This window comes from Streptomyces sp. NWU339 (assembly GCF_003143855.1).
Classification (GTDB): domain Bacteria; phylum Actinomycetota; class Actinomycetes; order Streptomycetales; family Streptomycetaceae; genus Streptomyces.
In genome coordinates this window covers 1-56044 of sequence record NZ_QFRK01000006.1, presented here as the reverse complement: position 1 = coordinate 56044, position 56044 = coordinate 1, and the positions used below count along the sequence as shown (strand labels likewise).

General features: G+C 72.8%; 51 protein-coding genes, 3 pseudogenes and 2 riboswitches (1 of these 56 cut by a window edge). Of the genes and pseudogenes, 29 read left to right on the top strand and 25 right to left on the bottom strand.

Going from position 1 to position 56044, the window contains the following annotated elements; all coding sequences use genetic code 11:
• Together trpD and DIZ27_RS09595 are read left to right on the top strand one after the other, a co-directional pair.
• Positions 1-561, top strand: partial view of an anthranilate phosphoribosyltransferase gene (gene trpD, locus DIZ27_RS09600; protein ID WP_109377917.1) — the 3' portion only. Its footprint begins 504 nt before the window's first position; the window shows 561 of its 1065 coding nt (coding positions 505-1065); the start codon falls outside the window, past its left edge; its stop codon occupies positions 559-561.
• Between the two features lie 135 nt (positions 562-696).
• Positions 697-813, top strand: a riboswitch (SAM riboswitch).
• Positions 814-1016: 203 nt separating this feature from the next.
• Positions 1017-2492: an aminotransferase class V-fold PLP-dependent enzyme gene (locus tag DIZ27_RS09595; RefSeq protein WP_109377916.1), complete on the top strand. Its 1476-nt coding sequence runs from the start codon at positions 1017-1019 to the stop codon at positions 2490-2492.
• Here DIZ27_RS09595 and DIZ27_RS09590 read toward each other — a convergent pair.
• The 4 genes and pseudogenes from DIZ27_RS09590 to DIZ27_RS09575 all read right to left on the bottom strand — a co-directional run.
• A pseudogene (locus DIZ27_RS09590) lies at positions 2447-3115 on the bottom strand (glycerate kinase); the annotation flags it as partial. The gene DIZ27_RS09595 and the pseudogene DIZ27_RS09590 sit on opposite strands and share 46 nt — an antisense overlap.
• A gap of 85 nt (positions 3116-3200) precedes the next feature.
• Positions 3201-3467 carry a small secreted hydrophilic protein gene (locus DIZ27_RS09585; RefSeq protein WP_109377915.1) on the bottom strand — a complete coding sequence of 89 codons (267 nt, stop codon included), beginning with the start codon at positions 3465-3467 and terminating at the stop codon, positions 3201-3203.
• Between the two features lie 91 nt (positions 3468-3558).
• Complete coding sequence (locus tag DIZ27_RS09580) at positions 3559-3840, bottom strand: Lrp/AsnC family transcriptional regulator (protein ID WP_109377914.1); 282 nt, start codon at positions 3838-3840, stop codon at positions 3559-3561.
• On the bottom strand, positions 3837-4571 hold the full coding sequence (locus DIZ27_RS09575) for a rhomboid family intramembrane serine protease (protein WP_109378092.1): 735 nt from the start codon (positions 4569-4571) through the stop codon (positions 3837-3839). The genes DIZ27_RS09580 and DIZ27_RS09575 overlap by 4 nt, the downstream gene beginning before the upstream one ends.
• Before the next feature lie 157 nt (positions 4572-4728).
• Between DIZ27_RS09575 and DIZ27_RS09570 the strand changes: the two genes are divergently transcribed.
• The 5 genes from DIZ27_RS09570 to DIZ27_RS09550 all read left to right on the top strand — a co-directional run bounded on the left by DIZ27_RS09570 (position 4729) and on the right by DIZ27_RS09550 (position 10289).
• A complete protein-coding gene (locus tag DIZ27_RS09570) occupies positions 4729-4968 on the top strand; it encodes a hypothetical protein (protein WP_109377913.1) in 240 nt (79 codons plus the stop codon).
• A 65-nt stretch (positions 4969-5033) separates the two neighbouring features.
• Complete coding sequence (locus DIZ27_RS09565; protein WP_109377912.1) at positions 5034-6383, top strand: NYN domain-containing protein; 1350 nt, start codon at positions 5034-5036, stop codon at positions 6381-6383.
• Positions 6384-6734: 351 nt separating this feature from the next.
• Entirely contained in the window at positions 6735-7802 is a 1068-nt protein-coding gene (locus tag DIZ27_RS09560; RefSeq protein WP_109378091.1) for a C40 family peptidase, read from the top strand.
• 246 nt (positions 7803-8048) lie between these two features.
• On the top strand, positions 8049-9065 hold the full coding sequence (locus DIZ27_RS09555) for an NlpC/P60 family protein (RefSeq protein WP_109377911.1): 1017 nt from the start codon (positions 8049-8051) through the stop codon (positions 9063-9065).
• Between the two features lie 33 nt (positions 9066-9098).
• Positions 9099-10289: a hypothetical protein gene (locus tag DIZ27_RS09550; RefSeq protein ID WP_181383460.1), complete on the top strand. Its 1191-nt coding sequence runs from the start codon at positions 9099-9101 to the stop codon at positions 10287-10289.
• Between the two features lie 34 nt (positions 10290-10323).
• On the opposite strand, the gene DIZ27_RS09545 is transcribed toward DIZ27_RS09550, so the two are convergent.
• Complete coding sequence (locus DIZ27_RS09545) at positions 10324-11553, bottom strand: glycosyltransferase 87 family protein (RefSeq protein ID WP_375231949.1); 1230 nt, start codon at positions 11551-11553, stop codon at positions 10324-10326.
• Positions 11554-11970: 417 nt separating this feature from the next.
• Here DIZ27_RS09545 and DIZ27_RS09540 point away from each other — a divergent pair, with 417 nt between their 5' ends.
• Positions 11971-13113, top strand: a complete 1143-nt coding sequence (locus tag DIZ27_RS09540) for a glycosyltransferase family 4 protein (RefSeq protein WP_109377909.1) — start codon at positions 11971-11973, stop codon at positions 13111-13113.
• A gap of 172 nt (positions 13114-13285) precedes the next feature.
• Here DIZ27_RS09540 and DIZ27_RS09535 read toward each other — a convergent pair whose 3' ends face one another.
• From DIZ27_RS09535 to DIZ27_RS09515, 5 genes are all read right to left on the bottom strand, one after another.
• Positions 13286-14239 carry an ROK family glucokinase gene (locus DIZ27_RS09535; RefSeq protein ID WP_109377908.1) on the bottom strand — a complete coding sequence of 318 codons (954 nt, stop codon included), beginning with the start codon at positions 14237-14239 and terminating at the stop codon, positions 13286-13288.
• A gap of 267 nt (positions 14240-14506) precedes the next feature.
• Positions 14507-15088: a DUF5304 domain-containing protein gene (locus tag DIZ27_RS09530; protein ID WP_109377907.1), complete on the bottom strand. Its 582-nt coding sequence runs from the start codon at positions 15086-15088 to the stop codon at positions 14507-14509.
• 57 nt (positions 15089-15145) lie between these two features.
• Entirely contained in the window at positions 15146-16366 is a 1221-nt protein-coding gene (locus tag DIZ27_RS09525) for an ArsA family ATPase (protein ID WP_109377906.1), read from the bottom strand.
• Between the two features lie 57 nt (positions 16367-16423).
• Positions 16424-16903 (bottom strand): SRPBCC family protein, encoded by a 480-nt coding sequence (locus tag DIZ27_RS09520; RefSeq protein WP_109377905.1) that lies wholly within the window; start codon positions 16901-16903, stop codon positions 16424-16426.
• Between the two features lie 138 nt (positions 16904-17041).
• Complete coding sequence (locus tag DIZ27_RS09515) at positions 17042-17797, bottom strand: metallophosphoesterase (RefSeq protein ID WP_181383467.1); 756 nt, start codon at positions 17795-17797, stop codon at positions 17042-17044.
• A gap of 341 nt (positions 17798-18138) precedes the next feature.
• Here DIZ27_RS09515 and DIZ27_RS09510 point away from each other — a divergent pair, with 341 nt between their 5' ends.
• From DIZ27_RS09510 to DIZ27_RS09495, 3 genes and pseudogenes are all read left to right on the top strand, one after another.
• Positions 18139-19962, top strand: a complete 1824-nt coding sequence (locus DIZ27_RS09510; protein ID WP_109377903.1) for a long-chain fatty acid--CoA ligase — start codon at positions 18139-18141, stop codon at positions 19960-19962.
• A 223-nt stretch (positions 19963-20185) separates the two neighbouring features.
• Positions 20186-20428 (top strand): annotated as a pseudogene (locus tag DIZ27_RS09505) (VOC family protein); the annotation flags it as partial.
• 307 nt (positions 20429-20735) lie between these two features.
• Positions 20736-21494, top strand: coding sequence for an endonuclease/exonuclease/phosphatase family protein (locus DIZ27_RS09495; RefSeq protein WP_109377902.1), 759 nt, complete (start codon positions 20736-20738; stop codon positions 21492-21494).
• Positions 21495-21518: 24 nt separating this feature from the next.
• On the opposite strand, the gene DIZ27_RS09490 is transcribed toward DIZ27_RS09495, so the two are convergent.
• Together DIZ27_RS09490 and DIZ27_RS09485 are read right to left on the bottom strand one after the other, a co-directional pair.
• Positions 21519-22160, bottom strand: coding sequence for a hypothetical protein (locus DIZ27_RS09490; RefSeq protein ID WP_109377901.1), 642 nt, complete (start codon positions 22158-22160; stop codon positions 21519-21521).
• Positions 22161-22291: 131 nt separating this feature from the next.
• Positions 22292-23011: pseudogene (locus DIZ27_RS09485) on the bottom strand (alpha/beta hydrolase); the annotation flags it as partial.
• Positions 23012-23178: 167 nt separating this feature from the next.
• Here DIZ27_RS09485 and DIZ27_RS09480 point away from each other — a divergent pair.
• From DIZ27_RS09480 to DIZ27_RS09465, 4 genes are all read left to right on the top strand, one after another.
• A complete protein-coding gene (locus DIZ27_RS09480; protein WP_181383459.1) occupies positions 23179-23955 on the top strand; it encodes a 1-acyl-sn-glycerol-3-phosphate acyltransferase in 777 nt (258 codons plus the stop codon).
• 36 nt (positions 23956-23991) lie between these two features.
• A complete protein-coding gene (gene macS, locus DIZ27_RS09475) occupies positions 23992-25233 on the top strand; it encodes a MacS family sensor histidine kinase (protein ID WP_109377899.1) in 1242 nt (413 codons plus the stop codon).
• Entirely contained in the window at positions 25230-25928 is a 699-nt protein-coding gene (locus DIZ27_RS09470; RefSeq protein ID WP_109377898.1) for a response regulator transcription factor, read from the top strand. Before macS ends, DIZ27_RS09470 begins: the two co-directional genes overlap by 4 nt.
• Positions 25929-26016: 88 nt before the next feature.
• Positions 26017-27012, top strand: coding sequence for a 2-hydroxyacid dehydrogenase (locus DIZ27_RS09465; RefSeq protein WP_109377897.1), 996 nt, complete (start codon positions 26017-26019; stop codon positions 27010-27012).
• Here DIZ27_RS09465 and DIZ27_RS09460 read toward each other — a convergent pair.
• The gene (locus DIZ27_RS09460; protein WP_109377896.1) at positions 26964-28883 is read right to left on the bottom strand and encodes an anthranilate synthase family protein; all 1920 of its coding nucleotides are present in this window, start codon (positions 28881-28883) and stop codon (positions 26964-26966) included. The genes DIZ27_RS09465 and DIZ27_RS09460 overlap by 49 nt on opposite strands.
• Before the next feature lie 315 nt (positions 28884-29198).
• Here DIZ27_RS09460 and DIZ27_RS09455 point away from each other — a divergent pair, with 315 nt between their 5' ends.
• Together DIZ27_RS09455 and DIZ27_RS09450 are read left to right on the top strand one after the other, a co-directional pair.
• Positions 29199-30551, top strand: a complete 1353-nt coding sequence (locus DIZ27_RS09455; protein WP_109377895.1) for a class II 3-deoxy-7-phosphoheptulonate synthase — start codon at positions 29199-29201, stop codon at positions 30549-30551.
• A gap of 161 nt (positions 30552-30712) precedes the next feature.
• Positions 30713-30940 (top strand): bacterioferritin-associated ferredoxin, encoded by a 228-nt coding sequence (locus DIZ27_RS09450; RefSeq protein WP_109378089.1) that lies wholly within the window; start codon positions 30713-30715, stop codon positions 30938-30940.
• Positions 30941-30951: 11 nt separating this feature from the next.
• Here DIZ27_RS09450 and bfr read toward each other — a convergent pair whose 3' ends face one another.
• Positions 30952-31470: a bacterioferritin gene (bfr, locus tag DIZ27_RS09445; protein WP_109377894.1), complete on the bottom strand. Its 519-nt coding sequence runs from the start codon at positions 31468-31470 to the stop codon at positions 30952-30954.
• A 184-nt stretch (positions 31471-31654) separates the two neighbouring features.
• On the opposite strand from bfr, the gene DIZ27_RS09440 reads away from it, so the two are divergent.
• Positions 31655-32302, top strand: a complete 648-nt coding sequence (locus DIZ27_RS09440; RefSeq protein ID WP_109377893.1) for a sulfite oxidase-like oxidoreductase — start codon at positions 31655-31657, stop codon at positions 32300-32302.
• 34 nt (positions 32303-32336) lie between these two features.
• Here the strand turns inward: DIZ27_RS09440 and DIZ27_RS09435 are convergent, their stop codons facing one another.
• The 5 genes from DIZ27_RS09435 to thiO all read right to left on the bottom strand — a co-directional run bounded on the left by DIZ27_RS09435 (position 32337) and on the right by thiO (position 37683).
• Positions 32337-33221: a deoxyribonuclease IV gene (locus tag DIZ27_RS09435; RefSeq protein WP_109377892.1), complete on the bottom strand. Its 885-nt coding sequence runs from the start codon at positions 33219-33221 to the stop codon at positions 32337-32339.
• Positions 33222-33270: 49 nt separating this feature from the next.
• Positions 33271-35223 carry a Stk1 family PASTA domain-containing Ser/Thr kinase gene (gene pknB, locus DIZ27_RS09430; protein WP_109377891.1) on the bottom strand — a complete coding sequence of 651 codons (1953 nt, stop codon included), beginning with the start codon at positions 35221-35223 and terminating at the stop codon, positions 33271-33273.
• A gap of 233 nt (positions 35224-35456) precedes the next feature.
• Positions 35457-36251 (bottom strand): thiazole synthase, encoded by a 795-nt coding sequence (locus tag DIZ27_RS09425; RefSeq protein ID WP_109377890.1) that lies wholly within the window; start codon positions 36249-36251, stop codon positions 35457-35459.
• Between the two features lie 2 nt (positions 36252-36253).
• Entirely contained in the window at positions 36254-36502 is a 249-nt protein-coding gene (gene thiS, locus DIZ27_RS09420) for a sulfur carrier protein ThiS (RefSeq protein WP_109377889.1), read from the bottom strand.
• Positions 36499-37683: a glycine oxidase ThiO gene (gene thiO, locus DIZ27_RS09415; RefSeq protein ID WP_109377888.1), complete on the bottom strand. Its 1185-nt coding sequence runs from the start codon at positions 37681-37683 to the stop codon at positions 36499-36501. Before thiO ends, thiS begins: the two co-directional genes overlap by 4 nt.
• Positions 37681-37792, bottom strand: a riboswitch (TPP riboswitch). Its footprint overlaps the gene before it by 3 nt.
• Before the next feature lie 49 nt (positions 37793-37841).
• Between thiO and DIZ27_RS09410 the strand changes: the two genes are divergently transcribed.
• The 6 genes from DIZ27_RS09410 (at position 37842) to DIZ27_RS09385 (ending at position 42958) form a co-directional block, all read left to right on the top strand.
• Positions 37842-38192, top strand: a complete 351-nt coding sequence (locus DIZ27_RS09410) for a hypothetical protein (protein ID WP_109377887.1) — start codon at positions 37842-37844, stop codon at positions 38190-38192.
• Between the two features lie 32 nt (positions 38193-38224).
• Positions 38225-39466 carry an NAD(P)/FAD-dependent oxidoreductase gene (locus tag DIZ27_RS09405; protein WP_181383458.1) on the top strand — a complete coding sequence of 414 codons (1242 nt, stop codon included), beginning with the start codon at positions 38225-38227 and terminating at the stop codon, positions 39464-39466.
• Between the two features lie 117 nt (positions 39467-39583).
• Complete coding sequence (locus tag DIZ27_RS09400) at positions 39584-39949, top strand: Rv2175c family DNA-binding protein (protein ID WP_109377886.1); 366 nt, start codon at positions 39584-39586, stop codon at positions 39947-39949.
• Positions 39950-40165: 216 nt separating this feature from the next.
• Positions 40166-40864 (top strand): thiamine phosphate synthase, encoded by a 699-nt coding sequence (gene thiE, locus DIZ27_RS09395; RefSeq protein WP_109377885.1) that lies wholly within the window; start codon positions 40166-40168, stop codon positions 40862-40864.
• A 106-nt stretch (positions 40865-40970) separates the two neighbouring features.
• Positions 40971-41894, top strand: coding sequence for a methylenetetrahydrofolate reductase [NAD(P)H] (gene metF, locus DIZ27_RS09390; RefSeq protein WP_109377884.1), 924 nt, complete (start codon positions 40971-40973; stop codon positions 41892-41894).
• Between the two features lie 56 nt (positions 41895-41950).
• A complete protein-coding gene (locus DIZ27_RS09385) occupies positions 41951-42958 on the top strand; it encodes a hypothetical protein (protein WP_109377883.1) in 1008 nt (335 codons plus the stop codon).
• A gap of 39 nt (positions 42959-42997) precedes the next feature.
• Here the strand turns inward: DIZ27_RS09385 and DIZ27_RS09380 are convergent, their stop codons facing one another.
• A complete protein-coding gene (locus tag DIZ27_RS09380; RefSeq protein ID WP_109377882.1) occupies positions 42998-44497 on the bottom strand; it encodes an NAD(P)/FAD-dependent oxidoreductase in 1500 nt (499 codons plus the stop codon).
• Between the two features lie 435 nt (positions 44498-44932).
• Complete coding sequence (locus tag DIZ27_RS09375) at positions 44933-45562, bottom strand: TetR/AcrR family transcriptional regulator (RefSeq protein ID WP_109377881.1); 630 nt, start codon at positions 45560-45562, stop codon at positions 44933-44935.
• A gap of 192 nt (positions 45563-45754) precedes the next feature.
• Here DIZ27_RS09375 and DIZ27_RS09370 point away from each other — a divergent pair, with 192 nt between their 5' ends.
• The 3 genes from DIZ27_RS09370 to DIZ27_RS09360 all read left to right on the top strand — a co-directional run bounded on the left by DIZ27_RS09370 (position 45755) and on the right by DIZ27_RS09360 (position 48045).
• Positions 45755-46372: an SAV_6107 family HEPN domain-containing protein gene (locus tag DIZ27_RS09370; RefSeq protein WP_109377880.1), complete on the top strand. Its 618-nt coding sequence runs from the start codon at positions 45755-45757 to the stop codon at positions 46370-46372.
• 195 nt (positions 46373-46567) lie between these two features.
• On the top strand, positions 46568-47338 hold the full coding sequence (locus DIZ27_RS09365; protein ID WP_109377879.1) for a methyltransferase: 771 nt from the start codon (positions 46568-46570) through the stop codon (positions 47336-47338).
• A 293-nt stretch (positions 47339-47631) separates the two neighbouring features.
• Positions 47632-48045 carry a DUF3040 domain-containing protein gene (locus DIZ27_RS09360; protein ID WP_109378087.1) on the top strand — a complete coding sequence of 138 codons (414 nt, stop codon included), beginning with the start codon at positions 47632-47634 and terminating at the stop codon, positions 48043-48045.
• A gap of 196 nt (positions 48046-48241) precedes the next feature.
• Here the strand turns inward: DIZ27_RS09360 and DIZ27_RS09355 are convergent, their stop codons facing one another.
• The 4 genes from DIZ27_RS09355 to DIZ27_RS09340 all read right to left on the bottom strand — a co-directional run bounded on the left by DIZ27_RS09355 (position 48242) and on the right by DIZ27_RS09340 (position 53873).
• Entirely contained in the window at positions 48242-50635 is a 2394-nt protein-coding gene (locus tag DIZ27_RS09355) for a DUF3488 and transglutaminase-like domain-containing protein (RefSeq protein ID WP_109377878.1), read from the bottom strand.
• Positions 50632-51996: a DUF58 domain-containing protein gene (locus tag DIZ27_RS09350; RefSeq protein ID WP_109377877.1), complete on the bottom strand. Its 1365-nt coding sequence runs from the start codon at positions 51994-51996 to the stop codon at positions 50632-50634. Before DIZ27_RS09350 ends, DIZ27_RS09355 begins: the two co-directional genes overlap by 4 nt.
• Positions 51996-53069 carry an AAA family ATPase gene (locus tag DIZ27_RS09345; protein WP_375231946.1) on the bottom strand — a complete coding sequence of 358 codons (1074 nt, stop codon included), beginning with the start codon at positions 53067-53069 and terminating at the stop codon, positions 51996-51998. Before DIZ27_RS09345 ends, DIZ27_RS09350 begins: the two co-directional genes overlap by 1 nt.
• 255 nt (positions 53070-53324) lie before the next feature.
• Positions 53325-53873 carry a carbonic anhydrase gene (locus DIZ27_RS09340; protein WP_109377875.1) on the bottom strand — a complete coding sequence of 183 codons (549 nt, stop codon included), beginning with the start codon at positions 53871-53873 and terminating at the stop codon, positions 53325-53327.
• A gap of 435 nt (positions 53874-54308) precedes the next feature.
• On the opposite strand from DIZ27_RS09340, the gene rsmH reads away from it, so the two are divergent.
• Both rsmH and DIZ27_RS09330 read left to right on the top strand, forming a co-directional pair.
• Positions 54309-55292, top strand: coding sequence for a 16S rRNA (cytosine(1402)-N(4))-methyltransferase RsmH (gene rsmH / locus DIZ27_RS09335; RefSeq protein WP_109377874.1), 984 nt, complete (start codon positions 54309-54311; stop codon positions 55290-55292).
• 103 nt (positions 55293-55395) lie between these two features.
• Positions 55396-55899 (top strand): septum formation initiator family protein, encoded by a 504-nt coding sequence (locus DIZ27_RS09330; protein ID WP_109377873.1) that lies wholly within the window; start codon positions 55396-55398, stop codon positions 55897-55899.
• Positions 55900-56044 lie beyond the last annotated feature (145 nt).

The following is a 56044-nucleotide window of genomic DNA, read 5'->3' as shown; positions in this document are numbered from 1 at the left end:
TTCCACCCGGCGCTGCGCCATGTGGCCGCCGCGCGAGGACAGCTGGGCATCCGTACGGTGTTCAACTTCCTGGGCCCGCTGGCCAACCCGGCCCGGGTCCGGGCCCAGGCCGTCGGGGTCGCCGACCCGAGGATGGCGCCGATCATGGCCGGTGTGTTCGCCGACCGCGGCCACTCCTCGCTGGTGTTCCGCGGTGACGACGGCCTCGACGAGCTGACGACCACCGGCACCTCGCGGGTGTGGGTGGTCCGGGACGGCAAGGTGACCGAGGAGCACTTCGACCCGCGGGACGTCGGCATCGAGCCCGTGCCGCTGGAGGCGCTGCGCGGCGCCGACGCCTCGTACAACGCCGAGGTCGCCCGGCGGCTGCTGGACGGCGAGCGGGGCCCGGTGCGGGACGCGGTGCTGCTGAACTCGGCGGCGGCGCTGGTGGCGCTGAAGCCGGGCGCCGGGACCCTGGCGGAGCAGATCCGGGCGGGGATGGCCGAGGCCGCCGAGTCCATCGACTCGGGAGCCGCCAAGCGGGTCCTGGAGCACTGGGTGGCGGTCAGCAACGCGTGAACCGCCGCCGCGGCGGCCGGCCCCCGTTCGGCCGCCGCCCGGCCGCATCCGACGCGACAGGGGCGCGGTCCGGAACCGTCCAGGATCCGGACCGCGCCTTGCGCGTCGCGGACCGTGTGGCAGGATCTGGGACCAGGTCATGAGTGACAGCCATCAGGCCCCGGCCGGCTGTCCGGCAACCCTCCGTCCGTGGCGGGGTGCCCCGGGTGAGGACCAGGCCGCGAGCAGCAGGGCTCGCGGCAAGCGCGGACCCCTCGCACTCGATCGAGTGGACACACCAGGGGTCCTGGTCGTTCGAGGGAGCCTCCCGGTGAACCAGCGAATGCGCTAGGGCGTTTCTGATGGCCCCGAAGAGGCCGCAGAGCCCCGCCTCCGCACCCCCTTTTTCGCCTCTCCCACGCTCGAGCCGTGCGCGCTCGCGTGGTGATTCCGCCTGCCTCCACGGGAGTTCACCCATGTCCGTCTCCGCCGTCGCCACTGTCCCCGCCGTCTCCGCTGTCAGCCCCGTCCCCGCCCCCGCCGTCGCCGGCGACCGGTTCGGCGGTGCGCTGCTGCCGGTCCTGGGGCGCGACGTCGCCGTCCCGCTCGTCACCGGCGGCGAGATCGGCCACGCCGCGCTCGACTACGCCGCCAGCGCCCCCGCACTCCAGCGTGTGTGGGACGACGTGGCCGCGTACGCGCCGTACTACGGCAGCGTCCACCGGGGCGCGGGACATCTCTCCCGGCTCTCCACCGACCTCTTCGAGAACGCCCGCCGGACCGTCGCCGAGTTCCTCGACTGCCGCATCGAGGACAGCCCGGGCGAAGCCCGGTCCGGCAAGGGCGGTGGTGGGCGACGGGAGGGCGACCAGGTGGTCTTCACCCGGTCCACCACCGACTCGCTCAATCTGCTCGCCGCCGCCCTCCCGGACGACTGCCAGGTCTTCGTCTTCGAGACCGAGCACCACGCCTCGCTGCTGCCCTGGCGCGGCGGTTCCCGCGTCACCCTCCTCGACGCCCCGGACAGCCCGGAGCAGGCCGTGCGGTCCCTGGAGCACGCCCTCGCCGGCCGTGAGCCCCACGGCCCGGCCCTGGTCTGCGTCACCGGTGCCTCCAACGTCACCGGCGAGCTGTGGCCCGTACGGGAGCTGGCCGCCGCCGCCCACGCGCACGGCGCCCGGATCGTCCTGGACGCCGCCCAGCTCGCCCCGCACCGCGCGGTGAGCGTGCGTGACCTGGACGTCGACTGGGTGGCCTTCTCCGGGCACAAGCTGTACGCGCCGTTCGGCTCCGGTGTCCTGGCCGGCCGCGCCGACTGGCTGCGCCAGGCCGAGCCCTACCTCGCGGGTGGCGGCGCCAGCCGCACCGTCACCCGGCGCGAGGACGGTGCGCTGGAGGTCCGGTGGCACGACGGCGCGGCCCGGCACGAGGCGGGCTCGCCCAACGTCATCGGAGCCCACGCCATCGCCTCGGCCTGCGAGGCGCTCCGTGAGGCCGGGTTCGACGCGCTGGCCGCCCGCGAGGAGCGGCTGATCCGTACGGTACGGGACGGGCTCGCGGACGTGCCCGAGGTGCGGTTCCTGTCCCTGTTCGGGGACGACGCGCCGCGCGTCGGAGTGCTCTCCTTCGTCGTCGACGGCTGGAACAGCTCCCACTTCGCCGCGGCCCTGTCCGCCGAGTACGGCATCGGCGTACGGGACGGGCTGTTCTGCGCCCACCCGCTGCTGCGCGCCCTGCTCGGCGGTGACCAGCGGACCCCGGGCGAGTGCGGTGCCCCCGGGGCGGCGTCCGGCGAGAGGCCCCTCGACGCGATCCGCGTCAGCTTCGGCGCGGGGACACCGGACGAACACGTGGAGCGCTTCGTCCGCGCCGTCAGGGAGCTCGTGCGGGACGGCGCCCGGTGGAGCTACCGCACGGTCGACGGCCGCTGCGTACCGGACACGTCCGCCTGAGCCGGGCCGCCCGGGGCGGCAGCGGGCCGGAGCCCGGCGGAGGCGGGGCCGGGCAGGCGGGTGCCCAGGACGATCATGCGCAGGGCGCGTTCCGTGGCGTCGGTGAGGAGTTCGGCGCCGCGGGCCAGCGCCTCGCCGAGCGTCCCGGCCAGGGCGAGCACCGGCCGCCCGTACAGCTTGGCGCGGCGGGCCACCTCCGCCGGCACCTTCCCGCGCGGTGTCTGGTGGTCCAGGGCGCCCTCGGCGGTGACGACCAGGTCGGCGCGGGCCAGGCGGGCGTCCAGGTCGAGATGGTGCAGCAGGACGTCGAAGCGGGGCAGCAGCCGGGCGCCGAGCGCGGCGAGCCCCGCGCCGAGCCCGCCGGAGGCACCCGTGCCGGGACCCCGGCGCAGATCGGTGCCGGGGTCGGCGAGGTCCCGGGTGAGGACGCGCGCCCAGGTGTCCAGTCCCGCCGACAACTCCTCGACCTGCGCGGGTGTCGCCCCCTTCTGCGGCCCGAACACCCGGGCCACGCCACGCTCCCCGCACAGCACGTTGAACGGGTTGCAGGCGACGAGCAGTTCGACCCGGTGGCCGACGTCGCGCAGCAGGAACGAGCGGGTGGTCGTCGCCACGGAGGCGAGCGCGACCGTCATCACGAACAGCAGCCGGAGCAGGATGCGGACCCGGGCGGAGATCCGCCGGGGCGGCCGGTCAGCCGTCGTCCGGTCAGTCGTCGTCCGGTCCGTCGTCGGCATCGTCGTCACTCGCAGGGCTGTCGGTCACCGAGGGCCGGTCCACGACCTCGTCGCTCGGTGTCGGCCCGGGCCGCGCGGACAGGTCCGTGGCCGTCGGTGAGGCGGAGCTGTCCAACTCGACCTGCGACGGGACCTCGGGCTGTGCGGGGCTGTCGGAGAGCGCGAAACTGGTCGCGGCGACACCCGGCGGGATCAGTACGACGGCTGCCAGGGCCGCCATCCGGCGTGTGAAAAGCATGGACCCGATCCTGCGCGGCCGACCGGACGGCGTGGATGAGCCGGAGATGAGGAACTCTTCATCTCCGGCGCGTCCGGCCGCGGTGGCCGCCTCAGCTGTCCAGACCGATCGCGAACGCGGCCTCCAGGTCGTGCTGCGAGTACGCGCGGAACGCCACGTGCGTGTCGGTCCCCTCCACGCCCGGGATCTTGCTGATCCGGCCCGGGATGACCTCCGCCAGGTCCTCGTGCTGCCTGACCCGCACGATGGCGATCAGGTCGTAGGTGCCGGTGACGGAGAAGACCTCGCTGACGCTGTCCAGCGCGGCGATCTGCTCCGCGATCTCGGGGATCCGGTCCACGCTGGTCTTGATGAGGACGATCGCGGTGATCACGGCTGGTTCTCTCCCTCGGGGGCCGGAGCTGGGGCGGCTCTCACTGTAGTCGCCCCTTGGAAACGCGCCCACGCGCAGCAGAAGCCCAGCCCGAAGCCCACCAGGTGCGCCAGATACGCCACCCCGGGACCGTCGGAGGCGGGCATCGCCGCCAGACACTGCGACACCGCCCAGAACGGCAGCACGACCCACGCCGGGAAGCGCACCGGCAGGAAGAACAGGAACGGCAGCAGACTGGTCACCCGCGCCCGGGGGAACAGGAGGAGAAACGCGCCGAGGACCGCCGAGATCGCTCCCGAGGCCCCCACCACGGGCTGCTCGGAGTCCATGTGGACGGCGGCGTACCCGAGCAGGGCCAGGTAGCCGCAGCCGACGTAGAACAGGAGGAACTGCAGGCGGCCCATCCGTGCCTCGGCCATCGTCCCGAAGACATGGAGGAAGAGCATGTTGCCGAGCAGATGCACCCAGCCGCCGTGGACGAACAGGGCCGTGGCGGGGGTGAGGGCGGCGCCGGGGGAGCCCTCGAACAGTTCTGCGGGGATCACGCCCCAGCGGCGGAAGTAGCTCCGCTGCGCGGCCGGCAGCTCCTCCCCGGACCCGTACGCCGGATCGAGCCCCGAGGCCGGCCCCATGAGGAAGACCGCGCAGCACAGAACGATGAAGGTGTGGGTCACCGGTGCCGACGGGCGCCTCAGCGCTCTGGCGGCCGACGTCCCCCAGTCACGGATCATGAACACAGAGCATGACGTAAGGGGATGCAACCGTACAGACCGCCTCGCCGCCGTGGACGGGCGGGCGGCGAGGACCCGCCAGGCCGTAGGGTTACGTGCCACACGTGCCGGGGTGCCCGGCACGTCACGGACACTGGAAGAAAGGCGAAGAGCCACGATGACGGTCCCCCAGCCGACTGCCTCGACACGGTGGCGCTGCACCCTCTGCGGCAACCTCACCCGGTTCGACGTGACCCGCTCGTCCAAGGTCGTCGAGTACGTCCACCTCGACCTGGCGGGGGAGCCGAAGGTCGAGGAGCGCGAGGTCCTCGGTGAGACGATCGAGTCGGTGCGGTGCCGCTGGTGCAACGCCGTGGACCAGGTGGAACTCGTCGACAGGCCGGGTGCCGGCTCCTGAGTGGAGCGGGCCCCGCTCAGGAGACCCCGTACGCGGGGTCGCGCACAGGCATTGGGGTGTGACGGATGGTGGAGACCGCGGGCGGGAGGCCGGAGGACGGCGCCGCTGAGGTGCTCGACCGTCCGCTGCCCGACGGCGTGCGCCGCCGGGTCGTCCAGATCGTCTCCGACGGCTTCGGCGGACTGACGGTCACCGAGCTGCCCGCCCAGCTCAGGCAGTACGCCCGGTTCACCCCGAACCGCCGCGCCAAGTTCGCCGGCAACGCCATGGCCGCCGCGCTGGAGAGCGAACCGCTGTTCCGCCAGCGCATCGCGGAGCGGCTGAAAGAGGCCCAGCCGGAACTGTCCGGCGCCCTCGAGTCGGGCTCCCCGCCCCCGGCCGCCGATCCGCTGGACGTGGCGGCCGCGGCCTACGTCATGCGGCCGCCCGGCTGGGTGAAGCTGGTGACCGCCGCGGGCGAGGAGGCCCAGCGGGCCGACGCCGAGCGCGCCGACGAGGAGAACCGGGCCGAGGTGGAGCGGCTGCGCGCCGAACTCGCCCGCGCCCGCGAGCACGCCAGGTCCGAGACCGAGCGGCTGCGCGACGACCTGGACTCGGCCAGGAAAGAAGCGGACTCCCTGCACCGCAAGCTGCGGTCCGCGCTCAGTGACGTCAAGCGCGGCGCGGCCGCGCTGCGCAAGCTGCAGGGGGAGATGGACGCCGTCCGCGCCGACGGGCAGGCACAGGTGTCCGCCGCCGAGAGCGAGAGCCGGCGGCTCAAGGCGCGCCTCGGCGAGTCGGAGGCCGCCCTGGAGGCCGCCCGCCGGGCCGCCCGGGAGAGCCGCAGCGTCGAGGACATGCGGGTGCGGCTGCTCCTGGACACCGTACTGGACGCCGCCCAGGGGCTCCGGCGCGAGCTCGCGCTGCCCCCCGTGTCCGTCCGGCCCGCCGAGACCGTGGACGCCGTCGAGCCGGGGCGCATGTCCCCCAAGGACATCGCGGCCCGCGCGCTGTCCGAGGACGACCCGGCCGTCCTCGACCAGCTGCTGGCGCTGCCGCAGGCGCATCTCGTCGTCGACGGCTACAACGTCACCAAGACCGGCTATCCCCAGATGCCGCTGGAGAAGCAGCGCCTGCGGGTGCTCGGCCAGCTCGCCCAGCTCGCCGCGCAGACCGGCGCCGAGGTGACCTGCGTCTTCGACGGGGCCGAACTGGCCGCTCCCGTGCTGCTGGCGCCGCCGCGTGGGGTGCGGGTGCTGTTTTCCAAGCCCGGTGTCACCGCCGACGAGCTGATCCGCCAGCTGGTCCGGGCCGAGCCGCCGGGGCGGCCGGTCATCGTCGTCTCCACCGACCGCGAGGTCGCCGACGGAGTCGCCCGCGCGGGTGCCCGCCCGGTCGCGTCGGCGGTCCTGCTGAAGCGCTTCTCCCGGGCGTAGGGCGCAGAGCACGGGACGCAGGGCGCAGAACGCGAAGTCCGGTGGCGGCGGCGGTGCGGTACGTCCCATCCAGAACGTAAGCCCCAACCGCAACGTACCTGCCGATTGACCGAATTGGCGCGGTATTCACGCAACGTAGCGTCAGGCCGATATCACTGCACGTGAGTTGAGGGCAGAGAAACGCACTGTGACATAGATTTTGTGCCCGAGGATTTGAACTGATCACAAGAGAATCACTAGGGTCAGGCCTCGAACCTCCGCTCGGGTGATCGTTCACATGGGGTGGCGACGGCGGAGGTCCCGCCCGCCGGCGTGTCGGTAGGCGGCTGGAGGAAGAAGGAGCTCGCCTCCGTGGCGTCCCACCGTCGTCCCAAGCAGCCGAACCGGGCACGTGTCACTGTGCTCACCACCGCTGCCGCAGCTGCCGTCGTCCTGAGCTCGCAGGCCGCCAACGCGGCCCCCAGCGAGAAGCCGAGCAAGGACGAGGTGAAGGCCAAGGTCGACAAGCTCTACCAGCAGGCGGAGCAGGCCACCGAGAAGTACAACGGCGCCAAGGAGAAGCAGGAGAAGCTCCAGAAGGAGATCTCCACCATCCAGGACAACGTCGCCAAGGGCCAGCAGGAGCTCAACGAGCTGCGCGACGGCCTCGGTTCGATGGCCAGCGCCCAGTACCGCAGCGGCGGCCTGGACCCCTCGCTCCAGCTCTTCCTCTCCGCCGACCCGGACGACTACCTCGACAAGGCGTCCGCCCTCGACCAGCTCAGCGCCCAGCAGGTCGACGCGCTGAAGAAGATCCAGGAGAAGCAGCGCGAGCTCGCCCAGCAGCGCTCCGAGGCCTCCGGCAAGCTCGAGGACCTCGACTCCACCCGCACCGAACTGGGCAAGAAGAAGAAGGAAGTCCAGGGCAAGCTGGGCGCCGCGCAGAAGCTGCTCAACAGCCTGACCGCGGAGGAGAAGGCGCAGCTCGCCGAGGAGGAGGCCCGCGCCACCCGCGCCAGCGAGCGGGAGGTCCTCAAGGCTTCCGACGCCGGCACCGGCACCTCCGCCCCGGTCTCGAGCGGCTCCGGCCGCGCCGGCGCCGCCTTCGCCGCCGCCCAGAGCAAGCTCGGCACCCCTTACGTCTACGGCGCCACCGGCCCGTCCTCCTTCGACTGCTCGGGCCTCACCTCCTGGGCGTACGCCCAGGCCGGCGTCGGCCTCCCGCGCACCTCCGAGGCGCAGACCGGCGCGGGCACCAGGATCTACTCGGCCAGCCAGCTCCAGGTCGGCGACCTGGTCTTCTTCTTCAACGACCTGCACCACGTCGGTCTTTACGCGGGCAACGGCCAGATCATCCACGCCCCGCGCAGCGGCACCGTCGTCCGCTACGAGTCGATGAACACCATCGGCGGCCCGTTCATGTTCGGCGTCCGCGTCTAGGAGCGGTCGGACCACAGGGTTCGTCGGAGCCCCTACTCCTGTCGGCCTCCTGTCGGCCGCGGCGGGGTCGCGTGCCTCCGTTCGGGGGAATCGTGGCCCGCCGTCCGACCCCACGCCCCGCCTGTGACCTGCGGTCAGAGGCGGGGCGTCACCGTGTGTGGCCACCCGGGTCGTTGGTCGGCCGCCCGCCCCGGGGTTACTGTCTGCCGCGTTTCCCTGTCCGTCAACGGAAGGAGCGCGGTCCCCGTGGGGTCCCATCGACGCCTTGCACCCTCCCCCGGTCTCGACCGGGGCACCACCGTCGCCTTAGGTCTCCTGTCCGCGGCGGCAGCCGCCCTGGGCGCCGTACCGGCGACGGCCGCCCCGCACGACGACCCGACGGCCGACGTGGACCGCCTCTACGAGGAGGCCGAGCGGGCGACCGAGGCGTACAACGAGGCCGACTCCCGCGCGAACGCCCTGCGGGGGCGGATCAACACCGTCCAGGACGAGATCGCCCGGCAGCAGGAGCGTGTCAACACCCTGCGGCAGTCGCTCGGTTCGCTGGCCGGCGCGCAGTACCGCTCCGGCGGGCTCGACCCCTCCCTCACCCTGCTCCTCTCCGACGACCCGGAGGAGTACCTCGAACGGGCCTCGGTGCTCGACCGGCTCACCGCCCGCCAGGCCGGCCGGCTGAAGGAACTCCAGAAGGCCGGGCGCTCCCTGGACCAGAACCGCGCGAAGGCCTCCCGCAAGCTGGAAGAGCTGGAGCGGAGCCGCAAGGCGGCCGCCGCCCACAAGAAGACCGTGGAGCGCAAACTCGCCGAGGCCCGGCGGCTGCTCGACGCGCTCCCCGACGCCGAACGCGCCGCCTACGAGCGGGCCGCCCGCTCCGGCCGCGCGGGCCTGCCCGGCCCGGTCGGCGTCGCGGCCGCCTCCGGCCGCGCGGCCGCCGCCGTCGCCGCCGCCCGCTCCGCCCTCGGCTCGCCCTACGTCTGGGGCGCCAACGGGCCCTCCGGATTCGACTGTTCCGGCCTGATGCAATGGTCGTACGCGCAGGCCGGGGTGGCCCTGCCGCGCACCTCGCAGGCCCAGCGGCACGCCGGCCGGCAGGTCCCGCTCTCCCAGGCCCGGCCCGGCGACCTGGTGCTCTACCGGTCCGACGCCAGCCATGTCGGGATGTACGCGGGCAACGGTCAGGTGATCCACGCGCCCCACCCCGGCGCCCCCGTGCGCTACGACCCGGTCGGGATGATGCCGGTCTCGTCCGTCACCAGGCTCTGACCGGAGCGGCCCGGCGCCCGTACCCTCACAAGGGTGGCTGGTCGAAGGCGGGTGTCGGGTGTGCCGGTGATGGCGCTGTGTCTGCTGCTCGTCTCCCTGGTCGGCTGCGGCGACCGGCCGGCCGTCGACGGCGCACACGCCGAGGTGCAGGCACTGCTCGACCGGCGGGCCGGGGCCGTCCTCGGCCACGACGCCGCCGCCTACGCCCGCACCGGCACCCGGGCCGGGTACGACAGCCTGCGGGAGGTGCCGCTGGCCGACTGGACCTACCGCGTGACCGCGGTGCGCCGCACGGGCGGCACCGCCACCGTCGACGCCGACCTCGGCTACCGCGTCGCGGGCTACGACCGGGCCCCGGTCACCACCGCCCGCACCCTGCGCCTGACCCGGCACGACGACGGCCGGTGGTCCGTCGACTCCGACCGGCCGGCCGGGAAGGCCGGCCGGCAGCTGTGGGACCAGGGCGCGGTGCGTGCCGTGCACGGGGAGCGGAGCCTGGTGCTCGGTGTCGGACAGCCCGAGGGGAAACTGCGCGACTACGCCGAACTGGCCGACCGCGCGGTGCCGTCGGTGTCGGACGCGTGGGGCCCGCGGTGGGAACGGCGCGTCGTCGTCCTGGTCCCGGGCTCCCTGGAGGAGATGGCGGGGCTGCTGGGCTCGCCCGCCTCCTCCTATCGGGGGATCGCGGCCGTCACCACCGGCGAGACCGGTGCCGGCGCGAAATCACCCGCGGACCGGGTCATCGTCAACCCGGACGCCTTCGGAATGCTCGGCGACTCGGGCCGGCAGGTCGTGGTCACCCACGAGACCACCCACGTCGCCACCCGCGCCCACACCACCGCCTCGACCCCGCTGTGGCTGTCCGAGGGCTTCGCCGACTGGGTCGGCTACCGGGGCGGCGACCGCCTCCCGGCCGACGCGGCACCGGAACTCGCCCGTGCGGTGAGGCACGGAGAGGTGCCCTCCGGGCTGCCGGACGACGACGACTTCGGCTTCTCCGGCGACGCCGACGGCCTCGCCCGCGCCTACGAGAGCGGCTGGATGGCCTGCCGCCTCATCGCGGAGCGCTGGGGCGAGGAACGCCTCGGCGCGTTCTATCGCGCCGTGGGCGCGCACGCGCGGCGGGACGGCGCGGTCGAGGACGCGATGCACCGAGTCCTCGGCACCACACCGGAGGCCTTCACCTTCGCCTGGCAGGACTACCTGCGCGAGCAACTCGACTGACCCGGCCCGGACGTTCGCCGCACCGGGAGACGGGTCAGGAGGAGACCGGTGTTCTCGTGGTGCTTCGGGGGTGGGGAGCGGGAGCCGCGGGCGGGAGCCCTCGGGGGACCGTCGCGCGCCACAGGGTGCGGGCGGCGAGGAAGGTGGCGGCCACCAGCAGGCCGTTGCGGAGGAACAGCAGGGCGATGCCGAGCGGGTCACTGGCCACGACGTGCGCGAACCACAGCGGGAACTCCAGCACCGTCACGAACGACGCGACCAGCACCAGGGCCACCGGCAGCCGCATCCGGCTCCCACGGTGGCACAGGCAGACCGCGGCGAGCCCGACCAGCCACACCATGTACTGCGGGCTGATCACCCGGCTGGTGGTGGTGAACATCAGCACGGCCACGAACGCGGCGTCGGCGAGGGTGTGCGGCTCGAAGCGGGTGGCCAGCAGCCGCCACAGCAGCAGCCAGGCCAGGGCCGCCCCGGTCAGCACCATGGCGCCCGTGCTCACCCAGGTCACATACGGGCCGAGGAACTCCACCGAGCCGTAGTTGAGCAGCACCTGGCCGTCCCAGCCGTGGTGCCGGGCGACATGGAGGACCAGCGCGCCCAGCGACTCCACCTCCGTGCCCCGGTCGCGCTGAAAGCCCAGGAACGCGAACGCGCCCGGCATGAACACCGCGAACACGCCCGCCACCGCGACACCGGTCACCACGGCCGACACCCACGCGGAACGCCGGCGGACACCGAGCAGCAGCATCGCCGGCCACACCTTCAGCAACGCGCCGAAGGCCGCCAGCGCCCCCAGCAGCCGGGGACGCCGGGCACCGGCCAGCAGCGCGGCCACCGCCACCGCGGTCACCATCACGTCGTAGCGGGCGTACACCGTCGGCCCGAGCAGCGGCACGCCCGCCACCCACACCCAGGCGCCGCGACGGCTTCGGCCCGGCCGCCCGCCCGCGTACAGCAGCAGTGCCAGGGTGGCCAGGTCGGCGAGGAACACCAGGACGAAGAACGCCGTGGCGTACTCCAGGAACGGCAGCAGACCGGGGGAGAGGATCGCCAGCGCCGCCGCGGGCGGGTACTGCCAGGTCACGTCGTCCAGCGGGAACGTTCCGGTGCGCAGGACGTCGTACCAGCCCCGGTAGATCCCGGACACGTCGCTGGTGACGTCCGGGCCGGGGAAGACGGCCACCTTCAGGACCCACAACAGCAGGACGGTCCTCGTCAGCCCCCAGAGTGCGAGCAGCCGAGCAGGGGACCCGCGCGAGCCCATCGTGTTCACGTGATCTCCTTCGAGGACGCCCAGGCCTTCAGGCCGGGGTGGGGGTATGTGACCGGGTAGAGTGCCTGCCGTGCGGTGCGAGAACCAAGCGCGCACACCGTGCCGATCGAGAGCCAGGACGGTACACCCGAGCTTCGCCCGACAAACCGGGCAGGTTCCGTCCCGGCTGGTGTTGAGGGAGCAGGACCTTGCAGGTCGCCGGCCTGTGGGGCTTCCTGAGCCAGGAATCCCCCGCTTGAGCTGGGGGAGGGTTCAAGTGATTCCTGCCCGTCCGTGTGCGGTCCTGAGGGGCCATGATGTCGCGGACCCCGGTGAGCGTGCCACAGCGGCCCGCCGGGAACCGGCGCCGAATCAGCCCTCCCGGCCGGTTCGGTGCCCGGTCCCGGCGGTTCGGTAGGGTCGGCGACGATGCACAAGACCCTGATCGTGACCAACGACTTCCCGCCCCGGCCCGGTGGCATCCAGGCATTCCTGCACAACATGGCGCTGCGGCTCGACCCCGAGCGCCTCGTCGTCCACGCCTCCACCTGGAAGCGTTCCCGGGAGGGCGTCGAGGCTACAGCCGCCTTCGACGCCGAGCAGCCCTTCACCGTCGTACGCGCCCGTACGCCGATGCTGCTGCCGACCCCGCAGGCGACCCGGCAGGCCGTCGCCCTGCTGCGCGAACACGGGTGCACCTCGGTGTGGTTCGGGGCGGCGGCGCCGCTCGGACTGATGGCACCGGCGCTGCGCCGGGCGGGCGCCGAGCGGATCGTGGCCACCACCCACGGCCACGAGGCGGGCTGGGCCCAGCTCCCCGCCGCCCGGCAACTGCTGCGCCGGATCGGCGAGTCCACGGACACGATCACCTACCTCGGCGAGTACACGCGCTCGCGGATCGCGGGGGCGCTCACGCCCGGCGCGGCCTCGCGGATGGTGCGGCTTCCGCCCGGGGTCGACGAGAAGACCTTCCACCCCGGCTCCGGCGGCGACGAGGTCCGGGCCCGGCTCGGCCTGACCGACCGCCCGGTGGTCGTCTGCGTCTCCCGGCTGGTGCCGCGCAAGGGGCAGGACACGCTGATCCGCGCCATGCCCGCGATCCTGGCCGCGGAGCCGGACGCCGTACTGCTGATCGTCGGCGGCGGGCCCTACGAGAAGGACCTGCGCCGGCTCGCCCAGGACACCGGGGTGGCCGGCTCCGTCCGCTTCACCGGCGCCGTGCCCTGGTCCGAGCTGCCCGCCCACTACGGCGCCGGGGACGTCTTCGCGATGCCCTGCCGCACCCGGCGCGGCGGACTGGACGTGGAGGGGCTCGGCATCGTCTACCTGGAGGCCTCCGCGACCGGCCTGCCCGTCGTAGCCGGTGACTCGGGCGGCGCCCCCGACGCGGTCCTCGACGGCGAGACCGGCTGGGTCGTCCGGGGCGACACCCCCGCCGAGTCCGCCGACCGCATCATCACCCTCCTCGCCGACGAGGAACTCCGCCGCAGGATGGGCGAGCGGGGCCGGGCCTGGGTCGAGGAGAAATGGCGCTGGGACCTCCTGGCCGAATCCCTGAAGACCTTGCTCTGACGCGCTCCGCGACCTCCTGAGGGGCAGGACGCCGGCAGCCGTGCCCCCTCCCACCGGCCGCCCGGTGCGGGGAAGCGTGCGGATGTCTCCGTATCGGGCGCCCCTGGGACAGCGGCGCCCGCCGTGCTCCCCGGAGGGAACGGGCGGGCGCCGTCGGGTGGGTGAGGAGGTGTCACATGATGGGGTCGGGCTGGCGGGCCAGGTCGGCTGCGCCCACCAGGCCGGCCTTGTTGCCGAGTTCGGCGGCGCGGACCTCGGCCACCGGGCGCCAGTTGCCGCCGACCAGCCAGCGCTTGTAGGACTTGCGGATCGGGTCGAGGACCAGCTCGCCCTCCTCGGAGAGACCGCCGCCGACGATGAACGCGGACGGGTCGAAGAGAGAGGCCAGGTCCGCGAGGCCCGCGCCGACCCAGCGGGCCAGCTCGCGGTAGGAGTCGACGGCCACCGGGTCGCCCTGGCGGGCGGCCATGGAGACGTGCTTGCCCTCGATGCCCTCGGGGGTGCCGTCGCCCAGGGAGAGCAGCGTCTCCGCGTTCTCGGGGGTCGCGTTGGCGCGCTGGGTGGCGTACCGGACGAGGGCGCGGCCGGAGGCGTACTGCTCCCAGCAGCCCTGCGAGCCGCAGCCGCACAGCAGGCCGTCCGGCACCATCCGGATGTGCCCGAACTCGGCGGCCACACCGAAGTGGCCCCGGCGCAGCTTGTTGCCGATGATGACGCCGCCGCCCAGGCCGGTGCCGAGCGTGATGCAGATGACGTTGCGGTGGCCCTTGCCGGCACCGAACTTGTACTCGCCCCAGGCCGCGGCGTTGGCGTCGTTCTCCACGACGACGGGAAGACCCGTGCGGGCCTCGACCTTCTCCTTGAGCGGCTCGTTGCGCCAGTAGATGTTGGGGGCGAAGTACACCGTCGAGCGCTGGCGGTTGACGTATCCGGCCGCACCGATGCCCACGCCGACGATCTCGTGACCCGCGCGTGCTCCCTCCACCGCGGAGGCGATGGCGTCCACGATGCCGTCGGGCGTGCCCGGGGTCGGCACCTTGTGGACCGAGAGGATGTTGCCTTCCTCGTCGACCACGCCGGCCGCGATCTTGGTGCCGCCGATGTCGACGCCGATGGTGAGTCCCATGAATCCCTCAGTTCCGGTCGAGCCCCGCTACCGCCCACGGTACCCGAGGCCCTGCCACCGGGTTCCCGGCACCGGCGGGACCGCTCACCGGCTTAGAGCTTCGAACGAAATGGGCGCCCGGCTCGCGGCGCCTGGCACGCACGCTCGCCGCGTTGCCGGAAGGCCCTAGTAGCTCCTCCCCCACTCTCGGCTCCGCTCGAGCGGGGGGACCCCCATGACGCCGCGAGCTGATCGGACTCCCATTTCGTTCGGAGCTCTTAGGCGCTCTCAGTCCAGGTCGATGCGTTCCCCGCCGGTGCCCGGCTCGTCGCCCCGGTCCCGGCCCGGGTCGCCCTTGCCGCCCTCGTCCCGGGCCTCGTCGGGGTTCCAGGCGCGGGTGTCCCGGGTCGTCCAGCGGCGTTCCTGGTCCTGGACCGCGGAGCGGTAGGCGGCGAGCAGTTCGTTGCCCGCGGCGGCGAGGTGGTCGAAGACGTCCGGGTTGCGTTCGACGACCGGTTCCACGACCGCCCTGGCCTGCTGGACGACCTGGCGCACCACCTGCTGCGCGGACGGTCCGGCGGCCGCGCCGAACAGGGGGGCCTGGAGGCCTCCGGTGAGCTGGTCGAACTTCTCGGCGACCGCGTCGACGAGCTTGCGCAGTTCCTCGGCCGCCGAGCCGGGCGGCGGTCCGTACCGGTCGCGGCGGCGGGCCTTCTCCGCCTCGAGGTCCTCGGCGCACGCCGTCGCCCAGGCGTCCGCGTCGAAGGCGGTGCGCGTCTCGTCCACGGCGCGCACGTCGTCCTCCACGGCGCGCGCGTCGTCCACGGGGTCGTCCCCGGCGGCGTCGGGCGGGGGGAGCTGATCGCTCATGACGGACTCCTGACTACGGTGGGCCCTTCCGACGTTACCCGAACGGCCGCTCCGGCTTCACGGGGTGCGCGGCCACAGCCGCGGATCCGGCCGGAACCGGATGCGCAGCTCGCCCTCGCGCAGGGCCGCGCCGTCCACGGTGCAGCGGCGCAGCGCGGAGGGCAGCGGGACGGTCCGCCGGAACGGCCCGGCGGTGACGGTGAGTTCGTCGCCGCGCCGGATCAGGTCCAGTTCCTCGCGCCGGGCGCCGGGCAGGGGGATGTGCCAGACCAGTACGCCGTCGTCGGCGGCGGGGGCGGGGGGCTCCCCGCTCGAGGAGAGCCAGGAGTGGGGAAGACCGGTGACGGGCCACTCGACCCAGGCCTGTGTCCCCTCGACGGCCGGCACGCCGGGCACGGCGAGCGCGGCGAGGTCGTCCGGGCCCCGCGGGTCGCGTCCCAGGTGGGCGACCGGGTGGACGTCGTACGTCCCGCGCCACTCGTCCAGGGTCTTGCGCTGCTGGGCGACCAGGGCGACGAGCCGGCCGTCCTCGACGTCCTCGGGCAGGAGGCGCCCGGCGACCAGCACGTCGGTGCGCAGTCCGCGCAGGGCGAGGCCCAGGCCCGCGGCGCGTACCGCGTCGGCACCGGCCGGTCCGGGTTCGGCGACCAGCCGTACGGCGGTGTCCCGGTCGGCGAGGACGGCCTCGACCGCTGCCAGTTCGGTGTCCCAGCGGGCGGCCGTCTCGTACAGCCACTCCGCGGGCATCGGGACCCCGGCGAGGCGGCCGAGCACGGGGCGCAGGGCGCGGGCGGCCTGGCGTTCCGGCGGGAGCAGGCGGCGCAGGCAGCGGCGGAGCTCCTCGGGGAGGGCGAGGAGGGCGAGGGACTGCGGGGTGGGCGGGAGATCGACGACGAGCAGGTCGTACGCCTGGGACAGCGCCGCGTCCCGCAGGGCGCGCAGCACGGAGAGCTCCTCGGCGCCGGGCAGCGGGCCGAGCTCCTCGGGGTCGAGCCGGGACGCGCCGAGCAGGTCGAGCGCCGTGGCGGCCCGGTCCTGCAGGGCGGCCAGGTCGGCGCGGAAGTCCGCGTCGGCGTCGACCCGCCGGGCGGTGAGCCCCTGCTCGACCTCGACGGGCTCGGCGCCCACGGGTGTCCCCAGGACGGCGCCCAGCGTGTCCACCCGGTCGGTGCCCAGCACCAGGACGCGGGTGCCCCCACGGGCTGCGGCGAGCGCGGTGGCCGCCGCGACGGTGGTACGTCCGTTGCCGCCGGGGCCCGTGATCAGGAGGGTACGCATGAGGGTGAACGGTACCCGGGCCCGTGCCCGGCCGACGCCGTTCCCTCCCGGCCGGTGCTACTCCGCCGTCGGCTTCCCGCCGGACCCGGCGGCCGGCTCCTCACCCGACTCCACCCGCTTCTTCAGTCCCGCCAGGGCCCGGTCGATGATGACCTTCTCGGCCTTGCGCTTGATCATGCCGAGCATCGGGATCTTGACGTCGACGGTGAGCCGGTAGGTGACCTCGGTGGTGCCCGCGCCGGTCGGCGTCAGGAGGTAGGAGCCGTCCAGGGAGCGCAGCATCTGGGACTTCACCAGCGTCCAGGAGACCTCGTGCTCACCGGTCCAGGTGTACGCGAGGGTCTGGTCGTCCTTGATCGCTCCGGCGTCCATGACGAGGCGCACCTGCTCGGCCCGGCCCCGGTCGTCGGACGTGAGGACCTCGGCCTCCTTCACCTCGCCGGTCCAGTCCGGATAGCGGGCGAAGTCGGCGATCACCCCCATGACATCGGCCGGTGCCGCCTCGATCGTGATGCTCGAGCTGGTGTGTTCCGCCATCGCCGTGGCTCCTCCAGGTGCGGGCCGGTAGTTCGGATCGCCGTGCGCGGCCCACGCGCACGCCCGTGCAGCGGAAGGCTATCGCGCACCCGGCGGGCGCCACTCATCCGACCGCGACTCGTCCGACCTGGGACATCCTCACCATTCGAGGGCCCAGGGCCGGCCGCCGGCCGCGAAGTGCCCCACGTTCACGCACTCGGTGGCCCCGATCCGCATGCGCCGGACCAGCGGCTGGTGCACATGCCCGAACAGCGCGTACCGCGGCCTGGTGCGGTGGATGGCGTCCAGCAGGGCCCGGCTGCCGCGCTCGAAGCGGCGCGCCACGGTGTCGTACACCAGCTCCGGGACCTCCGGCGGGATGTGCGTGCACAGCACGTCGACCTCGCCGACGGCCTCGATCTTCGCCGCGTACTCCTCGTCGCTGATCTCGTACGGCGTTCTCATGGGCGTACGCAGTCCGCCGCCGACGAAGCCGAAAATCCGGCCGCCGATTTCCACCCGTTCGCCGTCGAGGACGGTGGTGCCGGGGCCGGCGTACTCCTGCCACAGGGTCGGTATGTCGACATTGCCGTAGGTGGCGTACGTGGGTGCGGGGAAGGCGGCGAACATCTCGGCGTACTGCTTGCGCACCGCCTTCTCGATCGCCCCGGCGCGGTCCTCGCCGATGCCCGCCCACAGCCGGGACTGGAACGCGCGCGCCTCCTCGAAGCGGCGAGCGGTGCGCAGTTCCACGATCCGGTCGGCGTTCTCCACGCCGAACAGGTCGGGGAAGATGCCGCGGGAGTGGTCGGCGTAGTCGAGGAAGAGCACCAGGTCGCCCAGGCAGATCAGGGCGTCCGCGCCCTGGCCGGCGCGGGCCAGGTCACGGGCGTTGCCGTGCACGTCGCTGACCACGTGGACGCGCGTGCGCCGGTCTCCGTCTGGTGTGGAAGCCATGACGATCGAGGGTAGGCGTGTCCGTCCCGTGTGAACAGTGGTGGCCGGACCTGCGGTAACTGGCTCGGTGGGGAGGCAGTGGAATATTGTGCGCGATGGAGCACCCAGCTGTGTGACGCAGCGAACATCTCGCCGGGACCCCCTGTCGTAGCATCCATACCGGCGGGTAACGTCCGGGCAGTCCACTCGTGCTCGGGTTTTCAACAGCTGAATTCTCGAGCACCCGACCGAGCCTTGGACCGCACCGTCGTCGCAGCGCACAACGTCGTGGCGCCGGCGCCCTAAGAGGAGCAGCAGTCTTGCGCGAGTTCAGCCTTCCGGCTTTGTACGAGGTCCCCGCGGACGGCAATCTGACCGACATCGTCCGCAGAAACGCCGCGCAGCACCCCGACGTCGCCGTCATCGCCCGCAAGGTCGACGGCGCGTGGCAGGACGTGACGGCGACCGCCTTCCTCGATGAGGTGCGGGCTGCCGCCAAGGGGCTCATCGCCTCCGGCGTCCGGCCCGGCGACCGGGTGGGGCTGATGTCCCGCACCCGTTACGAGTGGACCCTGCTGGACTTCGCGATCTGGAGCGCCGGCGCGGTCACCGTGCCGGTGTACGAGACCAGTTCGCCGGAGCAGGTGGCCTGGATCCTCAGCGACTCCGGCGCCACCGCCTGTGTGGTGGAGAGCGACGGCCACGCGGCCGCGGTGGAGTCGCTGCGCGACCGACTGCCCGCGCTGAAACACGTGTGGCAGATCGACGGCGCGATCGCGAGCGGTGAACTCGCCGGCGGTGCGATCGCTGAGCTGGGACGGCTCGGTCGGGACGTCACCGACGAGACGGTCGAGGAGCGCAGCTCCGTCGCCAGGGCCGACGACCCGGCGACCATCGTCTACACCTCCGGCACCACCGGCCGCCCCAAGGGCTGCGTGCTCACCCACCGCAGCTTCTTCGCCGAGTGCGGCAACATCGTGGAGCGGCTGCGCCCGCTGTTCCGCACCGGCGAGTGCTCGGTCCTGCTCTTCCTCCCGCTCGCGCACGTCTTCGGCCGGCTGGTGCAGATCGCGCCGATGATGGCGCCGATCAAGCTGGGCTGCGTCCCGGACATCAAGCAGCTCACCGACGAACTGGCCGCGTTCCGGCCGACGTTGATCCTGGGCGTACCGCGGGTCTTCGAGAAGGTCTACAACTCGGCGCGGGCCAAGGCGCAGGCCGACGGCAAGGGCCGGATCTTCGACCAGGCGGCGGACACCGCCATCGCGTACAGCAAGGCGCTGGACACGCCGTCGGGCCCGTCCCTCGGTCTGCGGATCAAGCACAAGGTCTTCGACCGGCTCGTGTACGGCAAGCTGCGCGCGGTGCTCGGCGGGCGCGGCGAGGCCGCCATCTCCGGCGGCGCGCCGCTGGGCGAGCGCCTCGGCCACTTCTTCCGCGGCATCGGCTTCACGGTGCTGGAGGGGTACGGGCTCACCGAGTCCTGCGCGGCCACCACGTTCAACCCCTGGGACCGGCCGAAGATCGGCACGGTCGGACAGCCGCTGCCCGGCTCGGTGGTCCGCATAGCCGACGACGGCGAGGTGCTGCTGCACGGCGAGCACCTGTTCAAGGAGTACTGGAACAACCCGGGCGCGACGGAGGAGGCGCTGGCCGACGGCTGGTTCCACACCGGCGACATCGGCACCCTCGACGAGGACGGGTACCTGAGCATCACCGGGCGCAAGAAGGAGATCCTCGTGACCGCGGGCGGCAAGAACGTGGCGCCGGCCGTGATCGAGGACCGGATCCGCGCGCACGCGCTGGTCGCGGAGTGCATGGTGGTCGGCGACGGGCGGCCGTTCGTGGGCGCGCTGGTCACCGTCGACGAGGAGTTCCTGGTCCGCTGGGCGGCGGAGCACGGCAAGCCGGAGGGGGTCACGGCGGCGTCGCTGAGCGAGGACCCCGATCTGATCGCCGCGATCCAGACGGCGATCGACGACGGGAACGCGGCGGTCTCCAAGGCGGAGTCGGTGCGGAAGTTCCGGGTGCTGCCTGCTCAGTTCACGGAGGAGTCGGGGCATTTGACCCCGTCGTTGAAGCTGAAGCGGAATGTGGTGGCGAAGGACTACGCGCACGAGATCGAGGCGATCTACGCGAAGTAGGCGGTTTTCGCCCCGCTGCTTCCTCCCGTTCTCCCCGCCCCGCGCCCGGGACTCCGTCCCGGGCCTCCGCTCTTCGAACTTCCCCACGCGCCTCGGCATCCAGGACGGGAACGGGCCTGTTTGCCGTCTGCTTTCGCTGCGGTCCGCCACCCTCGGCGAAAGGACCACCGCGATGTCCCGGCAGACCGACGCCGCACCGAAGGGCCGTACCACCGTCGCGCCCCGGGTCGTCACTCCGGTGGCCGACGACGCCTTCGGGCAGCGCGGAGGGCGTGTCAAGGACCCCTCCGGCACCGTCTGGTGGGTGACCAGCCACGTCGAGGACCTCTCCGAGGACGAGATGGGGAAGCGGTCGCAGGACCCCGGGTACGCCGAGGCGGGGCGCGTGGCCCAGGAGGCGCTCGACGCCGAACTCAGCGGTCGAAGCCACGGGCACAGCAGTGCCCCGGTCAGGACGACCGGCTGACCCGTGGCGGGCTCACGGCCCGTGCAGGGCGGCTTGTACGGGCCGTGCCGGGCCGCGAACGTGACCCCGTCCGGCCGCCGGGGCGTCGCAGCAGTGGCACCGAGGGCGACCGCTGGGTGGAAGTGGCCCTTGCACCCGGTGCCGTGCACGTGCACGGCACGAAGGCGCGGGACGGTCCGCGGTTCGCGGTCTTCGTGCCCACGGGGCGTGACCTCGCCGGGCGGGCAAGGCGCTGCCCTGGTCGGTTTCACGTCGGCGTCGGCCGCACGACACTTTTGACGATGCGGGTCAGCGTATCTTGATCCCCATGGCGACGACTCCGCTGCTGTCGGACTCCCGTACCGAGCCGGACGGTTCGGCCGTGGTCCGGGTGCTGAGTTACAACATCCGTTCGATGCGTGATGACACCGACGCGCTGGCCCGGGTGATCGGGGCGTGCGCGCCCGATCTGGTGCTCGTGCAGGAGGCGCCGCGGTTCTTCCGGTGGCGCAAGAAGCTGGCCCGGCTCGCCTCCGCCTCCGGGCTGGTCACGCTGTCCGGAGGTGCCACGGCTGCCGGCCCCGCCGTCCTGTGCTCCCTGCGGGCGACCGTCGAGCGCACCGAGGACGTGCTGCTGCCGCTCACCCCGGGGCTGCACCGGCGCGGCTTCGCCACCGCCGTCGTACGGTTCGGCGGTGCCCGGCTCGGGGTGCTGAGCTGTCACCTGTCGCTGTCGAAGGACGAGCGGTACGAGCAGGGCGGCATGCTCCTGGACCGGCTCGCCGGGATGAGTGTGGAGCACGCGGTCGCGGGCGGTGACGTCAACGAGCGGCCGGACGGCCGCACCTTCCGGCGGTTGGGCGACTCCCTCACGGACTGCTGGGCGGCCGCGCCCTGGGGCGGTGAGTACACCTCGACGCCCATCGAGCCGCAACAGCGCATCGACGCCCTGTTCGCCACGAAGGGCGTCGAGGTCCTGGGCTGCGGTGTCCCGCTCGGCCAGCCGGGGGTGAGCGAGGCCGACCTGAGGGCGGCCACCGACCACCTGCCGGTCCTGGCCGCCCTCAGAGTGCCGGCGGTCGCGTAGACCGCGTGGGTGAGGGGCCCGTTCTCAGACCACCGCGCCGCGGCCGGGATCGTCTTCGTCCTTGTCGCCGGTGCGCATCCGCATCACCAGGGTGGCGAAGCCGCCCAGAAAGCCGCCGATGCAGAGCGTGGTCAGCCACCAGGTCATCTCCCAGCCGAGCAGTATCGCCAGCAGGAGCAGCACCGGACCGCCCAGCACCCCCAGCCAGGCGAGCTTGGAGGTGAGGTCGGACTCGGGCAGCGGCGGCGGCTCCGGCGGTACGAAGTGGCCCTCGTCGCCGTCGTCGAAGTCGTCGGAGGCGTCGTCCGGGGGTTCGGACACGCTGTAGTCGCGCGGGCCCACACCCGGCGCGAAGGCGATGGAGCCGCCCAACGGCTTGGCCGGCTTCTCCCCGGTCCTCGTGGGGGCCTCGGCCTGCGCCGACCCCTCGTCATTGGTCTCGGACTCCAGCAACGCCAGGTCCTCGACCGACTTGAACGGCTTGGCGCCCGCCGGGTCCGGCGGCTCGTCCCCGTACCCGGCGACGATCGCCGCCCACGCGGCGTCCTCGTCGAAGGGGACGGCCTGTTCCTCCGGACCCCGGCCGTCACGGTCCCGGCCGACCTCGCGCGCCTCCCGGTCCTCACGCCCTTCGCGGTCCTCGCGGTCCGAGTCGTGCTCAGCCACCTGTGGTCGTCCCTTCCTTGCCGAGACCGGGCTCGTTGACGGCGCCGGGTGCGAGCCGGCCGATGAACGCGGTGCTCTCCTGGAAGATCCGCTCCGCGTCGTAGTCCAACGTCGCCACGTGGTAGCTCTGTTCCAGCAGGATCTCCGTGACGTCGAGCGACGAGACCCGGCCGAGGATCCGGGCCGAGTCCGCGGGCGGCACCACATGGTCCTGCGGGCTGCGCAGAAGCAGCAGCGGCTGGGTGACCCGGGGCAGTTCGCCGTCGAGCATGCGCAGGAAGGTGCGCAGGGAGTGGGCCGCGTGCAGCGGTACCCGGTCGTACCCCAGCTCCGTGGCCGACGGGTCCGCGATGTCGCTCGCGATCCCCTTCGTCGTGGGGATCAGATGGCGGGCCACGGGCAGCGCGCGCGGTCGGTCCGTGCACCTTGTTCGCCGGGTTGACGACCATGACGCCGCTCACCGCGTCGCCGTGCCGCGCGGCCAGCCGCAGGGCGAGCGCGCCGCCCATGGACAGGCCGGCCACGAACACCCGCGCGCACCGGTCCCGCAGCAGCCGCAACTCACGGTCCACCTCCGCGTACCAGTCCTGCCAGCCGGTCAGCCGCAGGTCCTGCCAGCGGGTGCCGTGCCCGGGGAGCAGGGGCAGCGAGACGGTCAGGCCGTGCTCGGCGAGGTGCTCCGCCCAGGGGCGCAGCGACTGCGGTGAACCGGTGAAGCCGTGGCAGAGGAGGACTGCGGTCTCTCCGCCCTCATGGCGATACGGCTCGGCTCCGGTCAGGAGCGGCACCTTGGCCTCCCGGTCTGAAAGTCGTAGGAGTCGTGGCAGTCGTACAGAGGGGCTGTACGTCATGACGGTCATGGCACGGGTGTCATGGGTCGCGCCCGCACGCGAGTTGCAGGACCTTCACCGTACGCGACCGCACTGACACCGACCAGGGCCGTCGGAGCCATTGACGGCGCCCCGGGATATGGTCTGACCCACACGCACAGGAAGGCACTCGCTTGTTGTACGGCGCGATGAAGTTCACCGTCGGAGGGTCGCTGAAGCTCGCCTTCAGGCCCTGGGTGGACGGCCTGGAGAACGTACCCGCCGAGGGCCCGGCCATTCTGGCCAGCAACCACCTGTCGTTCTCCGACTCCTTCTTCCTGCCGGCCGTGCTCGACCGCAAGGTCACCTTCATCGCCAAGGCCGAGTACTTCACCAGCCCGGGTGTCAAAGGCCGGCTCACGGCCGCCTTCTTCAAAGGTGTGGGTCAGCTCCCGGTCGACCGCTCCGGCGCGCGCGGCGCGGGCGAGGCGGCGATCAGGAGCGGTATAGAGGTCGTCGAGCGTGGTGAGCTGTTCGGCATCTACCCCGAGGGCACCCGCTCGCCCGACGGGCGTCTCTACCGGGGCAAGCCCGGCGGTCTCGCGCGCGTGGCGCTGGCCACCGGCGCGCCCGTGATACCCGTCGCCATGATCGACACGGAGAAGGTCCAGCCGCCCGGGAAGGTCGTCCCGAAGCTGATCCGGCCGGGCATCCGCATAGGCAGGCCGTTGGACTTCAGCCGCTACCAGGGTATGGAGCACGACCGTTTCGTGCTCCGCGCGGTGACCGACGAGGTCATGTACAAAATCATGCAGCTCTCCGGCCAGGAGTACGTCGACATCTACGCGACCGCCATGAAGCGGCAGCTCGCGGAGGCGGCCAAGGCCGACAAGGAAGCGGAGAAAGCGGAGAAGGAAGCGGAGAGGGCGGAGAAGAAAGCACAGCGGGAGGAGGCCGCCGAGCAGCGGCGGCCCGATCCCCGGTAGTCCGTCAGCGGGTCCGGGGCGGGAGTGGGGGAGGACATGCCCAGGGGCGGGGAAGTCATGAGGATGTCGGTCGAGCAGCCCCTGTGGCGCGCGCTCACCGGCTACCGGGTCCTGACCATGGTCTACGCGGTCGGCCTGTTCGCCACCGCCTACGACGAGTTCGAGCGCCCCTGGCTCGCCGTGGCCTACTTCGTTGTGCTGGTCGTATGGACCCTGGCCACCCTGCCCCTGGTCGCGAACGCAGCCCGCTGCACCAGACGCTTCCTCACCGCCGACCTGACCGTCGCACTCGTCGGCATCCTGCTCACCCCCGTCGCCGACGCCCACGAGCGGATCCAGGCGGGCGGCCCGACCATGCCGTCGATCTGGACCGCCGGCTCGGTGCTCGCCTTCGCCATCAAGGGCGGCTGGCGCTGGGCGGCCCTCGCCTCCACCCTGGTCGCCGTCGCCAACCTGGTCGAGCGCGGCGGCCCCGCCCGCGACACCGTGCACAACGTGATCCTCGTCTGGGTCGCCTCCATCGCCATCGGCTACGTCGTCGAGGTCGCCCGCGCCTCCGAGCGCACCCTCGCCCGCGCCCTGGAGATCGAGGCCGCGACGAGGGAACGGGAGCGGCTCGCGCGGGACATCCACGACGGCGTGCTCCAGGTGCTCGCGATGGTGCAGCGGCGCGGCGCGGTGATCGGCGGCGAGGCGGCCGAACTGGGCCGGATGGCCGGCGAGCAGGAGGTGGCGCTGCGCACCCTGGTCTCCGGCGGCCTGGTGCCCGTGCCCAGGGCCTCGCGGGACACGGCCGGGGGAGAGGCCGTACGCGCCGCGGACGACACCGCCGGTGAGGCCGGGGGCGGCCCCGTCGATCTGCGTGCCCTGCTCGCCCCGTACGCCGGTGCCCTGGTCAACCTCGCCGAACCCGGGGCGCCGGTGCCGCTCGCACCGGCCGCCGCGCGGGAGGTCGCCGCCGCCGTCGGGGCGGTCCTGGACAACGTACGCGAGCACGCCGGGCCGGACGCCCGGGCCTGGATCCTGGTCGAGGACGAACCGGACGAGGTGATCGTCACCGTCCGCGACGACGGGCCCGGCATCCCCGAGGGCCGGCTCGCCCAGGCCGAGGGCGAGGGACGGCTCGGGGTGGCCCTGTCGATCCGCGGACGGCTGCGCGACCTCGGCGGCAGTGCGGAACTGATCTCGGTGCCGGGTCAGGGCACGGAGGTCGAGCTGAAGGTGCCCAAGGACACGAGGGAAGCGGACGACCCGCGGGGGAAGGCGGAGCAGCGATGACGGACACGGCAGCCGAACGGGAAGCCGGCCGGGGCCCGGTCAAGGTGATGGTGGTCGACGACCACCCCATGTGGCGCGACGCCGTCGCGCGCGACCTGTCCGAGTCCGGCTTCGAGGTGGTGGCCACCGCCGGTGACGGTGACCAGGCCGTGCGCCGCGCCAGGGCCGCCGCCCCCGACGTCCTCGTCCTCGACCTGAACCTGCCCGGCAAGCCCGGTGTCCAGGTCTGCAAGGAGGTCGTCGCCGCGAACCCCGCCCTGCGCGTGCTGGTGCTCTCGGCGAGCGGTGAGCACGCCGACGTCCTGGAAGCGGTGAAGTCGGGTGCCACCGGCTATCTGCTGAAGTCGGCCTCGACCCAGGAGCTCCAGGACGCGGTGCGCCGTACGGCGGCCGGCGACCCGGTGTTCACCCCGGGCCTGGCCGGGCTGGTCCTCGGCGAGTACCGCCGGCTGGCCTCCGATCCGGCACCCGTCCCGGAGAGCGGTGGGGCCAGGGCGCCCCAGCTGACCGACCGGGAGACCGAGGTGCTGCGCCTGGTCGCCAAGGGCCTCAGCTACAAGCAGATCGCCGAACGGCTCGTCATCTCCCACCGCACGGTGCAGAACCACGTCCAGAACACCCTCGGCAAGCTCCAGCTGCACAACCGCGTGGAACTCGTCCGCTACGCCATAGAACGCGGCCTCGACGACGAGTAGGGCCCGTCCGGCCCCAGCGCGATCCCTTTCCGGACCCGTATATTCACGCATGCGGCAGCAATCCCGGCACGACCCCCGGAGGGACCCCGTGGAGATCCTCGCGTTCGGTGTGCAGTCCGACGAGAAGCCCATGATCGAACAGGCGTTCCAGGGCCACCACGAGGTACATGGCCTGGACGTCTTCCTCAACGAGGACACCGCCCTCATCGCGACCGGCCACGAGGTGATCTCCACCAGCGTCAACTGCGACCTCGGCGCCGGGGTCCTGGAGAACCTGGCGGCCGGCGGCACCCGGATGATCGCCCAGCGGTCCACCGGCTTCAACAACGTCGACCTGAAGACGGCCGAGCGGCTCGGCCTGACGGTCGCCCGGGTGTCGTACTACTCGCCCCACTCGGTCGCCGAGTTCGCCTGGACCCTCGCCATGGCGGTCAACCGCCGTGTCGTCCGCGCCTCCACCCGCACCCGCGACTTCGACTTCCGCCTCGACGGCCTGATGGGCCGCGACATGCACGGCCGCACCGCCGGCGTCCTCGGCACCGGCAAGATCGGCGAGGCGTTCGCCCGGATCGCGCACGGCTTCGGCATGCGGCTGCTCGGCTGGGACGTCGCCGAGAACCCCGCCTGCCGGGAGCTCGGCATGACCTACGTCACCAAGGAGCAGCTGCTCGCCGAGTCCGACCTGATCACCCTGCACGTTCCGCTCGTGCCGGAGACCCACCGGCTGATCGACGGGCCCGCCCTGAGGACGATGCGGGACGACGCGATCCTGGTGAACTCCAGCCGCGGCGGACTCGTCGACACCGCCGCCCTCGTCGCCGAACTGCGCGCGGGCCGCTTCACCGGCGTCGGACTGGACGTGTACGAGGCGGAGGCGGGCCTGTTCTTCCTCGACAAGTCCCTGGAGGCCGTCGAGGACGACACCCTGGCCCGCCTCGTCACCTTCCCCAACGTCCTGGTGACGTCCCACCAGGCGTACTACACCGTGGACGCCGTCAGCCAGATCATCGAGACCACGGTGCGCAACGTCCTCGACTACACCGCGGGCCGCCGCTCGGAGAACGTCCTCGTACCGCGCAGCTGACCCATCAGCTGCGCGACGAGCGCCGCGCCGTTCAGGGTGAGCACCGACTCGGGGTGGAACTGCAACGACGCGAAGCCGGGCCCGCGCAGGGCGTGCACCTCGCCGTTCGCCGCGCGGCTCACCTCGATGCCGTGCGCGGCCAGTTCCGCCGCCGCCTCGTCGTCGCACCGGGCGACGAAGCTGTTGTAGAAGCCGACCGTCTCCGGCCGCCCGAACAGGTCGATCTCGGTCTGCGCCCCCTGGTACGGCACCTCCTTGCGGACCGTGTCGAGACCCAGCTCGGCCGCGATCAGTTCGTGGCCCAGGCAGACGCCGAGGACGCCGTGCCGGTGGTCCCTGATCACCGCGGCGGCCAGGCCGCGCAGGAACCGCATCTTCGCGTCGGCCGGGTCGGACGGGTCACCGGGACCGGGCCCCAGCACCACGGGCCCCTCGTGCCCGAGCACCGTCTCCCGCAGCCCCGGTTCGTCGTACCGCCGGACGGTGACCGCGAGCCCCGAGGAGCGCAGCACATGCGCGAGCATCGCCGTGAAGGTGTCCTCCCCGTCGACGACCAGGGCGTGCCCCTCCAGGCCCCCCAGCCCTTCCCGTCCCGTCGGCGCGGCCGACGGCTCCCGCATCCGCAGCCAGAACGGGGCCAGCGAGGCCCGCCGCTCGTCCAGCGCCGCCCGCACCCGCGGATCGTCGGCCAGCCGCGGCCGTACGGACTCCTCGCGCGGCCGTCCCGGGCGCACCCCCAGCGCGGCCAGCACCCCGGCCGCCTTCGCATGGGTCTCGGCGACCTCGCCCGCCGGGTCCGAGCCCCGCACCAGCGTGGCGCCGACCGGCACCCGCAGCCGCCCCGCCGCGTCGATGTCGGCGGTGCGGATGAGGATGGGGGAGTCGAGGCTCTGCGCCCCTCCCGCATCCCGGCCGATCAGCGCCAGCGCCCCCGCGTAGTACCCGCGCCCGGCGGGCTCGTACCGCTCGATCACCCGGCAGGCGTTCTGCACCGGCGACCCGGTGACGGTCGCGGCGAACATGGTCTCCCTCAGCACCTCCCGCACGTCCAGCGAGGACCGGCCGCGCAGCTCGTACTCGGTGTGGGCGAGATGCGCCATCTCCTTCAGCCGGGGACCGACCACGACCCCGCCCATGTCACCGACGGTGCACATCATCTTGAGCTCCTCGTCGACGACCATCGACAGCTCCTCGATCTCCTTGCCGTCGGCGAGGAAGTCCAGCAGGTGCTCGGGGGTCGGTCCCCCGGCCGGGTAGCGGTACGTGCCGCTGATCGGGTTCATCACGACGGTCCCGCCGGACGCCCGCACATGTACTTCGGGGCTCGCGCCGACCAGCGTCCGCCCGCCCGCCTCCTGCCCGGTGCACACCACGAACGTCCAGTAAGCGCCCCGCTCGCCCTCCAGCAGCCGCCGGAACAGCGCCAGCGCGTCGGCCCGCCCGAACCCGGGGATCTCGCCCTCGTAGGTCCGCCGGATCACGAAGTTGGCGCCCTCGCCCCGCCCGATCTCCTCCCGCAGCACCCGCCCGACGATCCCGGCGTACGCGCCGTCGTCGACGTCGAAGCCGCCGCCCTCCACCCGGACGTCGTGCCCGGGCAGTTGTTCCAGGGCGGTGGTGAGCGGGATCTCGTGGCGCTCCTCGGGAGTCAGCACCAGCAGCGGGGTGCCGTCGTCGCGCACGTCGAAGCCGCGCTCCCGGATCTGCCGGAAGGGGACGAGCGCCAGCCCCTCGTCGGGCAGGTCGGCCAGCCGGTCACGGGGGCTGACGGCGCCGAGCAGCAGCTCCACCACGGTGTCGTCGTGGCCGGGGGTGCGGCGGCGCAGCAGGGCGAACGGACGGGGATCGTCCAGCAGGTCGAGCAGGTTCATCGGTCGTGGTCCCTCGGTGACGGAGGGCCGGCCGGGGCGCCGCGCGGGCCGCGAACGCCGAAGGCCGCCCCTCGGGCGGCCTTCGCGGAGTCTTGTGTACGCGCGATGATTCAGTGGGCCGCCGGAGAAGCGGTCCACCACCAGTTCTGGGCGGAAGGGTTCTGAACCGAACCGTTCCGGGTCGAAAGCGCGAACATGCGACGCACCCTAGCGCATGTCCTTCGCGTGGTCCTCAGGTGTCCACGGAGAACATTCCCCGTCTCACTTGCTGGGCACGGGCCTGGAAGGCGCCATCCCACCCCGTAGTGTTGAGACGTGACCGTGAACGCTAAGACCAGCCCGAGTGCTGGCAACACCTGGCGAGACCTGCCCGCGGCGCAGCAGCCCGAGTACCCCGACACCGAGGCTCTGCGCGCAGTGATCGCGGACCTCGAGTCGTATCCACCGCTCGTCTTCGCGGGTGAGTGTGACCAGCTGCGCGCCCGGATGGCGGCCGTCGCCAAGGGAGAGGCGTTCCTCCTCCAGGGCGGCGACTGCGCCGAGTCCTTCGACGCGGTGTCCGCCGACCACATCAGGGCCAAGCTGAAGACACTGCTCCAGATGGGCGCCGTACTGACGTACGCCGCGTCCGTGCCCGTCGTGAAGGTGGGCCGGATCGCCGGCCAGTACTCCAAGCCGCGCTCCAAGTCGACCGAGACCCGCGACGGCGTGACCCTGCCCAGCTACCGCGGCGACTCCGTCAACGGCTTCGACTTCACCGAAGAGGCCCGCGTCCCGGACCCCGAGCGGCTGAAGCGGATGTACCACGCCTCGGCCTCCACGCTGAACCTGGTGCGCGCCTTCACCACCGGCGGCTACGCCGACCTGCGCCAGGTGCACGCCTGGAACCAGGACTTCGTGAAGTCGTCCCCGTCCGGCCAGCGCTACGAGCAGCTCGCCCGCGAGATCGACCAGGCGCTGAACTTCATGCAGGCCTGCGGGGTCGAGCCGGAGGAGTTCAGGACCGTCGAGTTCTTCTCGTCGCACGAGGCGCTGCTGCTGGACTACGAGTCGGCGCTGACCCGCGTGGACTCGCGCACCGGCCGGCTGTACGACGTCTCCGCGCACATGGTGTGGATCGGTGAGCGCACCCGGCAGCTGGACCACGCGCACATCGAGTTCGCCTCGAAGATCCGCAACCCGATCGGCATCAAGCTCGGCCCGACGACCACCGCCGAGGACGCCCTGCAGTACATCGAGCGGCTCGACCCCGAGCGTGAGCCGGGCCGGCTGACCTTCATCGTCCGGATGGGTGCGGACAAGATCCGCGACAGGCTTCCCGAGCTGGTCGAGAAGGTCACCGCCTCCGGTGCCACCGTGGCCTGGGTGACCGACCCGATGCACGGCAACACCTTCGAGGCGGCCTCCGGGCACAAGACCCGCCGCTTCGACGACGTGCTCGACGAGGTGAAGGGCTTCTTCGAGGTCCACAAGGAGCTCGGCACCCACCCGGGCGGCATCCACGTGGAACTCACCGGTGACGACGTCACCGAGTGCGTGGGCGGCGGTGACGAGATCTTCGTCGACGATCTGCACCAGCGCTACGAGACCGCCTGCGACCCCCGGCTGAACCGCAGCCAGTCGCTGGACCTGGCGTTCCTCGTCGCCGAGATGTACCGGGACCAGTAACACCGCTCACCTGCCGAATCGGCGAGGGGTGGGGCACGGATCACACGGATCGGCGCCCCACCCCACTTTTGTGCCACCCGGACGGCAGGTAAGGTTAGGTTAGCCTCACCGATCAGGGGTCGGTACGGCGCGACCCAGCACTATGTCGGGAGGTGGACCGCGTGTTCGTCTGCAGCTGCTTCGGAGTGACCGAGGAACAGGTGAGGAGCCACGCGGACGCCGGGGCCTGCACTCCCCGGCAGATCGCCTCCGCCTGCAAGGCGGGCACCGACTGCGGCGGCTGCGTGCGCCGCATCCAGGCGCTGCTCGGGCGTGGCGCCTGCCCCCGTCGGCAGCAGGCCGGCCAGGACCGGCCGCCCCTCACGGCGGAGCTTCCCGAAGCCGCATAAACCCGGTCGCCCTAGTGGGTCGAGAACCCGCTCGTCCCCGGGCCCGAGGAGTCCGGCTGCGACTGCTCGATCACCGTCGACAGATACAGCGCCTCGCCCAGCTTCTCGATGAGCTCCAGCTGGGTGTCCAGGTAGTCGATGTGGTGCTCCTCGTCGGCGAGGATCGCCTCGAAGATGTTGGCGGACGTGATGTCGTTCTTGTTGCGCATGACCTCCACGCCGCGGCGCAGGCGGTCGATGGCCTCGACCTCGATCTGCCGGTCGGCCTGGAACATCTCCGTCACCGTCTGCCCGACCTGGACGTGGAAGAGCCGCTGGTAGTTGGGCAGGCCGTCGAGCAGCAGGATGCGGTCGGTGAGGACCTCCGCGTGCCGCATCTCGTCGAAGGACTCTGCGCGCGTGTACTCGGCGAGCTTGGTCCAGCCTTTGTGGTCCTGCAGCTTCGAGTGCAGGAAGTACTGGTTGATCGCGGTCAGCTCGGCGGTCAGCTGCTCGTTGAGGAATTCGATGACCTCGGGATCGCCCTGCATCGCAGCGGCTCCTTCCACACGGATGAACGGGCCAGATGCGCCGCATGATTCCATCGGCTGAGAAGATCGTCCAGTAAGTACATACTTACTGAGTAAGGGTGCACTCATTGCTGTTTGGAAGATATTGTCCGACTTCATGGGGCCCCGGTCCGATGCGTCGCACCGGGTCTGTCAGGATGGAAGCATGGGTCAGCCGGCGGAACACGAATCGGGGGAGCGCACAGCAGAGGGAGCGGCGCGGTTCGAGCTTCCGCCGGGGCAGCGACTGCAGAAGGGCTGGCCGGTCACGCACTACGGGCCCGTCCCCAGGTTCCGGCCCGAGCGCTGGGAGTTCAGGGTGTTCGGCGCCACCGCCGACGGTGACAAGCACTGCTGGAACCACGAGGAGTTCACGTCCCTGCCGTACCGCAGCGTCGTGGCCGACCTGCACTGTGTCACGAAGTTCAGCATGCTCGGCGCCGAATGGGGCGGGATTCCGGCCCGTACCCTCCTGGAACTCGCCCCGCCCGCGCCCGACGTCACCCATGTGATGGTGTGGGCCGAGTACGGGTACAGCTCCAACCTGCGGCTGGCGGACTTCTCGTCCGAGCGGGCCCTCTTCGCCACGCACAAGGACGGCGAACTGCTGACCGCCGAGCACGGGTTTCCGCTCCGTCTGATCGTCCCCCACCTCTACGCCTGGAAGGGGCCGAAGTGGGTCCGCGGCGTGGAGTACATGACCGCCGACCGCCGCGGCTTCTGGGAGGAGCGCGGCTATCACAACATCGGCGACCCCTGGAAGGAGCAGCGCTACTCCTACCAGGAGGAGCCAGGGGACGGCCCCGAACTCTGACCGGGGCCGGGCCCCCGGGCCCCTGGACTGCGGATCAGTGGCCCTGGTCCCGGAGTTTCTTCAGCCGCTCCACGTCCGCCGCATGCCCCTCCTTGCCGCCGGGGGTCTCGATGACCAGGGGCACGCCCTCGGTCGCCGGGTGCGTCATCAGCGCGCGGAACGGGTCCTCGCCTATGTGGCCTGCGCCGATGTTCGCGTGACGGTCCTTGTGCGCGCCGACCACGTCCATGGAGTCATTGGCGTGGATGAGCTTCAGCCGCCCCTCGCCGACCGTGTCCACCAGCAGATCCAGTGTCCGGTGCATCCCGCTCGGCCCGGTCAGGTCGTGACCGGCCGCGAAGACATGGCAGGTGTCCAGGCAGACACCCAGTTTCGGATGGGCGTCCAGCACCTCGAAGTACGGACCGAAGTCCCGGATCAGGGAGCACAGGGAGGCGCCCTGGCCGGCCGTCGACTCCAGCAGCAGGAACGGGTCGTCGTCATGGGTGAGCTCGTCGAGCAGCGGCAGCAGGTGCTCCCGTACCTGCCTCAGCGCCACCGGCCGCTCCCGTCCGCCGGTCGCGCTGCCGGTGTGCACCACCACACCCAGCGCCCCGATCTCGCGCCCGCGCCGCAGCGAGTGGCGCAGCGACTCGGCGGACCGTTCGACGGTCGCCTCGGTGTGGGACCCGAAGTTGATCAGATACGGGGCGTGCACGTACGCCGGGATCGACCCGGCCGCACACGCCTCGCGGAACGCCGCGTCCTGCTTCGGGTTGCCGGTCGGCGTCGCCCAGCCGCGCGGGTTGGCGACGAAGACCTGCACGGCCTCCGCGCGCAGCTCACGGGCGTAGGACAGGCCGACGGAGTGCAGGCCGCCGGCCACGGGGACATGGCCGCCGACCGGGTTGCGGGCGGGGCCGGACAGGTGACTCTTCACCCTTCCAGGGTGTCATGCCCCCGGGGCGCCGAAGCCTCTGAGCCCCGCGTCAGCGGATCTTGAGGGTGATCGTCGAGCCCTTGGGCGCGGTGTCCCCGCCGGGCACGGACTGGGCCTTGACGGTGTCGCCGAACAGACCGAGCAGCCCGCGGTCCTCCTGGACCCGGAACCCGGCAGCCTCCAGCTTCCCGGTGGCCTCGTCCACACGGTCGCCGACCACGTCCGGGACCGGGACCATCTCGGGCCCCTTGGACAGCGTCAGTGTCACACTGTCCCCCTCGGCGGCCTCACGGCCGGCCTCCGGGCTCTGCCGGGCCACCCGGCCCGCGTCGTGCTCGGAGGTGACCCGCTCGGCGGCGATGCTCACCTCGAGGCCGGCCTCCTCCAGCTCGGCGCGCGCGGCGTCCAGGTCCTGGCCGACCACCTCGGGGACGTCCACCGGGCTGCCCTTGCTCACGGTGAGCGCCACCGCCGAGCCCGCACGGACCTTCGTGCCCTTGCCCGGCCCGGTGGAGACCACGAAGCCCTCGGACACGTCCTCACTGAACTCCCGGGTGACCATGCCCGGTTCCAGGCCCGCGTCCTTCAGCACGGACCGCGCCTTGTCCAGCCGGTAGCCGTCGACATCGGGCACCCGCACGGTCTGCGGCCCCTTGGAGAGGGTGAGCGAGACCGAGTCGGTGCCGCGGATACGGGCACCCGCCTCGGGATCCGTGCTGATCACCGTGCCCCGCTCCACGGTGTCGCTGTACGCCTCCTCGACCTGGCCGACGCCCAGCCCGGCGTCCGCCAGCCGCTCCCGGGCCTCCTTCTCGGTCTTCGCCAGCAGCGGCGGGACCCGGGTGAACTGGCCGGAGTTGATGTACCACACGCCTGCCCCGGCGCCCAGCACCAGCAGCACGGCGACGACGACCGCCATCGGGCCGCGCCGCAGCAGCGACACACCGCGCCGGGGCGGCGGCGCCGGGGACTGGAGGCGGCTGGTGCGGCGGACCTCGTCGACGGGCAGCGGGCGGGATGGGGGTCCCCCCGCGCGAGCGAAGTCGAGCGTGGGGGACGTCAGTGCGCGCGGGATGACGCTCGTGCGGTCCTCGGCGCCCCGGGCGGGCTGGTCCTCCGACGCCAGCGCCTGCGGCGGCAGCGCGTCCAGCTGCTCGTCGTCGAGTCCGCCGCGCGCCTCGCGGACCTGTGCGAGGAGCGCCACCGCGTCGTACGGGCGGACCTCCGGGTTGCGCGCGGTCGCCGAGGCGACCAGCTCGTCCAGTGCGTACGCCATACCGGGTACGGCGGCCGACGGCGGCGGCACGTCGTCGTGCAGATGCTTGTAGAGCACGATCGCGGGGGAGTCGCCGTCGTGCGGCTTCTCACCGGTCAGCATCTCGTACAGCAGGATGCCGCACGCGTACACGTCCACGCGGGGGTCGGCGCTGCCGCTCTCGATCTGCTCCGGCGCCAGGTACGAGACCGTGCCCAGCACGGTGCCGGTGGTGTTCGTCACCGTGTCCACGGCCCGGACCAGCCCGAAGTCGGCGACCTTGACCCGGCCGTCGTCCCCTATCAGCACGTTCTCGGGCTTCATGTCCCGGTGCACGAACCCGGCCCGGTGCGCGGCGCCGAGCGCGGCCAGCATCGGCTCCAGGATGTCCAGCGCGGCCCGCGGCTGCAGCGCACCGCGCTCGCGCAGCACGTCACGCAGGGTGCAGCCGGCGATGTACTCCATCGCCAGGTAGACGTACGCCCCGTCGGTGCCCTGGTCGAAGACCTGGACCACGTTCGGATGGGCCAACCGGGCGACCGACTTCGCCTCGCGGATGAACCGCTCGACGAAGGAGCCGTCGGCGGCGAGCGCCGGGTGCATCACCTTGAGCGCGAGCACACGGTCCAGACGGGTGTCCACGGCCCGGTAGACCGTGGCCATCCCGCCGACCGCGATCCGCGCCTCGACGCGGTACCGGCCGTCGAGCAGCTGCCCGACCAGAGGGTCCTGAAGGGTCGTGTCCACGCTGGGAGTCTACGAGGAGCCGCCGACAGAGCCGGCCGGATCGGTCCGGATCGATCCGGAACGGTCCCGGATCGGGGCGTGACTGCAGCCGACCTGTGACGCACCCCACGAAGGGACGCCCCACGACCGCCGGCGGTGCTCGGTCCCGCGGCCGCCGGCGGTGCTCGGCCCCACGAGGAGCCTTCACCTCTCGCCCGTCTGGAAACGGGCGGTGCGCGGGTCGGAGAACCCCCTCAGAACGCCGGCCGCTCCGGATCCAGCACGGCAAGCCCCTCCGCGGGAGAGGACGCCTCGGCGAAGTGCCGCCGCGGAATCCGCCCCGCCCGCCGCGCCAGCCGCCCCGCCTCGACCGCGCTCCGCATGGCGGCGGCCATCAGCACCGGCTCCTGCGCCCGCGTCACCGCCGAGGCGAGCATCACGCCCGCGCACCCCAGCTCCATCGCCAGCGCCGCGTCCGACGCCGTACCGGCACCCGCGTCCAGGATCACCGGCACGCGCGCGTGCTGCGTGATCAGCTCGAAGTTGTGCGGGTTGCGGATGCCGAGCCCCGAACCGATCGGCGAACCGAGCGGCATGACCGCCGCACAGCCGGCGTCCTCCAGCCTCCGTGCCAGCACCGGGTCGTCGTTGGTGTACGGCAGCACCGTGAACCCGTCGTCGACCAGGGTCTCGGCCGCCTCCAGCAGTTCGACGGGGTCCGGCAGCAGGGTGCGCTCGTCGGCGATGACCTCCAGCTTGACCAGGTCGGTGCCGAGTGCCTCCCGCGCGAGACGGGCGGTGAGCACCGCCTCCCCGGCGGTGAAACAGCCGGCCGTGTTCGGCAGCACCCGGATGCCCAGCCTGTCCAGCACCGAGAGCACCGAGCCGTGCACCGAGGGGTTCACCCGCCGCATCGCGACGGTCGTCAGCTCGGTCCCGGACGCCACCAGCGCCCGCTCCAGCACCTCGAGGCTGGGCGCCCCGCCGGTGCCCATGATCAGACGGGACGTGAAGGACGTACCGCCGAGGACGAACGGATCGTCGGCCATGATCAGCCTCCCTGCACGGCGGTAAGGACTTCCACCCGGTCCCCCTCGGCGAGGGGCGTGAGCGGCCACTGCGCGCGCGGGACGACCGTTTCGTTGAGGGCGGCGGCCACCCCGGAGTGCGCCTCGGTGAGCGTGCCGACCAGCGCGTCGAGCGCCGTGCCGGGAGCCACCTCGCGAGGCTCCCCGTTGACCGAGACCGTGACCGGGGCGTGCGCGGGAGTGTGCGTCGACGTGTCCACAGGAGGGTTCATACGGGTTGCTCCGTGAGTGCGGCGGCGGTCGCGGTGAACCGCCGGGGGGTGAAGGGGCGGGCCTCCGCCGGGAGTTCACCGGTGGCCAGGAACTCCGCCAGAACGTCGCCGGTGACCGGAGTGAGCAGCACGCCGTTGCGGTGGTGCCCGGTCGCCAGGACCAGCCCCTCGAGCCCGGACGGGCCGAGCAGGGGCGCGTTGTCGGGGGTGCCGGGGCGCAGCCCGGCCCGGGTCTCGGTGAGCGGCAGCTCGGTGATGCCGGGGACCAGTTCGTGGGCGTCGCGCAGCAGCTCGTACACCCCGCCCGCGGTGACGGTCGTGTCCCAGCCCTGTTCCTCGCTGGTCGCCCCGATCACCAGCTCCCCGTTCTCGCGCGGCACCAGGTACACCTGGCTGCCCCGCACCACCGCACGCACCGTCCGGCTCAGGAACGGACCGAACCGGTCGGGCATCGCCAGCCGGAGCACCTGCCCCTTCACGGGACGCACGGGAGGCAGCAGGTCCGCGGGGACGCCCGCGAGCCGCCCGCTGAGGCTGCCCCCGGCCAGCACCACCTGCCCGGCGGCCAGCCCGGTGCCGTCGGCGGTGACCACGCCCGTGGCCCGCTCCCCGGAGACGGTGAGCCGGTCGGCCCACGCGCGGTGCAGGACCACGCCCGCCCGCTCGCAGGCGGTCACCAGCGCCGCCGCCAGCCGCCGGGGGTCGATCTGGTGGTCGCCGTCCACCCGCAGCCCGCCGCGCACACCGGGGGCGAGCATCGGCTCCAGACGCCGGCACTCCCGCCCCGACAGCCACTGCGCGTCGAGCCCCGACTGCTGTTGCAGGGCGTGCAGTTCGCGCAGATGGGCGCGGTCGTCGGCGTCCAGCGCGACCGCGAGGGTGCCGCACCGGCGGTAGCCGAGGTCGTGGCCGGTGGCCTCGGTGAGCTCGGCCGCGAAGTCGGGGTAGCGGAGCGCGGAGGCGAGGTTCAGGCCGAGCAGGGTCTGCTCGCCGTAGTGCAGTTCCGTGACGGCGGCCAGCATCCCGGCGGCCACCTGGGCGGCGCCGCCGCCCGGTTCGGGGTCCAGCACGGTGGTGGCCAGCCCGCGCTGCGCGGACCGCCAGGCCGTGACCAGACCGATGACGCCGCCCCCGACGACGAGGACGTCGGGGGCGCGCTGCGAGGTGTGTGTGGGCGGCATGGGCGTCCAGCCCCTCCCTTCGCCGGCATGACCCGGATCAGGTGCATACGGTCGGAGGCCGCCAGCCTCCCTCTCAGCCCGGTGCGTCCGGGCTCCCGCGAGTGTCTTACGTTGGCCACCCTAGCCTCCGGATCAACGAACGTGTAGGGAGCCTTCGCATGGCTGGTTCGCTCGACGGTCTCGTCCTCGCCCCCGTCGCCGACCAGGCGCCGGGCCAGGTCGGCACCCGCACCCGGTTCGCGTACCACGAGCGGGACGGCGGGATCTGGGCCGAGTACGCGGGCGGTGACGTCGTCCGCGGGTACCTGGTGGGCACCCGGGAGGGGGACCGGCTGGACTTCCGGTACGTGCAGCTCAAGCAGGACGGCACCACCTCCTCGGGACACTGCGTGTCGACGGTCGTTGAGCTGCCCGACGGGCGGGTGCGGCTGGAGGAGACCTGGGAGTGGGAGTCGCAGCAGGGCAGCGGGACCAGCGTCGTGGAGCAGCTCACGGGATCCGGAGACTGACTGACCGGTGGTCAGGTGTCTATGGTGATCAGGTGAGCGAGCAGACGCAGGAACGGGGACCGTCCGAGCCGCGGCGCGTGGTGGTGACGGGGGCCGGAATGGCCGGCGTGCAGACCGCCGTCGCCCTCCGGGAACAGGGATTCACCGGCACCGTGACGCTGATCGGCGCCGAACCCCACCAGCCGTACGACCGGCCTCCCCTGTCCAAGGCGGTGCTGCTCGGCAAGGCGGAGGGCTCCGCCTTCGACGTCGACTTCGAGGCGCTCGACATCGAGCTGCGGCTCGGCTGCGAGGTGCTCGGGCTGCGTCCCGCCGACCACGAACTGGACACGGAGGCAGGGCCGGTCCCCTACGACGTCCTGGTCGTCGCGACCGGTGCCGAACCGGTCCGGCTGCCGGGCGCGGACGGGGTCCCGGGCGTCCATCTGCTGCGCACCCTGGACGACGTCGAACGGCTGCGGCCGGTGCTCGCGGGCCGCCAGGACATCGTGGTCGTCGGCGCCGGCTGGATCGGCGCGGAGTTCGCCACGGCGGCGCGCGAGGCGGGCTGCGCGGTCACCGTCGTGGAGGCGGCCGACCGGCCGCTGGCCGAGGCGCTGCCCGCCGAGGTGGCCGCCCCGATGACCGCCTGGTACGGCGACGCGGGGGCGGTGCTGCGCACGCACGCGCGCGTGGAGCGCGTCGAGTCCGGCGCGGTGGTGCTGGACGACGGCTCGCGACTGTCCGCGGGCGCCGTCGTCGTCGGGATCGGGGCCCGTCCCGCCACCGCCTGGCTGGCCGGCTCCGGGGTCGAACTCGGCGAGCGCGGTGACGTGGTCGCCGACCCGCACCTGATGACCTCCGTCCCGGACGTGTACGCGGTCGGCGACTGCGCCTCCTTCCCCTCGGGGCGGTACGGCGAACGCCTACTGGTGCACCACTGGGACAACGCCCTGCAGGGCCCGCGCACGGTCGCGGCGAACATCCTCGGGGCGGCCACCGGCGAACCTCCGGCGGTGTACGACCCGGTGCCGTACTTCTGGTCCGAGCAGTTCGGCCGCTTCGTCCAGTACGCCGGGTACCACGCGGACGCCGACCGGACGGTGTGGCGCGGGGACGCCGACGGGCCGGCCTGGACGGTCTGCTGGCTCCGCGCGTCCCGGCTGGTCGCGCTGCTCGCGGTGGGCCGCCCCCGCGACCTGGCCCAGGGACGCCGGCTGATCGAGGCGGGCACGGTGCTGGACGCGGAGCTGCTGGCCGACCCGGCGAGGCCGCTGAAGTCGGCGAAGGGGTGAACCCCGGCCCCCCGGGGCCCGTCCGGCCGACACGTCCGTGCACGGTGATCCGCCGGACGGACCCCGGGCGGAGGGGCTCGGCTTCCGACTGTCAGTGCCAGATGGCACGCTTGTCCCGTGACCGAGATTGACGCAAAGATCGATGCTCTCGTCCCCGCCTGGCTCACCCTGCCCGACATCGCCGAGATGCTCGGCGTCGAGGTGACGCGCGTCCGGCAGCTGGTCAAGGAGGGCCAGCTCATCGCCGTGCGCCGAGGTGAGAACCGCGCACTGCACGTCCCCGCCGCCTTCATCGACGAGGACAAGGTCGTCAAGGGCCTCTCCGGCACCCTGACGCTCCTGCGGGACGACGGTTTCACGGACGAAGAGATGCTGGAATGGCTCTTCACCCCCGACGAGAGCCTGCCGGGCACGCCCGCGCAGGCGCTGAGCGAGAACCGTGGCACGGAGGTGAAGCGCCGCGCCCAGGCGCTCGCCGTCTGAGCCCGCGACGAAACACCCGGACCCGGGCCCGTACCCGCATCGGGGCGGGAACCCGCATCCGGCTGTGAACCGTCGCCCGGCGCCGCTGTCCCAGGGCGCCGGGCCCGGGCCCGCGACCGTCCGGCACCCCGTGCCGGAGTCCGCCGTGGGCCGCGCTCCACCCGGCCCCGGGTCCGCCCCGGTCCGGCCGCCACCGACACACGGGGGGACACCCGCATGCCAGTCACTGCCGCAGGCACTGCCGCAAGCACCGTCGCAGGCACCGCCGCGCGCGCCCGGCTCTCCGACGCCCTGGTCTATCTCTGCACCGACGCCCGCAAGCGGCAGGGCGATCTCGCGGAGTTCCTGGACGCGGTCCTGGCCGGCGGCGTCGACATCGTGCAGCTGAGGGACAAGGGCATGGAGGCCGGCGAGGAGCTGGAGCACCTGGCGGTCCTCGCGGACGCCTGCGCCCGGCACGGCAAGCTGCTCGCGGTGAACGACCGCGCGGACGTCGCCCACGCCGCCGGCGCCGACGTACTGCACCTCGGTCAGGGCGACCTCCCCGTCCCCGCGGCCCGAGCCGTCCTCGGCGAGGACGTCCTGATCGGCCGCTCCACGCACGCCGAGTCCGAGGCGGCCGCGGCGGCCGTGCAGGAGGGCGTGGACTACTTCTGCACCGGCCCCTGCTGGCCCACCCCCACCAAGCCCGGCCGCCACGCCCCCGGCCTCGACCTGGTCCGGTACGCCGCTGCCCTCGGCACCGACCGCCCCTGGTTCGCCATCGGCGGCATCGACCTCGGCAACCTCGACGAGGTGCTGGAGGCCGGAGCCCGCCGGGTCGTCGTCGTACGGGCCATCACCGAGGCGGACGACCCGGGCGCGGCGGCGTCCGAGTTCGCGAAGCGGCTGCGGGCGGCGTCCGGCGCCCGGTGACCGGGTTCGTCTCAGGTTTGTCCAAAGGGTGGACAAGAAAGCGGCTAATCAGGCAAATAACCCTCATTCGGTTGGGGGACCGCCGCCCCCTGGCTAACCTGCCGGTATGGCCCTCGGAACCGCATCGACCAGGACTGATCGCGCACGTACCGTGCGCGACATGCTCGCCGCCGGAAAGACGACGTACTCGTTCGAGTTCTCGGCGCCGAAGACCCCCAAGGGTCAGCGGAACCTCTGGAGTGCGCTGCGCAGGGTCGAGGCGGTCGCCCCGGACTTCGTCTCCGTCACCTACGGTGCCGGGGGCTCCACCCGCGCGGGCACGGTCCACGAGACCGAACAGATCGTCGCGGACACCACGCTCACCCCGGTCGCCCACCTCACCGCGGTCGACCACTCCGTCGCCGAACTGCGCAACATCATCGGCCAGTACGCCGACGCCGGGATCCGCAACATGCTCGCCGTGCGGGGCGACCCGCCCGGCGACCCGATGGCCGACTGGATCCCGCACCCGCAGGGGCTGACCTACGCCGCCGAACTCGTCCGGCTCATCAAGGAGTCGGGAGACTTCTGCGTCGGCGTCGCCGCCTTCCCGGAGATGCACCCGAGGTCGGCCGAGTGGGACACGGACGTCGCGCACTTCGTCGACAAGTGCCGGGCGGGCGCCGACTACGCGATCACCCAGATGTTCTTCCACCCCGAGTCGTACCTGCGCCTGCGTGACCGAGTCGACGCGGCGGGTTGCGAGACACCGGTGATTCCCGAGGTCATGCCGGTGACCAGTGTGAAGATGCTGGAGAGGTTGCCGCAGCTCAGTAACGCGTCGTTCCCGGATGCCCTGAAAGAGCGGATCCTCGCAGCGGCGGACGATCCGGCGGCGGTACGCTCCATTGGCATCGAGTTCGCCACGGAGTTCTGCGCGCGGCTGCTGGCCGAGGGAGTGCCCGGACTGCACTTCATCACGCTCAACAACTCCACGGCGACGCTGGAAATCTACGAGAACCTGGGCCTGCACCACCCACTGCGGGCCTAGACCGGTCGCACCGGTGTACGACACACTGCGTAGCGACCGCTGGGAGAGGGGCGTACATGGGCTGGACGGTCCTCTACATCGCGTTCGGAGTGGTCGCGTTGTGGCTGCTCGGCGAGGTGTTGCTGCAGTACAAGGCACGCCTGCGCTGGCGGCTGCTCGCCTTCGCCGGCTTCCTGGGCGTCGTGCTCGGTGTGCTGATCCAGGTCGTCCTCGTCATCGGACTGGGTGCCGCGGCCTTCGCGATCGGCCAGACCTACGTCACCCTGTCGTTCCGCCGCGGCTTCGCGGCCGGCTGGGCGGTCAACGCCCCGGCGCTGGCCGCCGTCAAGGGCGGCCGGGCTGACCACGGACGGCAGGAGCCGACCTTGGAGGTCTCCGGCCTGGAGGCCACCGGCGACGGCTACGGCGGCGGGGACGGCTATGGCGACGAGGCCGCCGCCTACCGCACCGACCGGAACGCCTACGCCGCGGACGACTACGACCGCGACGACGTGTTCACGCCGGCGCGCACCGAGCAGTCGACGGCCGCCGAGACCACCGCCGTCTACGAGCCGCAGCCCATGCCCGACGACACCGGCTCGTACGGCGTCTACGGCGACAGCGGTGACAACGGCGACAGCGGGTACGGCACCCCGGCCCAGGACCAGTACGCGGCGACCGCCCAGAGCCCCGACCAGGGCTATGCCGCCGACCAGAACTACGCCTACGACTACTCCGGTTACGGCCAGCAGCAGGCCGCCTACGACAGCACGGGCCAGCAGCAGTACGCCGCCTACTCCGACCCGTACATCGGCAACTCGAGCTATGGCGACGCCTCCTACGGCACCGGTTACACCGACCCGCAGCAGTGCGGCCAACAGGGCTACGGCCAGGACCAGTACGGCGGCACCTACGGCGGCGAGACCCCGTCCGGCGGCCTGTGGGTCCCGCAGCAGCGCAACGCCGACGACCTGTACGGCGGTGAACTCCCGCAGGAGCAGCCGTACCCGTACCAGGGCGACGGCCAGACGGGCCAGGCGTCCGGGAACGGCAACGGGTACGACGAGCAGCAGTACCGCTACTGATCCGCCCGGAGCCGCCCGGATCCGAAGGCGTCCCGCCGTTCACTGGGAGCCGCGGAACTCCGGACCCTCCACGATCAGGCCGGCGACCAGCGCGCCCGACATCCCGGCGTGCGGCAGCCCCCCGCCGGGGTGCGACCACCCGCCGACCGTGAACAGCCCCGGCAGGCGTGTGCCGTTGGACGGGTGGAGCAGCCGTCCGCCCGCCGCGGCGAGCGCCGGTACGGGCACCGCTCCGCCCTCCGCGCCCGTCGCCTCCGCGATGTCGGCCGGGGTACGCACCTCGTGCCGGATCAGACGGTCGCGCAGGCCGGGTACCGCCCGCTCGGCGGCGGTGATCATGCGCTGCGCGTGCTCGTCCAGGTCCGGCCCGGCGCCCGGGGGCACCACCGAGGTGAGGGTGACCGCCTCATGGGCGCCGTCGGGGACCAGCGCCGGGTCGTCGGGCCGCAGGACCGTGACCGTGGGGTGTGCGGGCAGGTTCGCGGGGGAGCCGGTCAGGGACTCCAGTTCGGCCTCCCGGTCCTCCGCGTGCACGACCGTCCGGTGCGGTGTCCCTTCCGGACGCCCCCCGCGCAGCGCCAGCAGCACCGTCAGCCGGCTCGCCGCCCCGGTCCTGCCCGGGACCTCGCCGTCACCGCGCACCGGTGTCCCCCGGGTCAGCCGGTCCAGCACCGCGGGCGTCACCCCGGCGACCACGTGGTCCGCCTCGGCGACCGTCCCGCCCCCGGTGAACTCCACGCCCGCCACCCGGCCGTCCTTCTCCAGCACGCCGGTGACCTCGGCGCCGAAGTGGAACTCCACCCTGCGGGCCACACACCGCTCGTACACCGCGCGGGCCAGTTCCCGCATGCCGCCGCGGACGTACCAGGTGCCGAAGGCGTGCTCCATGTACGGCAGCACCGCCGCGCTCGCCGGGGTGGACCGGGGGTCGAGGCCGTGCTCGAGCGCGTAACTCCCCAGCAGGGAGACCAGCCGGGGATCGCGCAGCTCCCAGGCACCGATTTCGGCGAGCGTGCCCGCGGTGCGCGTGCGCAGCAGCTTCTTGTGGGGGACGGCCGGGTAGGGCTCGCGGCCGGCGAGCACCCGCCAGTTGGGCCACAGCGGCTCCTCCAGGAGCGGTCTGCGGGTCCTGTCCCAGGCCTCGCGGGCGCGCACCAGGAAGTCGCCCCAGCGCTGTCCGGCAGTGGGACCGAGGGCCTCCTGCAGGGCGGAGACGACGCCCGCGCGGGACGCGTTCGGCAGCGAGACACGCGTACCGTCCGCGAACACGTGGTGGGACGACGGGTCGACCTGGACCAGGTCGACGCAGGCGTCCAACGGCTCCTTGCCGGTCTTGACGAACAGATCGCGGTAGACCGCGGGCAGCGGGAGCAGCCCGGGGCCGGTGTCGAACGCGAAGCCGTCCCACTCCAGCCGGCGCAGCGCGCCGCCGTACGTGTCCGTCCGCTCGTACACCGCCACCCGGTGGCCCGCGACGGCCAGCCGGGCAGCGGCCGCCATCGCGCCCATCCCGGCGCCGATCACCGCAATCCGTGCCATGCCAGGGACTTTATCCGCCCCCGCTGACACCCCGGCCCCGAGTACCGGAGCCCCCGCTCCGGTGACCAGTCGACGGCACGGCGTCGTGGGGGCGGGTGCGCAGGACTGAGTATCCGTACCTAGTTCCCGAGATGAGTACGCGCGCGGATGGGCCACGACCTGCGGAAACGAGAAAGTGGAGAGCACGGAGAGGGGGCACGGCCCCGGAACCGGCGACACGGGGCGCCGGAAACGGACCGGCCCGCGATCCGCTCCTTCCGTCGGCGTCGTCGGCGGGAGCGAGGCACGGGGGGTCCCGGGGGACGACCGCAACGGGGGGCGTACAGGGGGAATCACGGGGGAGCACGAAGGTGCCGGTCCGGCAGTGGCTTGCGGGGGACGCAGCCACCGCCGGACCGGCGCTTTCGTGCGCGCCGGGGCGCCCGACCGGCCGGCTCAGCGGCGGCCGCCCACGTGTCCCTGCAGCAGCCGGGACAGCGCCGCGTGCACCTCGTCCAGGGAGCGCCCCGGCTGGAAGGACTGCCAGTCGAGCGCGGCCACCAGCACCATGCCGACCAGCGCCGCCGCCGTCAGCGGAACGTCGGTCTCCGCGCTGAACTCGCCGCTCTCCACACCCTCGCGCAGCACGTCCTCGACGACCGCCACGGCCTGCTGCCGGACCACCAGCAGCGTGGACTGCCAGGCCCGGTTGGTGCGCCACAGTTCGGCCACGTACAACTGGGTGAAGGCCGGGTAGCGGTCGATGAAGACGAGCCCCGCGCGGATCATCGCGTCCAGGGCGTCGCCCCTGCCGCCGCCCTGGAGGGCCGTCCGGTCGGCAGCCTCCCGCAGCGAGGCGGCGAGGAGCCCGACCCCGTGCCGCAGCAGCTCCTCGAAGAGGACCGACTTGCTCGCGAAGTTGTAGTAGACCGTGCCCTTCGCGACCCCTGCCCGCTCGGCGATCTCGTCCACCGTGGTGGCGGAGAAACCCTGTTCGGCGATGAGGGTGACGGCCGCCTCGTAGAGCTTCTGCCGGGTGGCCTCGCGGCGGGTGCTGCCGCCCGAGGCGGTGCTGCTGCGTTCCATGGCCCTGATTGTCACAGGACCGTCGCCCCGCCCCTCCACAGGCTCGGCCCAGGGGGCGGCCGGTCCGGGCTCGAACTTTCGATCGAAGCGAAAGCCCAGGTCAGAACGGATTGTCAGTGCCATACCGCACGATGAGCACATACGGCACCCGGTAGCAGGGGATGCCGTCACGAAGACGACAGGAGGTTCGTCATGGCCCACTCCTCCGCAGCGGCCGCCCGTCGGCGCCGCGCAACCGGCCCTGCCCCCTCACTGACCGGCCCGGCGGACGACGTCCACCCCGTGCCGCGCCGCGCCACCGCCCCGCCCGCCGCCCTCGACCTGCTCGCCCAGGCCCGTGCCGGACTCGACGAGGCCGCCGTCCTCGACACACCCAACGAGCGCTATGCGACGGCCCACCTCGCCGCCCTGCGCACCGCCGCCGCCGTGCTCGCCGCGCGGGGACGGCCCGAGACCTCGCCCCGGGCCCGGAGCAGGATCCGCAGCGCCTGGGAAGTGCTCCCCGAGATCGCGCCCGAACTCACCGAGTGGAGCGCCCTGTTCGCTTCGGGCGCCCGGCGTCGCGCACGGGCCGAGGCGGGCATCCGGGACGCGGCGAGCGGCCGGGACGCCGACGACCTGATACGGGACGTGACGATGTTCCTGCGCCTGGTGGAGCGGATGCTCGTCCTCCAGCCGGTCCTCCCGCAGCCCCGCAGCGACGCGGAGCACCCGAACCGCACCGCCCGCACCACCCGCCCCGCCGGCCACGACCCCGCCGGCCACGACCCCGGCGGCGGCGCGGACCGGGACATGCCCGACGCCGGCTGACCCGCGCGGGCGCACCGGCGCCCGCCGCCGCGGGGCGGCCCGGGGCACCGCCCCGCGGTGGCGGGGGAGCGTGCCGCAGGCAATAGGGTGGAAGACGCCTGAAGCCTCCGCCGTCCTTACGCATGTCCGGGCCGGGGAGGCAGCCCGATCGCTCCGCCGTGAATGAGGCGGTGCCGCGCCGAGGAGTCAACTGCCGTGTCGGACACCCTGCGCCCCCGCGCCGCTCTCCGTACCGCCGTGGTCTGGGAGATCCTTCAGGACGCCCTGCAGCGCCGGACCGAGGCGACCGGCCGGCCGGCGCTGGACGTCCTCGACACCGGCGGTGGCAGCGGCAACTTCGCGGTGCCCCTGGCCCGTCTCGGCCACCGGGTCACCGTCGTCGACCCCAGCCCCGACGCGCTGTTCGCCCTGGAGCGCCGCGCCGTCGAGGAGGAGGTCGCCGACCGGGTCAGGGGCGTCCAGGGTGACGTGCACGGCCTCTTCGACGTGGTCGAGCGCGGAGGCTACGACGCGGTGCTGTGCCACGGCGTCCTGGAGTACGTCGACGACCCGGCCGAGGGCGTGCGCAACACGGTGGCGGCCCTGCGCCCCGAAGGTGTTCTCAGCCTGCTCGCCGCCGGCCTCGGCGGCGCCGTGCTCGCCCGCGCCCTCGCCGGTCACTTCAAGGAGGCCCGGCAGGCGCTCGATGACCCGAACGGTCGATGGGGCACGGGCGATCCCGTACCGCGCCGCTTCACCGTCGACCAGCTCACCGGTCTGGTCGAGGACGCGGGACTGCGGGTCGGCGCCGTGCACGGGGTGCGGGTCTTCGCCGATCTCGTCCCCGGCGTGCTCGTGGACACCGAGCCCGGAGCCCTGGACGCGCTGCTGAAGCTGGAGGCCGCGGCGGCGGAACTCGACGCCTTCCACTCCGTGGCCACCCAACTCCATGTGCTCGGTGAGGCGCGGGGGACCACCGGGGCTTGAATGATCGCCTGTGACGCGTCGCTGATCAGCGACGCGTCCGTCGGCCTGCCTGCGCATGGAGTGCGCCCCAGGCCCCCCGAATGGCGGCGGGGCACCGTATGATCGGGGGAGACCGTCCGGCATGACGGCTCGGCCATCGGGGAATGAGAAATCTCGAGCGGCCCGGGACGCGCATGGCGGGTTCTGGTCGGCCAATTGGCGCAGAGGGGCGGGTTTCACGGGGTCGATTCCCTGCCTATCCTGAAGGGACCCCCCCGGGTCGCCCCGGCGACTTGCACGATGAGGAGGACGCCGTGCCGCTCTCGGAGCACGAGCAGCGCATGCTCGAGCAAATGGAGCGAGCGCTGTACGCCGAAGATCCCAAGTTCGCGTCGGCGCTCGAGGGAAGTGGCCTCCGTACGTACACCCGTCGGCGGGTCTACCAGGCGGTCGCGGGCTTCCTCGTAGGTATTGCGCTCCTCATGGCCGGAATGGTCGCCCAGCAGGTCTGGCTCAGCGTGGTGGGCTTCCTCGTCATGCTGGGCTGCGCGGTTCTCGCCGTGACGGGCTGGCGCAAGGCCCCCAAGCCCGGTGAGCAGGCCGTCGGAGCCGAGGGCTCCGCGGGTCCGCGGCAGTCCGGCCGTCAAGGCAGGCAGCGGCGCTCCGTGATGAATCGCATAGAGGAGCGCTGGCAGCGCCGCCGCGACGAACAGGGCGGCGGGCAGTAGTTCCCGCAGACAGCCCCAGGACATCTGAAGACATGGATCAGGGGGTGGCCACCGACCCGGTGGCCACCCCCTGATCCATGTCCGCACCGGGGCCCGGAGGCGGGGGCCGCACAGCTCCGCTCGGCCCCCGCCTCACCCCGCCTGCTTCACTCCCGCTTCACCCCTGCCGCCGCGAGGGCTCCCGCAGCGGCTTCCGCTACGTGGGCCGCCGCCACGTCGGCCGCCATGTCGGCCGCAGCGCGAGGGCGCGTTCCCGGACGCCGGCCCACCGGGCCGACACCGCCCACACCACCCGCACCGCCGAGCGCGGGGCGAACAGCGCGCGCAGCCGCGTGCCACGGTCGGCCATGGACCGCAGACCGGCCGTCACCCGGCGCACGTCGTCCGCCGGTCCCACTGCGGGGCGCGGCCGCGGCGCGTAGAGGACCTGCTCCACGGCGTCCGCCACCCGGTGCACCGAGGCCGCGGCATCCGGGTCGAGCCGGCCGAGCCGGACGATCCGGGCCGCCGCCTTGCGCGGGGTCAGTGACTCGTCCGGGGAGATGCCGAAGTCCCACGCGGTGTCGGTCAGCTCGTCCCAGACGGCCAGGACGTGCGCGGCCGCGCCCGCCTCCGAACGGCCGTGCGCGCCCAGGCGCACCGCCCGGGTCCGCAGCCGCCACAACATCGGCGCCAGCGGCAGCACCAGGACGGCGAGACCCGCCGACGCCCACGCCAGCACCGTGTACCACCGGGGCCCGTCGCCGTCCGTGGGCAGCGCCGCCGACGGCGCCTCGCTCTCGCAGTCACCGTCCAGCCTTCGCTGCTCCAGCGTGCAGCCCTCGCGCGACGACGGGGCGGCCGAGGGCTCCGAGGACGCGGCCTCGGACGGCTGGGCCGGGTCGGGCACCGTGCTGTCCGAGGTGTCCGGCACGGTGTAGGAGGGCGCCGAACCACGGGTGGGGGTCGGCTCGAAGCGGGTCCAGCCCACGCCCTCGAAGTACAGCTCCGGCCAGGCGTGCGCGTCCCGCAGTCCCACCGACACCGAGCCGTCCGCCTGCGGGGTGCCGGGCGCGAAGCCCACCGCGACCCGGGCGGGTATGTCCAGCGACCGGGCCATCGACGCCATGGCGAAGGAGAAGTGGACGCAGAAGCCCTCCTTGTCCCTCAGGAAGCGGGCGATCGCCTGTGAGCCGCTGCCGACGGCGACCTCGGTGTCGTACTTGAAGCCGCCGGTCGAGGCGAAGTACTCCTGGAGCCTGACCGCCCGGTCGTAGTCGTTCGTCGCCCCCTCGGTGACCTGGCGGGCGGTCCGGGACACCAGCGTGGGCAGCGAGTCCGGCAGCTCGGTGTAGTCCCGCTTCAGGGCGGCCGGCGGCGCCGACGCGTCGGCCAGCTGCTCCGCCGTGGGCCGTATGTCGAGGCTGCGCACGCCGTACGTCAGTCCCCGGGTGTTCTGGCCGTGGTCGCCGACCAGCGTCATCCCGACGGGCTCGTAGCGCCAGTTTCCCCTGATGTCCACGCCGCTCGGCGGATACGGCATCGGCAGCCAGTCCTGCCCGTACCAGTCGGCGGTCGAGACCGTCGTGGAGATCTCCGCGCGCTCGACGTCCGGGCCGAGGCCGGCCGGAGTCGGGAAGGCGCCGTCGGGCACGGTGGTGATGGACCGCTTGGACGGCTTCCAGGTGGTGCCGTCGAAGTCGTCCAGGGAGACGATCCGCAGGTACAGGTCCGAGACGTCCTCCATCTCGGTGCGCACGGACATGACCTGGCGGTCCTCGTCCACGTTCAACGAGTCGCGCAGCGACACCAGCGGGTTCACCGCGGAGATCGTGCCGCCCCCGCCGGAGCCCGAGCCGACGCCCGAACCCGCAGGGTCCAGCAGGCCGCCGTTCATCGTGGGCAGGGCGAGCGGCGCCACCAGGGCGATGCCCACCGTCAGCAGCCCGATCCGCCGGCCGGTGCGTACCGGGGCGGAGGCTCCGGTCGACTCGGTGGCCGGGCCCCGCGCCGCCCCGCCGAACACCCGCCCCCACTGGGAGAGCCGGTCACGTCCCTCCGCGAGGAGCAGCGTCAGATAGCCGACCGCCGCCAGCAGGAACCACAGCCAGCCGTCGCCGCCGTCGTCGGACAGTCCCGCGGCCACCGAGTACAGCGCGAGCAGCGGAAGCCCGGCCGGGGCCGCGCTGCGGAAGGTCACCGCGAGGGTGTCCACCAGCAGTCCGATCAGCAGGACCCCGCCGATCAGCATCAGCCGGATGCCGTCGGACAACGGCGCCGGTATCGCGTAACGGCCGACGTCGGTGCCGCCCTGTTCGAGCAGCTCGGCGAAGAAGCGGAAGGCGTCAGGTCCCGGAACCAGGCCGGCGAACGCGTGCTCACGCGCGAACACCAGCGTCAGCAGCACGAGCGCGACCAGCGCCTGCACGGCCACGGTCAGCGGGCGGGCCAGCGGCACCCGCCGGGCCAGCGCGCCCGCGCCGGACTGCACGGCCAGGAGAAAGGCCGCCTGCACGACCCAGGAGGCCGGCTTGACCAGGGGCAGCAGCGCGCACGCGGCCAGCAGCGTGGCCGCCCACGAGGCCAGCGTCAGCCGTAGTCGTCCGCTCACCCTGCTCCCTCTCCACCGCGCGCCGCCACCAGACCGAACCGCTCCCGGTCGGCCAGCCGCCACTGCTCCTCCAGGGAGGCGCCCCGCGGCACGCTCACGGCCGTCCAGCCCGCTTCGCGCAGCATCCGCAGCCGCTCCCCGCCCCCGTCCGACGGGGCGGACACGTCCGACGGTTCCCGCAGCCAGGTCCCGCTGTCCAGCACGAAGGCGACGGCGCCCCCGCTGCGCTGCCGCATCCGGGCGAGCACCGCCGCCTGCTCCTCGTCGAGATCGCCGAGAAAGGCCACCAGCAGCCCCTCGTTCCCCCCGCGGACCATGTCGTACGCCCGGGACAGGCCCGCCCCGTCGGAGTGGTCGACCACGGCGAGGGTGTCCATCATCAGCCCGGCCGCGTCCGCCGACTCCTGGCTCGCGCCCGCGAACCCGTCGGAGCCCTCGCCCGGCACCGAGTTGCCGGTGTCGGTCAGCAGCCGCACCGAGAAGCCCCGCTCCAGCAGGTGCACCAGGACGGAGGCCGCGCCCGACACCGCCCACTCGAACGCCGAGTCGGGCCCCGCGCCGTCGTAGGCGATGGCACGGGTGTCCAGCAGCACCGTGCAGCGGGCCCGCTGCGGCTGTTCCTCGCGGCGCACCATCAGCTCGCCGTAGCGCGCGGTGGAACGCCAGTGCACCCGGCGCAGATCGTCGCCGTAGCGGTAGCCGCGCGGGATCACGTCGTCCTCGCCGGCCAGCGCCAACGAACGCTGCCGTCCGTCGCCGTACCCCTTCGCCTCACCGCTCAGCCGCACCGGCGGCAGCGGCTCCACGCGCGGGATCACCGTCAGCGTGTCGTACGTCGAGAAGGACCGGGTCAGCTCGCACATCCCGAACGGGTCGGACAGGCGCAGCTGCAGGGGGCCGAGCGGATAGCGGCCGCGCAGGTCGGAGCGGACCCGGTAGGACACCTCGCGGCGGCCGCCCGCCTCCACCCGGTCCAGCACGAACCGGGGACGCGGCCCGAGCACGTAGGGCACCCGGTCCTGGAGCATCAGCAGACCCGTGGGCATGCGGGAGACGTTGTCCATCCGCAGATGCACCCGCGCCTCGGAGCCGGCGGGCACCCGCGCGGGGGACAGCCGGCGGCTGCCCGCGACCCGGTAGCGGGTGCGGTAGAGCACGCCCGCGCACATCAGCGGCAGCACCGCCAGCAGCAGCCCGACCCGCAGCAGATCGCTCTGCCCGAGCACGTAGGCGCAGGCCGTGGCGGCCACACCGGCGGCCAGGAAGGAGCGCCCGCGGGTGGTCAGCCCGGCCAGAGCCGTGCGCAGGCCGCCCTTGTCACCGCGGTCGCCCTCCGCGCGGGCCGATCCCGCGGTGGTCATCACAGCCTCCGCGGCTGTTGCCGGCCGTACCCGAGACCGCCCCGGCCCAGGCCGATGCCGGCCTGCTGCGGGGCGGCGGCGGGCATCGGGGTGCGCTGCAGGATCTCCTGGACCACCTGCTCCGCGGTGCGGCGGTTGAGCTGGGCCTGGGCGGTGGGCAGCAGCCGGTGGGCCAGCACGGCCGCGGCGAGCGCCTGCACGTCGTCCGGCAGGGTGTAATCCCGGCCGTTCAGCGCCGCGGACGCCTTCGCCGCGCGCAGCAGGTGCAGTGTCGCGCGCGGCGAGGCACCGAGTCTGAGGTCGGGGTGCGTGCGGGTGGCGGCGACCAGCTCCACCACGTACCGGCGTATCGGCTCGGCGACATGGACGGCGCGCACCGTCTCGATCAGCTTCAGGATCTCGTGCGCGTGGGCCACCGGCTGGAGGTCCTCCAGCGGGGAGACCCCGCCGTGCACGTCCAGCATCTGCAGCTCGGCCTCCGCGCTCGGGTAGCCGACCGAGACCCGGGCCATGAACCGGTCGCGCTGGGCCTCCGGCAGCGGATAGGTGCCCTCCATCTCGACCGGGTTCTGCGTCGCCACCACCATGAAGGGGCTGGGCAGCTCGTAGGTCCTGCCGTCGATGGTGACCTGGCGCTCCTCCATCGACTCCAGGAGCGCGGACTGCGTCTTCGGCGACGCGCGGTTGATCTCGTCACCGATCACCACCTGCGCGAAGATGGCGCCCGGCTTGAACTCGAACTCCTGACGCTGCTGGTCCCAGATGGACACACCGGTGATGTCCGACGGCAGCAGGTCCGGTGTGAACTGGATGCGCCGCACCGAGCAGTCGATGGACCGTGCCAGCGCCTTGGCCAGCATCGTCTTGCCGACTCCCGGAACGTCCTCGATGAGCAGATGCCCCTCGGCGAGCAGCACGGTCAGCGAGAGCCGGACGACCTCGGGCTTGCCCTCGATCACGCTCTCCACCGAATCCCGCACCCGCTCGACCACGGCGGTCAGGTCATCCCCCACGCTGGGCCGCGCTCGCGTGGGGGTACCCCCAAGGCTCGCTCGATCGTCATAGGTCGGCACCCGGCCCTCCTCGGCCTTTCCCCCCGCTCCCAAGGAACAAGGGCCCCAAATGTCCGGGCCGGCACCTTGCTGTGCGGCCCGGCTCACCCCGAATCACGGGCACCGCACGGGAAAAGTTCCGCGCGGCACCACTCCCGCATTCTTGCCGCCGTTACCGATTCGTGTCACTCGCCTGTGGACAACCGGCGGCGATATGTCAGGCCATGTGGCCTTTGTGGGGCCGGAGGCCGGCCGTCCTCGGGGCGGGGCAGCAGGTCAGGCGGGGTCGATCTCGCGCAGCAGGCCGGTCTTCACGTCGAAGACGAACCCACGTACGTCGTCGGTGTGCAGCAGGAACGGTGAGGTGCGCACCCGCTGCATCGACTGCCGTACGTCCTGGTCGACGTCGCGGAAGGACTCCACGGCCCAGGCCGGACGCTGACCGACCTCCATCTCCAGGTCGTGCCGGAACTCCTCGGTGATGGACTCCAGGCCGCAGTTGGTGTGGTGGATGAGCACCACGCTGCGGGTGCCCAGCGCGCGCTGGCTGATGGTCAGCGACCGGATCACGTCGTCGGTGACCACACCGCCCGCGTTGCGGACGGTGTGGCAGTCGCCGAGTTCGAGGCCGAGCGCGGCGTGCAGGTCGAGCCGGGCGTCCATGCAGGCCACCACGGCGACGCGCAGAACGGGGCGGGCGTCCATCCCGGGGTCGGTGAAGGCGCCGGCGTACTGCTCGTTGGCGTCGACCAGACGGTCGGTGACCGTGCCGTGGTCGACCGTCGCGCTTCCGGAGCTCGCGGGAACCGATGCAGAAGTCGTCATAGTCATGACGGTACTGGCCACGTGCTCTCCGGTCCTGCTGTGAGACAGGACAAAGAACGTCATCATGCTTTGGAGTGAGATGACCCACAAGGGTGGCGTGATCCTCCTCGTACGGGTGGTTTCCCTTGACGCGGGGTGTCGTCGAGCCGAGGGCCGCGCCGCACAGGCCGGTTGATTGACCGGGCGAAACCGTGGACTAAAGTGACGCGCAGCGGGGAGGCGAGACTCTCCCCGCTGCACTGATTTCCCCCGGAGACCCGGGCAGCGTCCCGGAGATCTCCCCGCGTGCGCTGCGCGTACGTACGGCTAGGCCTCCTCCCGTTCCCGGCCGGCTGACGCCTCCGGCGCCGGCAGGCCGCCCCGTCCACACGGGGGAGGGGCGGGGACCCGGCGGTGCGTCACGGCCGCGCCGGACCTTGAGAGGGCCCAGATCCAATGGGGCGCGAAGCGTTTGCGAACACGGGCGGGCAGAGTCGGCACGTTCCGGTGATGCTCCAGCGGTGCCTGGACATGCTGGCGCCCGCCCTGGAGCAGCCGGGAGCGGTGGTCGTCGACTGCACCCTCGGTCTCGGCGGCCACAGCGAGGCCCTGCTGACGCGGTTCCCCGAGGTGCGGCTGGTCGCCCTGGACCGGGACAAGGAGGCCCTGCGCCTGTCCGGCGAGCGGCTCGCCCCGTTCGGCGAGCGCGCCACCCTGGTGCACGCCGTCTACGACGAACTCCCCGAGGTGCTCGACCGGCTCGGCATCACGCGCGTGCAAGGCGTCCTGTTCGACCTGGGGGTTTCCTCCATGCAGCTCGACGAGGCCGACCGGGGCTTCGCCTACGCCCAGGACGCCCCGCTCGACATGCGCATGGACCAGACGACCGGCGTCAGCGCCGCCGACGTCCTCAACACCTACCCGCCCGGTGAACTCGTCCGCATCCTGCGCGCCTACGGCGAGGAGAAGCAGGCCAAGCGGATCGTGGCCGCGGTGGTGCGCGAGCGGGAGAAGGAGCCGTTCACCACCAGCGCACGCCTGGTCGAGCTGATCCGGGACGCGCTTCCGCAGGCCGCCAAGCGCACCGGCGGCAATCCGGCGAAGCGCACCTTCCAGGCCCTGCGCATCGAGGTCAACGGCGAACTCTCCGTACTGGAGCGGGCCGTCCCGGCCGCGGTGAAGGCGCTCGACGTCGGTGGCCGGATCGCCGTGCTGTCGTACCACTCCCTGGAGGACCGGCTGGTCAAGCAGGTGTTCGCGGCGGGCGCCGCCACCACCGCGCCCGCCGGGCTGCCCGTCGTCCCCGAGCGCTACCAGCCCCGGCTCAAGCTGCTCACGCGCGGTGCCGAACTTCCCACCGAGGAGGAGATCGCCGAGAACCGGCGGGCCGCACCCGCGCGGCTGCGGGGCGCCCAGCGGATCAGGGAGCACCTTGAATGAGACGTGTGAGGCGGAGGGGGCACGTGAGGCGGTCACGACACGTGAGCCCGGCGCCGTGCAGGGCATGCGGGGGCGGAAGGCAGGCGAACCCAGGGGAGCGTGAGTGAGCAGGAAACCCGAACTGAAGGGGAGGGCGGCCCGTCTCGCGAGGCTCCTCCCCACGGGACGGGCCCAGGCGGCCCGCACCCCCTTCGTGCTGCTCGTCGTCCTTCTCCTGGGCGGTGGCCTGATCGGGCTCCTGGTGCTGAACTCGGCCCTCAGCGAGGGCGCGTTCGAACTCGACGACCTCAAGCGGGAGACGAAGAACCTCACCGACGAGGAACAGGCCCTGCAACGGGACATCGACGCCTACTCCGCCCCCGACGCCCTGCAGCGCCGCGCACGCGAACTCGGCATGGTGCCCGGCGGCGATCCCGTCTTCCTGAGCCCCGACGGCAAGGTCAAGGGCGCCCCCACCCCCGCCTCCGCCGCCCGCGCCCCCCTGGTGATCCCCCCGGAGGCACTGGCCACCGCGACGGCCCCGCCCCCCTACGCGGTACCGAGCATCGCAGCCGTTCCCCCGACCACCGCGGTCACGCCCACGCCCGCATCGACTCCCGGCAGGTGACGGAAGTGGCCGACAACCCCGACAACGCCTCCGGACAACCGCCGCGCCGCCGCGTGCCCGGACCCGCCCGCCCCGCCCGCCCCAGCGCCCCGCAGCACCCCGGGCCCCGCCACCGCCCCGCCCCCCCCCCCGCCCCCCCCCCCCC

What these genes read in the sequence shown, in the direction of transcription:
- DIZ27_RS09595 (WP_109377916.1), top strand. Translation starts at nt 1,017, where the DNA reads ATGTCCGTCTCCGCCGTCGCCACTGTCCCCGCCGTCTCCGCTGTCAGC.
- DIZ27_RS09585 (WP_109377915.1), bottom strand. Translation starts at nt 3,467, where the DNA reads ATGCTTTTCACACGCCGGATGGCGGCCCTGGCAGCCGTCGTACTGATC.
- DIZ27_RS09575 (WP_109378092.1), bottom strand. Translation starts at nt 4,571, where the DNA reads ATGATCCGTGACTGGGGGACGTCGGCCGCCAGAGCGCTGAGGCGCCCG.
- DIZ27_RS09570 (WP_109377913.1), top strand. Translation starts at nt 4,729, where the DNA reads ATGACGGTCCCCCAGCCGACTGCCTCGACACGGTGGCGCTGCACCCTC.
- DIZ27_RS09565 (WP_109377912.1), top strand. Translation starts at nt 5,034, where the DNA reads ATGGTGGAGACCGCGGGCGGGAGGCCGGAGGACGGCGCCGCTGAGGTG.
- DIZ27_RS09545 (WP_375231949.1), bottom strand. Translation starts at nt 11,553, where the DNA reads ATGGGCTCGCGCGGGTCCCCTGCTCGGCTGCTCGCACTCTGGGGGCTG.
- DIZ27_RS09540 (WP_109377909.1), top strand. Translation starts at nt 11,971, where the DNA reads ATGCACAAGACCCTGATCGTGACCAACGACTTCCCGCCCCGGCCCGGT.
- DIZ27_RS09535 (WP_109377908.1), bottom strand. Translation starts at nt 14,239, where the DNA reads ATGGGACTCACCATCGGCGTCGACATCGGCGGCACCAAGATCGCGGCC.
- DIZ27_RS09530 (WP_109377907.1), bottom strand. Translation starts at nt 15,088, where the DNA reads ATGAGCGATCAGCTCCCCCCGCCCGACGCCGCCGGGGACGACCCCGTG.
- DIZ27_RS09525 (WP_109377906.1), bottom strand. Translation starts at nt 16,366, where the DNA reads ATGCGTACCCTCCTGATCACGGGCCCCGGCGGCAACGGACGTACCACC.
- DIZ27_RS09520 (WP_109377905.1), bottom strand. Translation starts at nt 16,903, where the DNA reads ATGGCGGAACACACCAGCTCGAGCATCACGATCGAGGCGGCACCGGCC.
- DIZ27_RS09495 (WP_109377902.1), top strand. Translation starts at nt 20,736, where the DNA reads ATGGCGACGACTCCGCTGCTGTCGGACTCCCGTACCGAGCCGGACGGT.
- DIZ27_RS09480 (WP_181383459.1), top strand. Translation starts at nt 23,179, where the DNA reads ATGAAGTTCACCGTCGGAGGGTCGCTGAAGCTCGCCTTCAGGCCCTGG.
- macS (WP_109377899.1), top strand. Translation starts at nt 23,992, where the DNA reads ATGCCCAGGGGCGGGGAAGTCATGAGGATGTCGGTCGAGCAGCCCCTG.
- DIZ27_RS09470 (WP_109377898.1), top strand. Translation starts at nt 25,230, where the DNA reads ATGACGGACACGGCAGCCGAACGGGAAGCCGGCCGGGGCCCGGTCAAG.
- DIZ27_RS09460 (WP_109377896.1), bottom strand. Translation starts at nt 28,883, where the DNA reads ATGAACCTGCTCGACCTGCTGGACGATCCCCGTCCGTTCGCCCTGCTG.
- bfr (WP_109377894.1), bottom strand. Translation starts at nt 31,470, where the DNA reads ATGCAGGGCGATCCCGAGGTCATCGAATTCCTCAACGAGCAGCTGACC.
- DIZ27_RS09440 (WP_109377893.1), top strand. Translation starts at nt 31,655, where the DNA reads ATGGGTCAGCCGGCGGAACACGAATCGGGGGAGCGCACAGCAGAGGGA.
- DIZ27_RS09425 (WP_109377890.1), bottom strand. Translation starts at nt 36,251, where the DNA reads ATGGCCGACGATCCGTTCGTCCTCGGCGGTACGTCCTTCACGTCCCGT.
- thiS (WP_109377889.1), bottom strand. Translation starts at nt 36,502, where the DNA reads ATGAACCCTCCTGTGGACACGTCGACGCACACTCCCGCGCACGCCCCG.
- thiO (WP_109377888.1), bottom strand. Translation starts at nt 37,683, where the DNA reads ATGCCGCCCACACACACCTCGCAGCGCGCCCCCGACGTCCTCGTCGTC.
- DIZ27_RS09410 (WP_109377887.1), top strand. Translation starts at nt 37,842, where the DNA reads ATGGCTGGTTCGCTCGACGGTCTCGTCCTCGCCCCCGTCGCCGACCAG.
- thiE (WP_109377885.1), top strand. Translation starts at nt 40,166, where the DNA reads ATGCCAGTCACTGCCGCAGGCACTGCCGCAAGCACCGTCGCAGGCACC.
- metF (WP_109377884.1), top strand. Translation starts at nt 40,971, where the DNA reads ATGGCCCTCGGAACCGCATCGACCAGGACTGATCGCGCACGTACCGTG.
- DIZ27_RS09385 (WP_109377883.1), top strand. Translation starts at nt 41,951, where the DNA reads ATGGGCTGGACGGTCCTCTACATCGCGTTCGGAGTGGTCGCGTTGTGG.
- DIZ27_RS09380 (WP_109377882.1), bottom strand. Translation starts at nt 44,497, where the DNA reads ATGGCACGGATTGCGGTGATCGGCGCCGGGATGGGCGCGATGGCGGCC.
- DIZ27_RS09375 (WP_109377881.1), bottom strand. Translation starts at nt 45,562, where the DNA reads ATGGAACGCAGCAGCACCGCCTCGGGCGGCAGCACCCGCCGCGAGGCC.
- DIZ27_RS09370 (WP_109377880.1), top strand. Translation starts at nt 45,755, where the DNA reads ATGGCCCACTCCTCCGCAGCGGCCGCCCGTCGGCGCCGCGCAACCGGC.
- DIZ27_RS09350 (WP_109377877.1), bottom strand. Translation starts at nt 51,996, where the DNA reads ATGACCACCGCGGGATCGGCCCGCGCGGAGGGCGACCGCGGTGACAAG.
- DIZ27_RS09340 (WP_109377875.1), bottom strand. Translation starts at nt 53,873, where the DNA reads ATGACGACTTCTGCATCGGTTCCCGCGAGCTCCGGAAGCGCGACGGTC.
- rsmH (WP_109377874.1), top strand. Translation starts at nt 54,309, where the DNA reads ATGGGGCGCGAAGCGTTTGCGAACACGGGCGGGCAGAGTCGGCACGTT.